This window comes from Mailhella massiliensis, from assembly GCF_900155525.1.
Lineage (GTDB): Bacteria > Desulfobacterota > Desulfovibrionia > Desulfovibrionales > Desulfovibrionaceae > Mailhella > Mailhella massiliensis.
Genome location: NZ_LT706943.1, coordinates 114,977 through 172,021, shown reverse-complemented (window position 1 = coordinate 172,021; position 57,045 = coordinate 114,977). Strand labels below are relative to the sequence as shown.

The window sequence follows — 57,045 nt, the reverse complement described above, 5'->3', positions numbered from 1 at the left end:
AGTATCAGTCAAAATATATCCTCTTTTGCAGTATGAATAAAAAATAATAAATTACACAAGAAAATATTATTTTTTGCAATGATTTTTATATCGTACGGGCTCTTTTCGGCATCTGCGCACCTGCTTCATGCTCTTTTTCCTCGCCGTCCCGCAGGTACCCGCCGCCTTTCCCCGGCTTGAAGCGCTGCCATCATCCGCAGAAGTCCCTTTGAACGGCAACGCGCAGCTCCCTTGGCGGGCGTCTCTTCCGGGCATCCTCGCCGGAGAACAACCGGAACGCAGCCGGAAAACACCGGCACCTTCTTTTGTACAGAACGCTGTTCCTCCGTGCGAAAAAACAAGAGACTTCCTGCAACGCTCCACAAGAATCCGCATCCAGAGGCCGACATTTCCCTTGCCGTACACCACACCCTGCAATATCCTTTGCCTTTATCATATAAAAAGCATACAAACTCCCATACAAACAGGAACATAGCGCCATATTTTTATTTATATTATGTTATTTTTAAAAAAAATACTCATTATTTTTCTTCATGACATCACCTTCATGACATCACCTTGGAACAGAAAATATTTCATTCTGAAAGAGACACCGGCATCCCTCGTATTGACACATTCGTATTATTTGTGACAATGGATATATGGAAATATTCATTCTTGTCATTCTCATTCTGTTGAACGGCATTTTCGCCATGTCGGAAATCGCCCTGGTCACCGCCCGCAAGGCGCGTCTCATGCCCCGCGCAGCTGCGGGAGACAAGGCGGCACAGGCCGCCATCCGCCTGGGGGAGAATCCCACACGCTTTCTCTCCACCGTACAGATCGGCATCACCTCCATCGGGCTTTTGAGCGGCATTGTGGGGGAGGCTGCGCTTGCCGGTCCCCTGTCGGCATGGATGCAGGAATCCCTGGGCATACCGGCCTCGTCGTCGGGCATGATCGCCACCGTCGTCGTGGTGGCCGCCGTCACCTATCTTTCCATTGTAGTGGGCGAACTCGTCCCCAAGCGCCTCGGACAGCTCGCCTCGGAAAAAATGGCCTGTCTTGTGGCCCGTCCCATGACGGCGCTTGCCGTCATAAGCAGGCCCTTCGTCGCCCTGCTCGCCTGGTCCACGGGCGCATTGCTGCGCCTTCTCAGAGTGAATACGGAGGAAGGCCAGCCCGTCACGGAAGAAGAAATTCAGGCCATGATCGATGAAAGCTCGGAAGCGGGAGCCATAGAAAGCAAGCAGCGCGACATGCTCCGCAACATCTTCCGCCTGGACGACCGGCCCGCAAATTCCATCATGACGCCCCGCACGGACATACGCTTTCTGGATACGCGCCTCTCCCCGCTGGAAAATCTCGAAATTCTGAGCAGGCACGAGCATTCCTGGCTGCCGGTCTGTCACGGAGGACTCGGAGAGCTTGCGGGCGTCATCCGCACCAATCAGGCGCTTCTGCTGTGCGCGGGCAGGCTGCCGGAAAAGGAGGAATTCTCCCGCGCCCTCAAGAAGCACTGCCGGCCGCCCGTCTTCGTGCCCGAAACCCTCACCAGCCTGGAACTTCTGAAGCTCCTTCAGGAACGGGGCGTGCATATCGCCTTTATTGTGGATGAATACGGTACCGTGCAGGGCATCGTTACCCCCCGGGATATTCTCGAGGTTCTGGCCGGGCAGATAGGAACGCCGCAGGAACATTCCTGGGCCGTGCAGAGGGAAAACGGAAGCTGGCTCATGGACGGCAGCATTCCCGTACCGGAACTGAAGGACAGACTCGGCCTGCAAAGCCTGCCCTCGGAAGACAGGGGCTACTACACCATCCTGAGCGGCATGTTCATGTTCATGACCGGCCGCATTCCCCGTGAAGGGGATTATGTCTGCTGGGAAGGCTGGCGCTTCGAGGTGGTGGATATGGATGGAAACATGGTCGACAAGGTGCTTGTGGAACGTCTGCCGGAAGAAATGCCGCAGGAAGAGAACACCTGATGCCGTGATATGCGGGGCCGGAGCAATCCGGCCCCTTTCTTTTCCCGTTCCGCATCCGCCGGCGGCAACAGTCCGGCAGGCACGAAAAAGGAACCGGCCGCCCCGTGGAGCGACGGGACGGCCGGAATGGAAAGGGAATGGAGGAGAAAGGGGGTATGAAAATCTCTGGCTATCCAGGGGGTGACAACCTTCGACGCTTTCCTTGTACACCAGCGGTGCGGAAAGTCACGTTTCAAATTCTTGCCCTTCATGAAAGGTTTTGCAAGGAAGGCCCCCCTGCGGCATCCCGTGTTTTCATCTTGCCCCGACCCGCGTTTCCGGCGTAACATGGTTTTCTCGCCGTATCACGCCGCCTTTTCGCGGCAAGGAGGAATGATGAAAAAAGTCGGTATCATCCGTTGCAGGCAGACGGAAGAAATCTGCCCCGGCACTTCGGATTTCAAGTGCGCGAAAGCCGGAACGCTCGCCTTCGAACCCTTCGGCCCCTGCGAAGTGGTGGGCTTCGTCAGTTGCGGCGGCTGCCCCGGCAAAAACGCCGTGGCGCGTGCGAAAACGCTCGTCGCGCGCGGTGCGGAAGCGGTGTTCCTCGCCTCCTGCATCAGAAAGGGAAGCCCCATCGACATGCCCTGTCCCAACTACGCCGCCATGAAGGCCGCCGTGGAAAAAGCCCTCGGCGACGTGCCGCTCATCGACTGGACGCACTGACGGCGAAGCGGCAGGCCGCGCCGGAAATTCCCCCGGCAAGGCCCCGCATCTTTACGGGCGGAACGGAAATTCACGTCTTCCGCGCGCCCCGTGTTTCCGTGCGGCACAGGTTCCGCACGGTCGCGAAGCTGCGAGGCGCCGCGAGGAAAAACAAGGCCGCCCGGTTACACCGGACGGCCTTTTCCTGTACTTTCTCTCCGCTTTTCCGGCAGGGAGAAAGGCAAACTTACGGCGTTACGCGCAGGTCATAGGCGTTTTCCAGCTTCAGATACCGTCGCGCCGTCTTGCGCAGCGTTTCCGCATCCACGGCCTTCATTTCTTCCAGCTTCTTCCGGCCGTAATCAAGCTCATGGCCGTCGAGAACGGCAGATGCGCCTTCGGCCGCACGCATGGCGCGGCTCTGCCTGGCCCGGTAGTAATCGGCCTCGGCCACGGCCTTGGCGCGCTCTATGGTTTCCGCAGGCAGCAGGTTCTCGTGCACATCGCGCACAATGGACTCGAAGGAGGCGCGCGCCTTATCCAGATTTTCCGGCGAAGCAATGATGCCGAAGGCAAGAAAGCCCGTATCAGGCCCCGCCCAGTCCACGGGGAAGACGGAATAGCCGAGGCTCTGCTTTTCCCTCAGTTCCTGATACAGCTTGCCGGTAAAACCGCCCAGAGATTCGGAAAGCAGACGAAGCGCGGCTCTGTCGGAAGACTCCGTCCCCGCCGTGGGGAAAAGCATGAGATACACGGCCTGATTGCGTCCGGGCAGCGTCATGTTGAGGCCGCGTTCCCCGTTCCAGCCGGGAGCTTCGCTCTTCACGGCCTTCTGCGAGGGAACAGGAAGCGAGGCGGCAAACTTCTCCACCTGTGCCCTGTCGAAATCGCCCGCCACGGAAAGCACCCACGGCATGGTCTTCTGCCTGTTCCAGAAAGCGGCCGCATCCTTTGCCGTGAAGGCGGCAATCACGGAAGGATCGCCTTCGCTTCTGTGGGCATAGGCGCCCTTCTGGAACAGAAAACGGCGCATATTGCGGCCGAGAAGGCCCATGGCGTCCTGCTCGCGGCTGACGATGGCCGCCGTCTGCTCGCGCTTCTGCCTTTCCATGTCTTCCTCACGGAAGGCGGGTTCCTCAAGCACTTCCTTCATAAGGGCGAACACTTCCAGGGCAAAACGCGCGGGAGCATCCATCTGCACGCTGAAGGAACGCATGCCGCTGCCCGCCGAAAGCCCGGCGGCACGGCCGGAAAGATAAACGTTGATGTCGTTCAGGCTGCGCTTCTTCGTTCCCGTGGTCAGCACGGCCGCCGTAAGCGCGGCCAGCCCTTCCTGACTGTCGGGAACGAGAAGCTCGCCGCCGGAGAAGCTGAGCGTGGCGGACACATAGGGCAGAGAACGGTCGGGCAGAAGCACCAGCGTGCGGCCCTCGCCGAGATTCACGACTTCGCTCTTCAGCGCACCGGAATCCTTTTCCCCGGCCCTGCTCTTTTCAAGAGTTTTGCCCGCTTCGGGCCAGCCCTTCACCAGCGCGGCGCGGACGGCCTTTTCATCAAGGCTCTTTTTCCCGTCCGCCGCCTTCTGCGGTACCAGAGCGGAAACGGAAAGCGCCTCCGGCCTCAGCCACAGATCCAGCACCTCCTGAACCTGTTCCCGGCTCACGCCGCGCACGGCGGAAAGATAGCGTTCCCCGCCGAGGCTGGCGGGATCGTAGAAGTATTCCGACCCCATGGTTTCCGCGATGCTGGCAATGTTTTCCAGAGAACGCAGGTAGCTGTCCTCAAGGTTGAGGCGTGCGCGCGCCAGTTCCGCGTCGCTGAAGTCCGAAGCCTTCAGCGCGGCCAGAGTTTCGCCCATGCCGCGCACAAATTCCTCAACCTTGTCCGCATCGAGCTGTGCAAGGACGAAGAAGGCCCCGGCGCGTTCAAACATCATGGGAGAAGCGCTCACGCTGTCCACCACGGGCTTTTCAATGCGGAAGCGCACGGGCAGAAGCGCGGTATCGTCGCCGGAAAGAAGATGCGCCAGCACGTCCACGGCGGGCAGCAGTTCATGCCGCATTCCCGGCAGAGGGAAGGACAGCGCCACGAAGGCCTTGTCCCACGGTCCCTTTTCCACATCCACCACCAGGCCCTGCGCAAGCGATGCGGGATCGACGGAAGGTTCCAGCCTGCGCACATTGTGGTTTTCATAGGAACCGAAGAGAAGCTTCGCCTCTTCCAGCACCTCTACGGCCTTCACGTCGCCCGCCACGGCAAGCACCATGTCGCGCGGATCGTAATGGCGGCGGATGTAGTCGCGCATCATCTCGGGCGTCATGGCACGCAGGGCCTTTTCGTTGCCGATGACGGGCGATTCATAGGGCGTTCCCTTCAGCGTATGCGCAAGCGCCTTCTGCACCAGCTTCGTCACGGGGTTGTCGCCGCGCTGCTTCTTTTCCGCAATGACCACCTCGCGTTCCGCATCCAGATCTTCCTGCCTGAGCAGCGGATCGAAGGCCAGGTCGCGCACGGCGGTCATGGCGTCCTTCCACTTTGCGGCGGGCAGGTCGGTCAGGTACGTCGTCATGTCATAGGAGGTGTAGGCGTTCATGGAACCGCCCGCGTTCTCCACACGCTTGTCCACACCCGGACCGCTGGTTTTGGACCCCTTGAACACCATGTGTTCCAGAAGATGGCTCATCCCCGCTTCCTCCGGCTTTTCCCATGCGGAACCGGCCTTCACGAAAAGGCGTACCGAAACCAGCGGAAAGCGGCTGTCTTCCTTGATGAGAACGGTAAGCCCGTTTTCCAGACGGAAGGTCTGTATGTCGGAAACGGCAAAAGCCGCCCCCGTACCGCCCACAGCAAGGCAGAGCGTCAGCGCCACTTTGGCGCAAAATCTGAGAAAATGCATGACAACCTCACAACACAGAACGTGAAAACCGGAAGCCCCAGGCTCCGGTGATGCGGCGAACATGGCCGTGCGACATGCCGTTTCCGGCACGCCCGCCCCGAACCGATCCGGCGGCTCCGGCAGACCGCAGGCCTTTGCCCCGTCTGCCTTCCCTGCCGCCCGCATGATCTGTCTTCCTTCGCCTCTCCTTCGGCGCCGTCGACGAAGGGCCGGAAAAAACGATTCGGAAGGGACAGCCTGACCGGGCGGCCGCCTCCCTTACCTGTGGCACATCCTCCCCGTTTCCGCCATCATTTTTTCTCCCCTTTTTCGTGACAAAGTATTGCAGGTCTGTAATATAGCAGGAAAAAATATGACCTCATGAAGGTATTTTCCCATAATTTCAAACCTTCTTCCCCTGCACGCAGAGAACGCACGCCCTTTTCCCACGGCCGCAAATCCTTGACTCTGGCCGCCGTTCTTCCCCCTAAAGTCAGTATCCCCTGCCCGCCGAAACCTCCCCGCCGACTCTTTCTGCGGAAGGCCGAAGGCAGCGGCACGCTCTCCGGTAAAAAGCCTCTTCCCCGTCGTACGCCCCCGCCTCCATGCCGCGTTTCCGTTCCGCGCGTCTTCATAAAAAAAGGCCGCCTCCCGGAGGAAGCGGCCCGAAAAAAGGAGAAGAAAACCTTACACGCGCACGCCGAGGCTCTTCACCACGAAGGAGGCGATCTTCTCGCGTTCCTTGTCCACTTCACCGTCCTGCAGGGTACGGTCGGCCTTGCGGAAGGTGAGACGGCAGGTGATGTTGCGCTCTTCGCCGCCCGCAGGTTCGTACACGTCCAGCAGCTCCACGCTTTCCATGAGCGAGGTCTTCGCGCCGCGCACGGCGGAAAGGACGGCCTCCACATGCATGGTGCGGGGAGCAATGAAGGTGATGTCGCGGCGCACGGCGGGGTACACCGGCAGCGGACGGAACAGAGTACGCACGCCCTGCGAGGCTTCGCGCAGCAGGTCGAGGTCGAGATCGGCGTACCATACGGCCTTGCGGGCCAGATAGGCGTCGGCCAGAGCAGGCTTGAGGCGGCCCATCACGCCGGCCACGGAACCGTCCTGCATGGTCATGCGCACGGCGGGAGCGAGGTAGAGGTGTTCCGTCATCTCGAAGGAGGGAAGAGGCAGATGGAGGAAGGCGAAGAGCTTTTCCACCATGCCCTTCAGGTCCACATAGTCCATGTCCTCGTCCCTGTGGGCCCAGGCTTCGTCGTAACGGGAGCCGTAAAGCACCATGGCGAGATGGCGCACTTCCTTCACCGTAGTATCGCTGGAGGCATCCTGACAGAAGGCTTCCGCCACTTCAAAGAGGCGTATGCCCGCAGCGCCCTGAGCGATGTTCTGGCGCACGTTCTGGAACAGGCCGGGGGCCAGTTCCGTACGCAGAACGTCCTGTTCCGCGGTAAGCGGATTCAGAATGTTCACGCGGCCTTCGGCAGGCAGCCCCAGAAAATCCAGGTCCTTGTTGCCCACGAAGCTGTAATTCACGGCTTCGTTCAGGCCGAAACCGGCGGCCCAGCGCTTTATGCGCATCATGAAGGCATGGCGGCCTTCCGGCGCGCCGAAGGAGGAAAGCGTCTGCGGAATGGAAGGCAGCGTTTCGCCGAGGTTGTCCACACCCTTGAAAATGGCCACTTCCTCGATGAGGTCGGCTTCGCGGGTCAGGTCGTAGCGCCAGCCGGGCGTCTTCACGCTCCAGGTTTCGCCGTGGCTTCTGTCCACCTCGCAGCCCAGCTTTTCCAGCGTTTCGGCGCAGAAATCATCCGTAAGCTCCACACCGAGCAGATCTTCGGCGCGGCTTCTGCGGAAGTTCACCACAGGGGCCTGCCAGGGACGCGGGGTCACGCCGCACACGCCGCAGCACACTTCCGCACCGGAGAGTTCGGCCATGAGCGCAGCCGCACGGTCGAGAGCAAAAGCCATGCCCGTGGGGTCCACGCCGCGTTCAAAGCGGTAGGAAGCTTCGCTGTTCAGGCCGAGACGGCGCGCCGTCATGCGGATGGAGCTCGGACGGAACACCGCGCATTCCAGAAACACGCTTTCGCTCTCATCGGTGATTTCCGTTTCCAGTCCGCCCATGACGCCCGCAAGCGCCACCGGCTTTTCCGCATCGCAGATGAGGCCGTCGCCGGCCTTGAGCAGACGTTCCTGCCCGTCCAGCGTGGTGAGCTTTTCGCCGTCTTCGGCGGGGCGCACGATGATGCGGCCGCCCGCAAGTCTGTTGTGATCAAAGGCATGGAGGGGCTGCCCCAGCTCCATGAGAATGTAGTTGGTCACGTCCACAAGGTTGGAAATGGCCCGCACGCCCACGGCATTCAGGCGGTAACGCATCCACGCAGGGGAAGGCTTCACCTTCGCCCCCTTGAGAATACGGCCGAGGTAGGAAGGGCAGAGTTCCCCGTCCTTCACTTCCACGGGAACCGCGCCGCTCATGTCCTCGCCCGTCTCTTCCAGATGGAAGGAAGGCATGGTCACGGGAAGACCGAGATACGCCCCCACCACGCGGGCGAAGCCGTACACGGAAAGGCAGTCCGAACGGTTGGGCGTGATGCTGATGTCCAGCACTTCCTTATCGAGCCCGTAGGCGTCGACGAACTTCTCGCCGGGCATGATTTTACGTCCCGCCCTGTTTTCCTCGGGCAGGACGAGAATGCCGGAATGGTCGTCGGCAAGGCCGAGCTCGCGCTCGGAACAGATCATGCCGAAGGAGGGCACGCCGCGCAGCTTGGCCTTCTTCATGACCAGACCGCCGGGAAGCGTGGCCCCCACGGGAGCCACCACCACAAGCTGGCCTGCGGCCACGTTGGGCGCGCCGCACACGATGTTCAGGGCTTCTTCCGCGCCCACGTCCACGGTGCAGACATGGAGATGATCGGAATCGGGGTGCGCTTCGCAGGTGAGCACGCGGCCCGTGATCACACCCTCTATTTCCGCATAGGGATGCACCACCTCTTCCAGTTCAAGGCCGAGCATGGTGAGCATGTCGCCCAGCTCTTCCGCCGTTCCCGTATACGGGACAAATTCCTTCAGCCAATTGAAACTCAGCAGCATATCTATTTCTCCTCAGAGGATGAAAGGCAGGCACTCCGGCTCCACGGGGGACCCGGAACGCGGCGGGGAAAGCCGGACGGCCTCCCCGGCAGGCCTTTCCTCTACGCAGGGAACTGATGGAGGAAGCGCACGTCGTTTTCAAAGTTCATGCGCAGGTCGGTGAGGCCGTACTTCAGCATGGCGATGCGTTCCACGCCGAGGCCGAAGGCAAAGCCGGAAACCTCGTCGGGATCGTAGCCGACGGATCTGAACACGGCCGGGTCGACCATGCCGCTGCCGAGAATTTCAAGCCAGCCGGAGCCCTTGCACACGCGGCACACCTGGCCGTCCACATGGCCGTGGCCGCCGCACTGCGTGCAGGACATGTCCACTTCCACGCTGGGTTCGGTGAAGGGGAAGAAGCTCGGGCGGAAACGCACGCGGGTCTTTTCGCCGAACACGGCGCGCACGAAGGCGGTAAGGGTGCCGCGCAGGTCGGCCATGGTGACGTGCTTGTCCACAAGGAGCCCCTCGATCTGATGAAACATGGGGGTGTGGGTCACATCGGAATCGCGGCGGTACACCTTGCCTGGGCCGATGATGGCAAGCGGAGGCCTGCGGTGCATCATGGTGCGCACCTGCACGCAGGAGGTATGCGTACGCAGAAGCACCTTGTCGGTGATGTACAGGGTGTCCTGCATGTCGCGGGCGGGATGTTCCGGGGGCATGTTGAGCGCTTCAAAGCAGTTGAAGTCGGTTTCCACCTCGGGGCCGCCGGCGATTTCGTAGCCCATGCTCTGGAACACGGAGCAGACTTCCTGCATGGCCAGAGTGATGGGGTGCAGAGAACCGGTCCACAGGCTGCGCCCGGGCAGGCTGGGGTCGAAACCGGCGAGGAAGGCGGCTTCCCTTTCCTCTTCCTGGCGCTTCAGGCGCGCTTCAAACATTTCCGTAAGGCGAACCTTCACGGCGTTGGCCGCCTGCCCGAAGGCGGGGCGCTGTTCCGGGGAAAGCTCGCGCATGTGCGACATGAGCTCGGCAAGCTGGCCCTTACGACCGAGAAAGTCCACCCGGGCCGCTTCCAGTTCCGCTTCCGTGGTGATCCCGTTCAAGCGTTCATCGAGCTTGCCGGGCAGTCCGTTCAGTTGTTCAAGGAAATCCATGGCAAGGCCTTGTGGCAGACGGCGCATTCCGCGCGCCTGCAAGCTGAAATGAAAAAGGGGTGCAGAGCCAAGGCACTGCACCCCTTGCGGGGAAAAACTCCCCAGAAAGCTTCCCCGGGCGCGTGCGGCCCGAAGGCTGCGGGCCGCGCCCGAAAGGAACAAAACTTACGCCAGCTTGGCCTTGGCCAGTTCGACGATGGCGGCGAAGTCGGCCTTTTCGCGCACGGCGAGGTCGGCGAGCATCTTGCGGTTGATTTCCACACCGGCAAGCTTCAGGCCGTTGACCAGACGGGAATAGGACAGGCCGTTGATGCGGGCGCCGGCGTTGATGCGCTGGATCCACAGGCGGCGGAAGGCGCGCTTGCGGAGCTTGCGGCCTTCAAAGGCATAGTTCAGAGAACGTTCGACGGCTTCACGGGCGGTGCGGTACAGGCGGCTGCGGCCACCGCGGAAGCCCTTGGCCATATCCAGATATTTCTTGTGCCGACGATGGGCAGCAAGACCTCTCTTTACACGCATGGAAAACCTCCACATTCAGTCCCGCGAGGCGGAGATCGGGCCAGCGGGAGTTGAGCCGCGACAAGGCGGCGAAATTCGAAAAGCTACGCGGCCTGCAAGGAGCAGGACTTAGGCGTAGGGCATGAGGCGCTTGACGGCCTTCAGGTTCGCGCTGTCGACGAGGGCGCCCTTACCCAGACGGGCACGACGCTTGGCATCCTTCTTGGTGAGGATGTGGCGCAGGTTCTGGCGACGACGGCGGAACTTGCCGCTGCCGGTGGTGCTGAAGCGCTTGGCGGCAGAACGGCTGGTCTTGATCTTGGGCATAACCAACTCCTTGGTATTCGTTCCTTCCCGGAGGGGAGGGACGATTTAGGCATCAGAAGAAACCGACTATGCAGCATTTTCGCATAATCTGCAAGCAAAAAATACGGCACGGGCGCGCAAAACGCCGCCGCGTGAACGCGCTTGCCCCTCCCCTCAGGGAAAACGGTTGCGGTCCGTTCACGCCGGGTTCCCGAAAAATTCCGCCGGCGCGGGCAAAAGCCCACTTCACCCGCGCCGGATATGAGCTACTTCTTGGGAAGAGGAATGAGCAGCATCTGGAGGGTGCGGCCTTCGGCGCTGGGCGCCTGTTCGACCTTGCCCACATCGGCGGTGTCCGCGATGATCTTCGTCAGAATGGATTCACCGCGATCCTTGTGCACGATTTCGCGCCCGCGGAAGAACACCGTGACCTTGCAGCGGTCGCCGTCGGTAAGAAAACGGCGGATATGGCGCAGCTTGGTTTCGTAGTCATGGTCGTCGGTCTTGGGACGGACCTTGATTTCCTTGATCTGCACCACGGTCTGGTTGCGCTTGGCTTCCTTCTTCTTCTGCTGCTGTTCATACTTGAACTTGCCGAAGTCCATGATGCGGCACACCGGCGGTTCCGCGTTGGCGGCCACTTCCACCAGGTCGTAACCGGCCTCATGGGCCATGGCGATGGCATCGGAACAGGGAAGGATACCGATCTGTTCACCTTCCGGACCAATCACCCGTACTTCACGGGCACGAATCTGCTCGTTGCGGCGCACACCGTCCTGAGGCACGTCGCGACGAGGTCTCATGTTAGGCGAAGCTATAGCTCATACCTCCACGTTTGAACGGTTCCTCACTGTCCGCCCTGATCATGGCGATCACGTCCTCCGCGGAACGGAAGCCGATGTTCTCGCCGGAGCGCAGACGGACGCTGAAGCCGCCGTCGGCCACTTCCCTGTCGCCCACCACGAGCACGTAGGGAATCTTGGCCATCTGGGCTTCCCTGATCTTGAAGCCCAGCTTCTCATTGCGCATATCGGTTTCCACACGGATACCGGCGGCGGCAAGGCGGCTCTTCATTTCCTTGACATAATCCATCTGGGCGTCGGTCACGTTGACGATGCGCGCCTGCACGGGAGCAAGCCAGGCCGGGAAGGCGCCGGCAAAATGCTCGGTAAGCACGCCGATGAAGCGTTCCAGGGAACCCAGAATGGCACGGTGCACCATGACGGGGCGATGACGTTCGCCGTCCTGCCCGACATACACGAGATCGAAGCGTTCAGGCAGCGTGAAGTCCACCTGAATGGTGGAAAGCTGCCATTCGCGACCGATGGCGTCGGTGACTTTGATATCGATCTTCGGGCCGTAGAAGGCGCCGTCGCCTTCGTTGATCTGGTAGGGCTTGCCTTCCTTCTCCACGGCCTTGATGAGCGCGCCCGTGGCGCGTTCCCACGCCTCGTCGGAACCGATGCTGTCCTCGGGGCGGGTAGAAATGAAAATGCGGTACTTGAAGCCGAACAGATCCATCAGGTCGGCGGAAAGGTGCATCACGTTGATGATTTCCTCTTCCAGCTGGTCGATGGAACAGATGATGTGGGCATCGTCCTGCGTGAACTGACGCACGCGCAGAAGGCCGTGCAGCGTACCGGACTTTTCGTGGCGGTGCACCACGCCGAGTTCGAAGAGACGCACGGGCAGATCGCGGTAGCTGTGCAGGGTTTCGCCGTACATGAGCATGTGGCCCACGCAGTTCATGGGCTTCACGCCGTGCACGTCGCCCTCGATTTCCGTGAAGTACATGTTCTCACGGTAATGGTCGTAGTGACCGGAACGTTCCCACAGTTCGCGGCGCAGGATCTGCGGGCCGCGCACGAGTTCGTAGCCGCGCTTGAGATGTTCGCGCACGAGGAAATCCTCAAGAATGGTGCGGAGCATCATGCCCTTGGGCAGCCAGAAGGACATGCCGGGGGCCACGTCTTCATGGAAGGAGAAGAGGCCGAGCTCCTTGCCGAGACGGCGATGGTCGCGTCTCTTGGCTTCCTCAACGGCGGCAAGGTAGTCCTTCAGAGCCTTTTCATCGGGGAAGGCCGTGCCGTAGATGCGGGAAAGCATGGGGTTCTTTTCGTCGCCGCGCCAGTAGGCGCCCGCCACGGAAAGAAGCTTGAAGGCCTTCACCGCGCCGGTGGCCGGAATGTGCGGGCCGCGGCACAGGTCGAGAAAATCGCCGCAGCGGTACAGAGACACGGTGTCGGCGTCGATGCCTTCGATGATCTCCACCTTGTAGTTTTCGCCCTTTTCACGGAACAGGGCCACGGCATCGCCCTTGGACATGACGGAACGCTCAAAGGGAACGTTCGCGGCGATGATGGCACGCATTTCCTTTTCGATGGCTTCGAGGTCATCGGGAGAGAAGGGGCGCGGAGCGTCGAAATCGTAATAGAAACCGGAATCGATGGAGGGACCGATGGTCACCTTCACGCCGGGAAAGAGCTTCTGCACGGCGGCAGCCATGACGTGGGAGGTGGAATGGCGCAGAAGCTGGAGGCCTTCGGGGTCCTCAGCCGTCACGGGCGCAAGTTCCAGCGCTCCGGCGGGTACTTCAGCAGAAAGATCGAGCAGCTCTTCCGTGTCCGCGGTGCGCACACGGCAGGCAAGAGCGGCTTTGAACCGTTTGCCGGAAAGAGCCTGCTTCAGCACCTCGGCGCACGAAGCGCCGGCGGCGGCCTCAACCAACTTTCCTTCTACGGATATCTGCATGGAAAAAACTCCAAAATCCAAATGTGAAACAAAAAAAGAAAAGGGAGGCGCTGCCTCCCTTTCCGATGTTTTTTTGTGGTAGGCACGAGCAGACTTGAACTGCTGACCCCTTCCGTGTCAAGGAAGTGCTCTGCCACCTGAGCTACGCGCCTATTGTTCGGTGAGGTAGATTCTTATAGAGCTTTTCCCGCTTCGTCAAGCTTTTTCTTTCAGATTTTTTCATTTTCTCTCCCCGGCCGTCTTTTTTCCTGAAAAACGCCTCTACCTCCTCCGTTCCTCCGCAGCAAGAAGGACACGGACACGCGACTTTCCCTGTACGGTCCGATTCTGCCTTTTCCCGCCGTATGTTGCGAAGCCCGCCTTCCTGTGCTACAGCGCAAAAACGCACTACCGTCATATGCTGGAGGCATCCCATGTCTACAAAGGCCGCTGATTTTTCCCTTATTCTCAAACTGCTCGCCGGTATCGTCATCGGTTCGCTTGCGGGCACATACCTCGGCGCGCATACCGAAAGTCCGCTGCACTGCATCATGGATGCCGTGGTTTCGCTGCGCTACATCTTCGGGCAGATCATCTTCTTCCTCGTGCCCCTCGTCATCGTGGGCTTCATCACCCCGGCCATCGTGCGCCTCGGGCAGAACGCCAGCAGAATTCTGTTCACCGCCGTGACCATGGCCTACCTTTCCTCCATCGGCGCGGCCTTCTTCTCCACCGTTTCCGGCTACATCATCATTCCTCATCTTTCCATCGCCACTTCCGCGGAAACGCTGCGCACCCTGCCGAAGATCGTGTTCCAGCTCGATATTCCGCCGCTTTTCAGCGTCATGAGCGCCCTTGTGTTCGCGCTTTTGTTCGGCGTGGCCATAAGCTGGACGAAATCGGAGAACATGGCCCGGATCTTTTCCGAACTTGAACGCATCATGAGCGCCCTCGTGCTGCACGTCATGATTCCCATTCTGCCCTTCTTCGTGGGCATGTCCTTCCTGGGGCTGGCGTATGAAGGCTCCCTCAGCCTCCATCTGCCCGTGTTCATCTCCATGGTGCTCATCGTGCTCGTGGGCCACTTCATCTGGCTTGCCGTGCTCTACGGCATAGGCGGCCTGCTCTCCGGCCGCAGTCCCTGGGAGGTCTTCCGTCACTACGCGCCCGCGTACCTCACCGCCGTGGGCACCATGTCCAGCGCCGCCACCCTTCCCGTGGCCCTGGAATGCGCCAGAAAGTCCCGCGTACTCAGCAAGAATCTTGTGGAATTCATGATTCCCCTGGGTTCCACCGTACACCTCTGCGGTTCCGTGCTCACGGAAACCTTCTTCTGCATGACGCTGCACCTCATGCTCTACGGCACCCTCCCGAGCGTGGGCGTCATGGTGCTCTTCTGCATGCTGCTCGGCATCTTCGCCGTGGGCGCTCCCGGCGTGCCCGGCGGCACGGTGGTGGCCTCCCTCGGCATCGTCACCGGCGTGCTCGGCTTCGACCAGAACGGCGTGGCCCTGCTCATCGCCATCTTCGCCCTGCAGGACAGCTTCGGCACGGCCTGCAACATCACGGGCGACGGCGCCCTCACCCTCATGCTGGAAGGCATCTTCAACAAGAAGGAACAACTGGACAAGCTTCAGCACAGCGGAGAAAACGCATGACCCAGGAAGAAAGAAAGCGTTTCATCAGCCTGCTGCATCAGGAAGTGGTGCCCGCCCTGGGCTGCACGGAACCCATCGCCGTGGCTCTCGCCGCCGCAAAGGCCGCCGAAACCCTGGGCCTCAGACCCGAAAGGCTGGATGTGGCCGTAAGCGCCAATCTTCTTAAAAACGGCATGGGCGTCATGGTGCCCGGCACGGGCGAAATGGGCCTCGGCGTGGCGGCCGCAGCCGGAGCGCTGGGCGGCAGAAGCGACCTCGGGCTGGAATGCCTGCGCGACATCGACGAGGCCACGGCCAATGATGCGCGCGACATGCTGGAAAAGAACGCGGTGAACCTGCATCTTGCGGACAACGACGAGCTGCTCTACTGCCTGGTCACCGCCTCCGCCGGAGAAGAAAACGCCGCGGCCGAGCTTGCAGGCAGCCACGACAACATCACCCGTGTGTGGAAAAACGGCGAACTCATCTTTGAAAAGCCCCGTGACGAAGCGGCCGGTGAAGCGGAAAATCCCTGGCCGCTCACCCTTGCGGGCATCTACGACTTCGCCACCACGGCCCCCATCGAGGAAATCAGCTTCATTCTGGAGGCCGCGCGCATGAACCGCCGCGTGGCGGAAGAAGGGCTGCGCCGTCAGTACGGCCTCGGCGTAGGCAAGATGATGGACATGCAGATACGCAAGCACATTCTTGCCGACGATCTGCCCACCTTCGCCACCAAGCTCACGGCGGCCGCCGCCGACGCGCGCATGGCGGGCGTCATGATGCCGGTGATGAGCAATTCCGGCAGCGGCAATCAGGGCATCACCTGCACCATGCCCGTGGTGGCCTGCGCCCTGCGTATGCAGTGCGACGACGAGAAGCTGGCCCGCGGCCTCATGATGAGTCACCTCACCTCCATTCACATCAAGCATCACCTCGGCCGCCTCTCGGCCCATTGCGGAGCCATGGTGGCGGGCACGGCCTCTGCCTGCGGCATTGCGCTTCTTCTCGGCGGCGGCCTCAAGGACATGGAGCGCACGGTACGGAACATGGTGGGCAACGTCTCCGGCATGATATGCGACGGCGCGAAAAGCAGCTGCGCCCTCAAGGTCGCAACGGCCGTGGGCGCGGGCATCCAGGCCGTGCTGCTCGCCATGGCCGGAACCCAGGTGCCCGGCAACGAAGGCATTGTGGACGACGACATCGAAGCCTGCATCGCCAACCTCGGCCGCCTCGGTTCCACGGGCATGAAGGAGGCCGACAAGGTCATTCTCGACATCATGCTGCACAAATCCTGATACCGCCGCAGAAAAAAAGGCCCCGCGTTCCCCCGGACGCGGGGCCTTTTTTCATGCTTTTTCCGCGGCAGGGCTGCGGCCTCCTTTTTTCTGGACAAGGCCCAACCGCTTTTTTATCCTGAAAGGACTTTTTGCCTGCACCTTCCCGTACAGGAAAAAACATTCTCTTCTTTTATTATAAGGATATCCCTATGGGCATGACCGTAACACAAAAGATACTGGCCGCACATGCGGGGCTGGAGAGCGTCTCCGCAGGCCAGCTCATCGAGGCGAAGCTCGACGTGGTGATGGGCAACGACATCACCATCGCGCTGGCCGTCCCGGAATTCCGCAAGGCCGGGGCCGACAGGGTGTTCGACAAGGACAAGGTCGTCGTGGTGCTCGACCACTTCGCGCCGAACAAGGACATCAAGGCGGCCATGCAGTGCAAGGTATGCCGCGAATTCGCCCGTGAAAACGAACTGACCCACTTCTTCGACGTGGGCCGCATGGGCATAGAACACGCCCTTCTGCCGGAACAGGGCATCGTGGCTCCGGGCGAGGTGATCATCGGCGGCGACTCGCACACCTGCACCTACGGAGCGCTGGGGGCCTTTTCCACGGGCGTGGGCAGCACCGATCTCGCCATGGGCATGGCCACGGGGGAAAACTGGTTCAAGGTTCCCTCCGCCATACGCTTCAACCTTACCGGCAGGCCGGGAAAGTGGGTGTGCGGCAAGGACGTGATGCTGCATATCATCGGGCTCATCGGCGTGGACGGCGCGCTGTACCGCTCCATGGAATTCTCCGGCGAGGGCGTGGCGCATCTTTCCATGGACGACCGCTTCTCCATGACCAACATGGCCATCGAGGCCGGGGCCAAGAACGCCACCTTCCCCGTGGATGAGACCTGCCGCGCCTACCTCGACGCGCACTGCCGCAAGAACTACACCGTCTATGAGGCCGACGAGGACGCCGAGTACGAGAAGACCGTCGACATCGACCTTTCCTCCATACGGCCCACCGTGGCCTTCCCGCACCTGCCCTCCAACACGCGCAGCATCGACGAGGTGGGCGAGGTGCTTCTCGATCAGGTATTCATCGGCTCCTGCACCAACGGCAGAATGGAAGACATGGCCATGGCCGCAAGCATTCTGAAGGGCCGGAAGATCAGCGACCGCGTGCGCGTCATCGTCATTCCCGCCACCCCTTCCATTTACATGGAATGCATGGAAAAAGGCTACATCCGTACCTTCATGGAAGCCGGATGCGCGGTAAGCACTCCCACCTGCGGGGCATGTCTCGGCGGGCACATGGGCATTCTCGCCGCCGGAGAAAAGTGCCTCTCCACCACCAACCGCAATTTCGTGGGCCGCATGGGCCATGTGGACTCGGAAGTCTATCTGTGCAGCCCGGCGGTGGCGGCCGCATCGGCCGTCGCGGGGCGCATCGTCAGCCCCGAAGCAATCATGGACAAGGAAGGTAACGACTGATGCAGAACGCCCACGGCAAAGCCTTTGTTTTCGGCGACGACGTCAATACCGACGTCATCCTTCCCGGCAAGTACCTCAACGTGACCGACCCGCAGGAGCTGGCCTCCCACTGCATGGAATCGGAAGACCCCGATTTCGTGAAGAAGGCCCGCCCCGGAGACATCATGGTGGCCAAAAGGAACTTCGGCTGCGGCTCCTCGCGCGAGCACGCGCCTCTGTCCATCAAGTACCTGGGAGTTTCCTGCGTCATCGCCTCCACCTTCGCCCGCATCTTCTTCCGCAACGCCCTGAACATCGGCCTGCCCATTCTGGAATGCGAGGAGGCGGCGAACAACATTCATGAAGGCGACACGGTGAGCGTGGACTTCAACACCGGCGTCATCACCAACGAAACGACGGGCAGAACCTTTCAGGCCGAGCCCTTCCCGCCCTTCATGCAGAACCTCATCGCCTGCGGCGGTCTGGTGAACTACTCGAAGGACAAGATAGAAAAGCTGCGTTCCGGCCGCTGAGATACGCCGGGCCCGGCGCGCGGGGGCACGCCCCCGAAAGGCACAGACCACACGGCAAAGCGCCCGACCGGCGCTTTCGCCCTCCCTTTCCCTTTCAGTCCGTATAAGGATGGTATTATGGCAACCTATCGCATAGCGGTCATCCCCGGCGACGGCATCGGCCCGGAAATCGTGGATGAAGCCCTCAAGGTTCTGGAAAAGATCGGCAGCAAATTCGGTCATGAATTCTTCTTCACCCGTCTGCTCATGGGCGGAGCCGCCTACGACGCCGCAGGCACCTGCTTCCCGGCAGACACGGTGGACATCTGCAAAAAGAACGACGCCGTGCTTCTCGGCGCGGTGGGCGGCCCCAAGTGGGACAACCTGCCCGGCCCCGAACGCCCGGAAAAGGCCCTGCTCAAGATCCGCGAAGGCCTCGGCCTGTATGCCAACCTGCGCCCGGCCATCATGCACAAGGCGCTGAGCGGCGCATGTCCCATCAAGCGCGAGAACATCGGCGACAGCATGGATCTTCTCATCGTGCGCGAACTCACCGGCGGCATCTACTTCGGCGAACACGGCTGGAGAGACGGCAAATACGGCCAGGAAGCCTATGACGTGGAACGCTACAGCGAAATGGAAATCCGCCGCATCGCCAAAGTGGCCTTCAACGCCGCCATGGCCCGCAGGAAGAATCTCGTGAGCGTGGACAAGTCCAACGTGCTGGAAACCTCCCGCCTGTGGAGACGCGTGGTCAACGAAATGAGCGCCGACTACCCGGAAGTGACCGTTTCCCACATGTATGTGGACAACGCGGCCATGCAGCTCGTGTACCGGCCCAATCAGTTCGACGTGCTGCTCACCTCCAACATGTTCGGCGACATTCTTTCCGACGAAGCCAGCATGATCACCGGTTCCCTGGGGATGCTGCCTTCCGCAAGCCTCGCCGACGGTTCCTTCGGCCTTTATGAGCCGAGCCACGGTTCCGCGCCCGACATCGCGGGGAAGAACATCGCCAACCCCATCGCCACCATCATGTCCGTTTCCATGATGCTGCGCTACAGCTTCGGTCTCGAACAGGAAGCCGCCGCCATCGACAATGCCGTGACGCAGGTTCTTGAAGCGGGCATCCGCACCTCGGACATCGCGGAAGAAGGCGTTGCTCCCGTGACCACCACCGCCATGGGCAAGGCCATCTGCGACAGAATCTGACCTCGTTCGGAAAGACGCGGAACCCATCCGCAGAAGAAAACGCCGCCGGAACACATTCCTGCGGCGTTTTCTTCTGGACCAGGAAAAACGGCATAACACCGCCCCTCCAGCAGAAAGCGGGGCCTCATGGGTCTGCGTGCCGCGCCTTTTCCCTACGGGGCAGGCGCCTGCGGAAAAAAACGGGCCTTGCGGCCCGGATGCCTATTTTTCCTCTTCCCACGGGGCAAGAGCCCCCTGAAGAGTTCTGTTCAGCGTTTCATACACGGTTCGTACAGGAATGTCCCGCACATCGTCATCAATATCCGAAACGGCGGAAAAATTCAGCGGGCCGCGCGGAGTCCAGAGTTTTTCCGACCATGGATAGGTAATGGAAACGGTAGGCACCTTCATGGCTCCGGCCAGATGCTGCGGAGACGAGGTACAGGTGACGAAGGCGTCGCAGGTTTTCAGAAAGGCGGCCGTGTACTGAAGCGACTTCCTGCCGATGAACCGGTGCAGCCGCGGATGCTCCATGCCGCGGTAGACTTCCAGAAGCGGAACGTCGCTCTCTCCCGCCACAATCCACACATCAAGGCCGGGATTCTTTTCCAGAAGCACGCGGGAAAGCTCCACGAATTTTTCAATGGGCCAGCGCAGCCCCGTCTTTTTGATGTTGCCGATGAATATGCCCACGCGCGTCAGTCCCGGTACGGGCGGAAAACTTCCGCGCACGGATTTTTCCACCTCTTCGGGCAGGTGGAAACGGATGCTTATGTCGGGGTGTTCGTCATGCGGCAGAGAAAACTCCGCCTCCAGCTCCCGGAGCATGACGCCGGAGTAATGGGACCCCTCTTCCTCCGCTCCGCTCCATGGTGCAAGACGCCCCTTGTTGAGAGCGCCCTTCCTTTCCCCGCGCGCAAGGGCGGAAAGCATACGCAGCGTGCGCGACCTGTCGTTGAAGCTCACCACCAGGTCGTGCCGTGCCCAAAGATGAGGCAGCAGAGAAAACCAGGAACGCACGTTCTTCTTGTCGTACACGAATACATGATCGACTTCGGGATTGCCTTCCAGCGCCACGGCCCCCAGCGGACTCGCCACCACATCCAGAACGGCGTCGGGATACAGCTCGCGCAACCGGTGTATGACGGGCGTGCTCACCAGCATGTCGCCTATGCGGTCGCTCCTGAGGCAGAGAATATGAAACTTCTTCACGACAAGCTCTCCTTGCTTCCAGGGAGAGACAGCTTCGCATTCCGGCAATACGACTCATTTGTCTTTTTTTTTCAAAAGCCGTACGGCCTCGCTCACAAAACGGACAACCGCTTCACGCTCTTCCATGGTCAGAGGACGAAGCAGGTCGGCGATGGCCTGTGTATGTAACTGCAGTTCCGGTGTTCCATCTTTAAAGAACTCGCACACCGAACAGCCGTAAAGATCGGCAAACTGCTGAAGCCGTTCGAGATTGAGCACTATCTTTCCGCTTTCCATGCGGGAGATGCTTTCCTTTTCCACGGAAAGCCTCTCCGCCACCTGAGCCTGAGTAAGCCCGGCGGTCTTGCGTCTGCGTACAAGATTTCCGGCCACCAGCAAGACAATGCTTTGCCTGGTCATGCTTTTCTGCCTCATTCCTGACAATAAAAAGTAAGGATAGCAGAATTTTCACGACTAAAAATTAACATTGTACGATATATTTTAATGATATATAACGTAACCAACTGTATGAAACCGACTTTCGTCTTTCGCGGGGTCACCTTCACAGGGGAAACTCATTATGCATTTTAATAAAATAAAAACAATGAATTGGACATATCCAAGGCTTGTGATCCTTCTTGCCGCATCCCTGCTGCTCCTGGTTCACGCGCTCTGGTTTCTGCAGGTTCCCGTATGGTATCCGGTACGCTGCTTTCTCAACGGACTGCCCATCACCATCTTTTTCTTCATCCCCGCACTGCTCCACAGACGCATGGCCCGGCCGTGGCTCATCGTCATGACATCGCTTCTGATCATTCCCGCGGTCTTTGCGGGTATGCACCTCTTCTATTATGAAGCGACCATTTCCCAGCAGTCACTGTTCGCCATTTTTGAAAGCAACATCAACGAATCCGTGGAATTTGTCCGTTCCCAGTTTTCTCTGAGCGCCCTGTTTTACCTGCTCGCACTGCTGGCTCTTCCTCTGACGCTGCTTTACAAAACATTGAAAGCCGTCCGGCACGGAGACTTTCAGGCCGCCCGGCTCTGCGCCGTCGTGCTTGTGTCTGCTGCCTGCGCACTTTCCCTGTCGGGAAAAATAAACAGACTCGCCAAGGACAACATTGCCTGCCAGCTCGTGCAGAGCTGCCTGGCCTACCGCCAGAGTGTGAACGATCTGGAACAGTATCTGGCAAAAGCCGCCACGCTTCAGGCACCCGACGTTGCTGCGGCCCCCGGTCCCGTCACGCTCGTCGTACTCATCGGAGAATCCTCAAGCCGCCATCACTGGGGAATATACGGATATTTCCGCAACACCACGCCCCGCCTCGCCTCGCTTGAAAAGGAACTTCTCCTTTTCAGGGATGCCATCAGTCCCTTCGGACGCACCACCCTCAGCGTCGCCGCAGCGCTTACCTGCACGGATGTTCCCGGCACGGGAGACATCCCTCTTGTCAACGTCTTCCGGCAGGCAGGTTTTGAAACCATCTGGATTTCCAACCAGAGTACTGTGGACGACACCAACATGATCGTCCGGCTCATTTCCGGTGCGGACAGAAAAATCTATCTGAACAAAGGCGGCGATCAGGCCTATGCCCGTTCCTACGACGAAAAAATACTTCCCGTTCTGGACGACATTCTCGCCCTCCCTTCCCCTTCGGGAAAAAGACTCATTCTCATTCATACCATGGGTTCGCATGTCAACTATGCCTCACGTTACCCGGAGGAGTTCGCCCGCTTCACCGGGGGAAACGACATAGAGGAAAAACCATGGTTCACTGGCAAGGCTGTAAAATACATCAATAATTACGACAACAGCATTCTCTATACCGATCACATCATCGCCTCGGTCATGGAAAGGCTGCGCAACATCCCCGGAAGCGCCCTGCTTTTCTTCTCCGATCACGGCGAGGAAGTCTTCGACACAAGAAAGCATCACGGTCATCACGATTCGGTGGATTCCCGCTATTATGTGGATATTCCTTTCCTTGTCTGGCTTTCGGACTCCTACCGCAGCGGGCTTTCCCCGGAAACTCTGGCACGATGGCAGAAGGCATGTGATTTTCCCTTCATCAACAACGCCGCGCCCTATATCATGATGGATCTCTGCAAAATCTCCTTCCGTACTCCGCATATGAAGGATTCACCGCTTTCCCCCGACTTCCTCCCCACTCCTAGATTCATCCACGGGATAAACTACGACTCACGCTATCCGGGAAACGCAGGCATTAAAGAACCCGTTCCCCTGCACCGATAAAAATGTTGAAAAAACGCGCCGTTCTCCATGAGGAGAAGGCGCGTTTTTTCAACATGCATCTGCGTTCCGTCCCATATATCTCCGGCACATGAGCAAAGGACAGAAACTTTTCCGCAACAGGCATAAGACCGTTTTCACTCTCTGTGCCGGAACACCGTCCTGGCGGCGACGCTTCCTGCCTGAACGGGGCAAAAACATGCCCGTCCGGGGCTTCCTTCGGCTCCGGCTCTCCGTGCCCTTGCCAAGACAGCACAAAAGATTATCGTATATTCCAAGGCCTCAGCGCCATTTTCCGCCAAAAAGAGGAACCCATGCCAACATCCAGTGAAGACGCGCCCAAACCGAACCTGCAGGTTGCCGCCAGAGTGGAAGAACTGCTGCGCGAACAGCTTGAGGAGCGGGGAGTGAACCCCCGCAAGCTGGCCCCGGAAGAAATCGCGGCCGGCATGACCTGTCACCTCGCGCCCGACGGGAGCATGACGTATTTCTGGAAAGAAGAACCCATACTGCACGTCACCCCGGAAAAACGCGAACGCGACGGAGAAACTTCCGTTCTCTGGCGCATGTTCACCAAGGACGACCTGCCCCCCACCTCCGACCCATCCTGAGGCACACCATGAATATTCTCGATACCATAGGGCATACGCCGCTTATTTTTCTGGACAAGGTTTCGGCTTCTCTTCCCGCGAAGATCCATGTGAAATACGAGGCCCGCAACCCCGGCAGTTCCATCAAGGACAGGGCCGCGGCGGGATATCTGCAAGCGGCGCTCGCCTCGGGCGAACTCGCCCCCGGCGGAGCCGTGGTGGAAGCCACGAGCGGCAACCTCGGCATAGGCCTTGCCGTGGCGTGCGGCAAGCTGAATCTCCGGCTCATTCTCACCATGCCCGCCTCGGCCAGCCGCGAACGCATGGCGCTTCTGCGCGCCATGGGGGCGGAAGTGGTGCTTACCGACGCCGGACGCGGTATGCAGGGGGCGCAGGACAGGGCCGAAGAAATTCTGCGCGATCTTCCGGGGGCGTTCCGCCCCAATCAGTTCGACAACCCCATCGGCCCCCGGGTGCACTATGAAACGACGGGCCCCGAAATTCTTGAAGACTGCCGAAAGGAAGGATTCTCCCCTGCCGCCTTTGCGGCCGGCGTGGGTTCCGGCGCCACGCTCATGGGCGTGAGCCGCAGACTCAAGGAGGCCGACTCCTCCATCTTCTGCGCCGCCGTGGAGCCTGCCGAATCGCCGGTGCTCTCAAAGGGCCGCAGCGGCGCTCACGGCATACAGGGCATAGGCGCGAACTTCGTGCCCGCCGTATTCGACCGCTCCCTTGTGGACGACATCATCACCGTGACCACGGAAGAAGCCATGGAAACCGCCCGCATGCTCATGAAGGAAGAATCGCTGAGCTGCGGCATCAGCTCCGGCGCCAACGTATGCGCCGCCATGAAGCTCGCCCGCAGGCCGGAACTGGCGGGCAGGCACATCGTCACCATCGCGCCCGATACCGGCGAGCGTTACCTTTCCACCTCTCTCTTTTCCAAGGACTGAGCCCCCATGAACTCCTGCTGCCCCTCGCCCGACAAAGAAATCACCCTGTCCCGTATGCATGACCTTGATGAGGTGACGGACGCCCTGTGCCGCCCGGAATCGCTCTCGTCCGTGCTGAACGCCAAGGACTGTTCCACGCCCCTGCCCTCGTACGCCGCGCTCAAGGAAATGATGGAACGGCTGAAGGCCGTGCTCTTTCCCGGATACTTCGGCCCCTCTCAGGTGCACCGCGAATCGCTGCGCTATCACCTCGCCGCCAACCTTGATTCCATTTTCCGGCTGCTCAGCGAACAGATCCGGCGCGGCGGCTGCTTTGCCTGCGCCGACTATGCCAACGACTGCCGCGGCTGCGACGTGGCCTCCAGAGAAATGGCCATGCAGTTCATGCGCCGCATCCCCGCCATACGCGACATGCTCGCCGAAGATGCCCGGGCCGCCTATGAAGGCGACCCTGCGGCCACAAGTCCCGGGGAAACCGTGTTCTGCTACCCCTCCATGCTCACCATGATCCACCACCGCATCGCCCATGAGCTCTATGCCCTGAAGGTGCCCATCATCCCGCGCATCATAGGCGAAATGGCCCATTCCCGTACGGGTATCGACATCCATCCCGGCGCGCAGATAGGCGAAAACTTCTTCATCGACCACGGTACCGGCGTGGTGATCGGTGAAACGTGCATCATCGGCAAGGGATGCCGTCTGTACCAGGGGGTGACGCTGGGCGCGCTGTCCTTCTCCAAAAACGCCGACGGCACGCTGGTCAAGGGTATTCCCCGCCATCCCATTCTGGAAGACAACGTCACCGTATATGCCGGAGCCTCCATCCTCGGCCGTATTACCATAGGCAAGGGTTCCGTCATCGGCGGCAACGTATGGCTCACCCACAGCGTGCCCGCCGGAAGCCGCATCGTGCAGAGCGGCCCCAAGGCACGGCCCGGCGAAGCGCTGACCGGCAAGTGCGACAAGGCCTGACAGGCTCGTCATCGCCGCTCATGAACGCATCATGACCATGGAAAGGAAGCTTCTTCGAGAGCTTCCTTTTTTTCTGCCATGCTCATGTCATATTCCTGCGTCATAACGGAAAGACGCGCGGCAGAGTCACCTGCTCCTGCGCGGACTACCGCCCGAAGCCTCCGCCCCGGAAGAAGGGCAAAACCATAAGGAAGCATCATGACGGCAAATTCTTTTCCCCGCGTCGCCGTAGCCGGCGGCGGAAGCTGGGGGACGGCGCTCTCCCATGTGCTGGCCGTGGCCGGGCACGAAACCGCACTCATCCTGCGCGACGAGAAGGTGGCGCAGGCCATCAACGAACGACATGAAAATCCGCGCTATCTTCCCGGAAAGTCCCTGCATCCGGGGGTTGCCGCAGTGACGGACGTTTCCGTCCTGCGACACTGCGAAACGCTGGTGCTTGCCGTCCCCTGCCAGCATCAGCGCCGCTGGCTGCAGAGCGTGCGGGATATTCTTCCTTCCGGCGTCACCGTGGTGAACGCCTCCAAGGGGCTGGAAAACGACACCTGCCTGCCCATGAGATGCGTGCTGGAAGAAGAGCTTCCCCACCTTGCCCCGCGTTACGCCGTGCTTTCCGGTCCTTCCTTTGCCGCAGAAGTCATGGACGGCCAGCCCACCGCTGTGGTGCTGGGCTGCCGCGACGAGGAGCAGGGAAGCCGACTGCGCGCCCTTTTCTCCACGCCCTTTTTCCGCTGCTATTCCAGTACGGACGTGACGGGCGTGGAAATGGGCGGAGCGCTCAAGAACGTCATGGCCATAGCCGCCGGCGTCTGCACCGGGCTGGGATTTTCCTCCAATGCGGGGGCGGCGCTCATCACGCGAGGTCTTGCGGAACTCAGCCGCCTGGGGGCGGCCATGGGAGCAAATCCCCTCACCTTCATGGGACTTTCCGGGCTGGGAGATCTCGTGCTTACCTGCACGGGCCGCCTTTCCCGCAACAGGCAGGTGGGCGAACGCCTGGGCAGAGGAGAACGGCTGGAGGAAATCGTCTCCTCCCTCGGCATGGTGGCCGAAGGCGTGAAAACGGCGGGCGCCGCGCAGAAGCTTGCCGCCCGATTCGGCATTTCCGCGCCTGTGACGGAAGCGGTATGCCGTATTCTGCATGAAGGAGCCTCCCCGCGGGACGCCGTGAAGGAACTCATGGAGCGCCCCCTCAGGGAGGAATAGCCCCTAGGCTCTCCCCGACGAAGCGTTCTTCAGCCGCGTGATGTTCCTGTGCGGGGGCTCGCCGAAAAGGCGCTTGTATTCCCGGTTGAACTGCGTGGGGCTTTCGTAGCCCACGGCAAGCCCCGCGCTCGCCGCATCCACCCGTTCCGCCAGCATGAGGCGCTGCGCTTCAAAAAGACGCAGCCGCTTGTGGAACTGCAGAGGACTCAGGCTGGTCACTTCCTTGAAATGCCTGTGAAAGGTGGAAGTAGCCATGTTCACGCGCCGCGCCAGCTCCTCCACCTGCAAGGGCGAACGGTAGTTGTCGCGCAGCCACGTCACGGCCTGGGCTATCTGCGTGCTCTGGGAACCGAGAGTATGAAAGCGGCGCAGAAAATCGCCCTGCGGGCCGAGAAGCATACGGTAATAGATTTCCTTGATGATCATGGGCGCAAGCATGGAAATGTGCTCGGGCCTGTCCAGAAGATCCATCAGGCGGGAAAAGGCGTCGAGTACGGCCACGTCCACGTTTTCCACGGAAACGCCCCGCATGGAGGATGCGGAGGAACTTTCCGGGGAAGGCGGAACCTCCGCCGCAAGCCTCGTGAGCAGAAAGCTGTCCACCGCCAGAGAAAGACAGAGGAAGGGCGCATCTTCCGTGCCGTCCATCACATAGAAGGAACTCGGCACGTCCACCCCCACCACAAGGCACTGACCTTCGCCGTAAATGTATTCCTCCATGCCGATGATGGATTTCTTCCTGCCCTGAAGCATCACCCCTATGCAGGGCTTGTACAGACTGTTTTCCAGAATGTCGTGCGCCAGACGGCGGGAAATGGAGAGACCGGGCACGGCCGTTTCCTTCACTCCCACTTCGGGCATGTGGCGAAGCGCCTTTTCCTTGAGTGCGTCGTTGATGCGTTCCCATTCTCCCATGCGAGCCTCCCTGCCGGATTCTTTCCGGCATGTGCGATTGCTTCTCACCGTATCTTCATGCTACGCCGGAAGCGCTCCGTTCCCCATATCCATTTCCCTCTTTTTCTTGCCTGATTCTCTCATTCCCCATCGGAAAAGTCCATTTCGACAAACGCGGACATTTCGTCTACAACGGGCCTTTGCCCCGCAACCTCAACAAGGCCCTTACCGTGGAAGTCTCCCTTATCGTCCTTTTCGTTCTGTGTCTGTTCTTCTTCATCGCCGGTTTTGTGGATTCCGTGGCCGGCGGCGGCGGACTCATCTCCACCCCCTCCATGCTTCTGTGCGGCATTCCCCCGCATGTCGCCCTCGGCACGGGAAAATTCGCCAGTACGCTGGGTTCCCTTTCCTCGCTGTGGACCTTTGCCAGAAATCATCTGGTCGTCATGCGCATCGCTCCGGCAGGATTCGTTTCGGCCTTTCTCGGAGGAATGCTCGGTTCCGCCCTCGCCATGCGCGTGCCGAGCGACATGCTGGGCAAGGTACTCATCTTCCTTCTGCCCGTGGGCATGGTCATTTCCCTTTTCTCCGGCAGACTCGTCACCCAGGAAGGGGAGCTTCCCGAACGCGGACTCTGGGTACGGGTCATTCTCATGGGCCTTCTCATCGGCGCGTACGACGGCTTCTTCGGTCCCGGCACGGGCAGTTTCTTCATCATCATGCAGCACCTCGTGCTCCGCATGGGGCTGGTACGGGCCTCGGCCACGGCCAAGGTATTCAACCTCGCCTCCAACGCCGGAGCCTTCGCCGTGTTCGCCACGGGAGGCGTCACCCATTTCATGCTGGGACTGCCCCTCGCTGCGGCCAACATCCTCGGCAATCAGCTCGGAACACGCCTCGCCATTCGCATAGGCGCGCGCATGGTAAGAAATTTTCTCTATGTGACGCTTACTTTACTGCTCTCCACCCTTGTCTATCGCTTCTTTTTTTCTTAATATTTCTCTGGAAGCATGAACTTTCCGCCCAAAGCGGCGCATACGCCGTCATGACGTTTCCGCCAAAAACGGAACAGAATGTACAGCCATGCAAAATATCGTGAAGTTTGCAAAGGCGTAAAAAAGCACTATGTAAATACGTTTTATTTTACATGCAACTTTTACCCATACGCATCCTTCATGTACCTATAGAATGCGATGAGTATTCATTTTCTCCGCGCATACACCGGTTTTCCGATGTTTGTTGAACCTTTTACGCAGAATAAAGGATACCCATGCTTTTCATTGAAAAGTGCAGGGAGTCCGTGATCTCGGTCATTCCGGTGGTCATTCTGGTACTCCTGCTCCATCTGACCGTTGCTCCCCTGGGCGACGATCTGCCGAAGTTCCTGACCGGGGCTGCGCTGTTCATCGTCGGTCTCGGGCTTTTTCTCGTGGGGGCAGACATCGGCGTCCTGCCCGTGGGCCAGAAAGTGGGGTCCACCCTTACCGGGAAAAAAAACCTCGCCCTCATGCTGGCCGTGGGCTTCGTGGTGGGCTTCATCATTACCGTGGCCGAACCCGACGTGCAGGTGCTCGCCGCGCAGGTCACGGGGGTGGCCCCGGTCATCGCTCCCATGGCGCTTGTGTGCATCATCGCCGCGGGCGTCGGCTTCTTCGTGGCCGTGGCCATGGGGCGCATCATCTTCCAGCTTCCGCTCAAGACGCTGCTTTTTGTCTGCTACGGCGCGGTGTTTCTCTGCGCGCTGCTTGCGTCCGATCTCTTTCTGGGCATAGGTTTCGATGCGGGCGGCGCCACCACCGGCCCCATGACCGTGCCCTTCATCATGGCTCTCGGCGTGGGTGTGGCCGCGGTACGCGGCGGCAGCAATGCCGGGGACGACAGCTTCGGCTTCGTGGGCCTGGCCTCGGTGGGCCCCATACTCGCCGTGCTCATGCTCGGGGTATTCGCCTCCCCCGCCGTACCGGAAATCTCCTCCGCGGCTCAGGCCGCGCAGGAAGGACTGGCAGCCCATTTTCTCCACCTGCTGCCGGAGGTCACCCATGAAGTCGCCATGGCTCTCGGCCCGCTGGCGCTGCTGTTTCTGCTCTTCCGCCTCTTTCTCATCCGGCTTTCCCGGAGGCAGACGCTGCGCATGGTCATGGGCCTTATCTACACCTTCATCGGCGTGATTCTGTTCTTCCTCGGCGTGAAGGGCGGATTCATGCCCACGGGCGACGCCCTCGGCGCGCTGCTCTCCGCCCCGGAAAACCGCTTTCTGCTCATTCCCGTGGCGCTGGTGCTCGGCGCCGTGGTGGTATGTGCGGAACCTGCGGTGTGGATTCTCACCGAGCAGGTGGAACAGGTTTCCGGCGGCGCCATACGGCGCAGGCTCATGCTCATCGCTCTTTCCGCAGGCGTATCCCTTGCCGTGGGCATCGCCATGTACCGGGTAATGACGGGTACAAGTCTCTGGTTCTTCCTCATTCCGGGCTATGCTGCGGCCATGCTGCTCATGCGGCTGTGCCCGCGCATGTTCACGGCCATAGCCTTCGACTCCGGCGGCGTGGCCTCGGGGCCCATGGCATCCACCTTCATTCTGGCCTTCATGCTGGGCGTTTCCAAGGGCGTGGGCGGAAACCCCGCCGTGGACGCCTTCGGCTGCATCGCCATGATCGCCATGACGCCGCTTATCGCCATTCAGCTTCTGGGCATTGTCTTCAGCCGCAAGACGGGGGGCCGTTCATGAATACCGTTTCCAGTGAAAGCACGGGCAAGCTGCTCGTCACCGTCATAGAAAAACACAGGTGCGACGAAGCCATGGCCGCAGCCAGAAAAGCCGGGGCCGTGGGCGGTACCGTCATTCTCGGCCGGGGCACGGCGGAGAACAAATGGCTCCGCCTTCTGGGGCTGGACGACGTGGAAAAGGAGCTGCTCTACTGCGTTCTGCCCGCGTCCCTCGTGCGGCCCGTCATGGACGCGATACGCCGCGCCCCGGGTCTCGCCAGAAGCAGGGGCATCATGTTCACCCTCAACGTGCTCGATATGTTCCGCCCACACGCGTCGACGCCCGACGCAGCCTTTTCCCATGCTCAGGAGGAGCCCATGACCGACAACAGGCCGGAACTTCCCGGCTACGAACTTCTCTCCGTCATCGTCAACAGCGGCAGCGCCGACCAGGTCATGGACGCGGCCCGCCGCGCCGGAGCTTCCGGCGGTACCGTCATCCATGCACGGGGCACGGCGCGCCCCGACGACGCTACCTTCTTCGGCATCACCATCGTTCCGGAAAAGGAACTCGTCATGATACTCAGCCCCAGAGGCGACAGCGCGCGCATCATGGAAAGCATCCGGGCAGAGTTCAGGGACGCCGACCCCGGTTCCGGCATAGCCTTCCGTATGCCGGTGGAAAGTTTTGAAACTCTGGGTCCGAAAAAGAACGGATAACCGGAACGGCGATGAAAAGCCCGTGAAGCATGGCTCCACGGGCTTTTTTCTTTTCCCCGAAAAGAACGGAACCCGACCGGGAGAAAAACGAAGGTCCCCGGCCTGCCCCGTCATATTAAAACGCGCCCTTTTCCCTGCCCGCCTGCCGGTGGTGAATGGCGTACACGGCGCGTATATGCGCCTCGCTCGCCCGCCTCGCCTCTTCCGCGGAACCGGCGATGATGGCGTTCACGATATCCTCGTGCTGCTTCATGAAGGCCTTCTTCTCCTCAGCCGTAAAATCCACAAGGCAGGTCTTTTCCCCCACCACGCGCATGAGCGTATCCATGAGCAGAAGCGCCATGTGATTGCCGGAAAGCTCGGCGATGAACCGGTGCAGATTATCCGCTCCCGGAGGAACGGGCTTTACCGCCTGCACCTCGCCCCGGTCCATGGCGGCAAACCCCTGCCGCACGGCCTCAAGATCGTCCTTCAGTTTGAGCGCGTCCTCTTCCGAACAGCGGTCGGCCGCCTGCGCGGCCAGCGGCGGTTCCAGCAGAAGCCAGGTATTCAGAATATCCTCATTGGTGATCTGCCCGAGAAAAAGCATGTGGGAAATGGTTTCCACCATGGGTTCCACGGTCATGGGCACGATGAAGGCCCCGCCCTTCACGCCGGGCCGCACGCTGATGATGCCCTTGGCCTCCAGCGAACGTATGGCCTCGCGCACCACGGGGCGGCTGGTCTGGAAAAGATCGGCAAGTTCGCGGTCCGAAGGAAGCCTGTCCCCGAGGACGAATTCATTGTTCCTGATGGATTCGCGTATCTGCTCCTCCACCTGCTCATAGAGCTTCTGCTGGCGGACGGGCATAAACGATCCATGCTGATCCGTTTTCCGAGTCATCACCATCATCCTTGTTATACATATATCACGGGCGAAGCGGGACGCAGACGCACCGCTCCGGCGTGTTGTACCCCGCTTCGCCCCGAAAGAAAATGCCGGAACATCGCCTTTTCTCCGTGCCCGGGCTTCCATGGAAGGAAGAGCCGGAGGCTCCGGTTCAGCCCCGCGCTTCCCCCCAGCGGAACATGTCCTCTTCCTCAATGCCGAAGGGCTGGAGCAGACGGCAGGCGCAGTGATGCGTCATGTCCGCCACGCTCCCCGGCCTGTGGTAGTAGGTGAGCATGGGGGGAACGATACGCACGCCCGGCAGCCGGGAAAGCTCATAGAGATTCCGCAGATGAACGGCGCTCAGCGGCGATTCCCGTGCGGCCAGCACCAGGGGGCGCTGCTCCTTGATGGTTACGTCCGCCGCGCGCAGAATAAGCGTGTCGGCATAGCCTGAGGCAATGCCCGCCACCGTTTTCATGCTGCACGGCACCACCAGCATACCGGCAGTGGCAAAACTGCCGCTCGCGGGGGCGGCGTCGATGTCTTCCGGCTCAAGCACGGTGTCGGCCATGCGGGCGACATCCTCCACCGCAAGATCCGTCTCATAGCCGAGGGTCAGCCGGGCGCCCCGGCTCATGATGAGGCAGCTCTCCCAGTCGGGATGCATGCCCACGATGCGCAGGCATTCCAGAAGCAGAGGCGCGCCGCTCGCCCCGGTGGCGGCTATGACCAGCCTCCTGCGCCCGTCAGCGGCGCTCATGCTGCTTCTCCCCCTCCAGCCAGCGGGAAGGATCGGTTTCCATGAACGACGCGCGGACGAACCTCTTCTTCAGCGCAAAAGGCACCGTGCAGTCGAAAATGGTCTTGCAGGCTATGCCGTGATCCCGAATGCTGGGGGAATAGGCCGGATCGTTGGAGGGGTCCAGCGGATGACAGCGCACGCCGGGAATGGTGATGATATCCCTGTCGCCCTGAAAACGCGTATTCATGGCCCACAGGACATCGTTCATGTCGAAGCAGTCCACGTCCTCATCCACCAGAAAGACATGCTTGAGCTCGCTGAAGGCCGAAAAGGCCAGCAGCGCGGCCTGACGCTGACGCCCCTCGTCGCTGGCCGAAAGCTTGCGAAACTGCATGACGGCCATGTACTTGCCGCCGCCAGCCGACGCGCAGTACACGTTCTGCAGCCGCCCGGGCATGGCGCGTTCCACCATGCCGTAGATGCTGGCTTCCGTGGGAATGCCCGCCATGGAAACATGTTCCTCGCTGGGACCGATGCAGGTCTGCATGATGGGATTTCTTCTGTGGGTGACGGCCTTCACCTTTATGCACCAGCAGTCGGCGCTTGCCGGACCGGTGTAGCCGGGAAACTCCGGCATGGCGAAGCCCGTACCGCGGTTCTGGTCTTCCTGAATGCGGACATGGGGCAGCACTTCGCCTTCAATGACATATTCCGCAAGAGCGATGGCGCGGCAGTCCACGCTGAGGCAGCGGCAGAGCTTCACCGGTTCCCCGCGCAGGGCTCCCGCCACGGACAGCTCGTCGTATCCCAGGGGCGTGGTCGGCGGCTCGAAGCAGGAACTGATGGATATGGCCGGGTCCACCCCTATGCTTATGGAAATGGGCAGAGTCCTGCCGAGCTGCTCGGCCCTTTCCGCCATGGCGCCGATATGCCGCGCGCCGGGCGTGAAGAAAATGGAGAGCGTATCCCGGCTCTGAATGCAGAGCCTGTGGATGGTCACGTCCCAGCGGCCCGTGTCGGGATGGGCGGCATAGCACATGCCGAGCGTGATGTAGGGCCCGGCATCCTGCGGCGTATTGGTGGGCGCAGGCACAAGGCGGTTCAGGTCAAAGCCTTCCTCATCGGCAAGGTGCACCACCTCCTGACAGGGGGCGGGCCCTTCCTCGAATACGGGCGGAAGGGGACTGTCCACACATTCCCAGAGCCTTTTGCCGAGCCTCTCCGGCTCCACGCCGAGCAGCGCGGCCACACGCCTGCGGCTTGCCATGAGTCCGATGGCCACCCGCGCTCCGGGGTGCCCCTTGACGTTTTCAAACACCATGGCGGGCCCTTCCTTCGTGGGCCGCTTCACCGTGCCGCCCGCGCCTACATAACGGTACACGCCGGAAAGCTCCGCCTCCGGGTCCACCTCCACCTTCGTGGAAACAAGCTGGCCCGGCATGGTGCGCAGCAGCGCAAGGGCGCTGCGCAGGTCGTTCACCTTGTGTTGCATGTCGTCTTCCTCCGAATACGGATTCCTTTGCCGGAAGCGGCCATACCGGGATTGCTCCGGCCCCGTGCCCCGGAAAGGCGCCCTGCGGGTGAACCGCCCGCAGAAAGCCCCTTGTCCGCAGCGTCTTGCCCGGTTCCGCTTCCCCTGTTTTTCTATTGGTATTACCTTTATACCTATTGATGTTTTTTCCTGTCAATGTCTTTCCCTCCGCGAACTTGACAGGGCCATGGAGCTTGACAGGCAATCACGATGTTTTTATTTAAGTCATAACTTAATTAAATTTTCTCCGAAGAAGATGCTCTCATCTCAACCCTGAATGACCATGGATAACGCCGCTCTCTACCGCGCTCTGGCCGACGATACACGCCGGAACATCATCCTGCTGCTGCTCAGGCATGATCTCTGCGTTTCCGCACTGGCGCATCGCCTGAATATCAGTGAAAGCGCGGTATCGCAGCACCTCAGGGTACTGAAGGAAGCGGGACTTCTTTCAGGAGAACGCCGCGGCTACCACATGCACTATTCCATAGAAAGGGAAAGGCTCCGTGCCCTGGCATGGGAACTTGAGGCCATGGCCGATACCATACGGAGCGGGGAAGACGCCGCGGCAGGACTCGTTCTCCTCCCCATGGCTCCTCAGCCCCGAAGGGGAAATTAGATGTCTACGGCCGCACTCTACCTGGCAACGCTGCTTCTGCTCGGTCTCTCCTTTGCCAGAAGCAGGCAGAAAACCCTGCTGGCTCTGAAAAAGGGCTGGAAGTCCTTTGAAGGCATGCTGCCGCAGTTTCTCCCCATCATTCTGCTCATGGGCTTTATGATGGCCGCAGTAGATGAAAGCGTCATCTCCCGCCTGCTGGGAAAGGATTCCGGCCTTGCAGGAATGGCTCTGGCCGCTGCGGCAGGTTCCGTCACCCTCATTCCCGGCTTCATCGCCTTCCCCATGGCGGCTTCGCTCCTTGCTTCCGGCGCGGGCTACGGACAGACGGCCATGTTCCTTACCACGCTCATGATGGTGGGGCTGGTCACCCTGCCTGCGGAAAGCGCCTGTTTCGGCAGGCGTCTTGCCGTACTGCGCAACATTCTTGCCTTTATCTACGCCGTTCTCTCCTCTCTGCTTCTGGGGGCGCTGCTGTGATTCCCGCGCTGTGCAGACGTTACTGCGTTTTTCTGCTCCTTGCCCTGGCCTTCGTGCCGCTGCTTCTTCTTGCGCCGGAAACGGGACGGAAGGCTCTGGAGCTTACGCGGGACAATCTTGCGGAAATGCTCTCCTTTCTGCCGCCCATTTTCGTGCTGCTCGGTCTTATGGACGTATGGGTGGAACGCGAAACCATGATGAAATACATGGGGGAAGGTTCCGGCATACGGGGCATGCTCCTGGCCTTTCTCCTGGGGTCCGCTGCGGCGGGGCCTCTGTATGCGGCCTTTCCTCTGGCCTGCGTCATGATGAAGAAGGGCGCGGCCATGCTCAATATTTTTCTCTTCATCGGGGCATGGTCCTGCACGAAAATCCCTCTCATCATGTTTGAAACCGCCACGCTCGGTTTCCGCTTCACAGTCCTGCGCCTTTTCTTCAACATCATCGGCATTTTTCTCATCGCCCTTCTCCTGCGAAAGGCGCTTCCGCCCCGGCATCCCCTTTCCTGAACGCACGGCGGTCTCTTCCGAACTTCCCCAAAAAAGAACTCTGCGGAACCATGCCGTACCGGCATGCGTTCCGTCTCGGCGCATGCCCATACCTTCAGAAACAAGGCTCCGGCCGGCCTTCCCTTCAGGGGAGATGCCATCGGGCCTCGCAGGCTTCCCGGCACCGTTCAGCTTTCTCCCGCGCTCCCGTATGAACGCCGTATGACACGTTTTTTTCGCGCAGCATACCTCGAAAGAACAACGTATCCCTTTGCATTCCTTCGCTTAAAAATATTCCCTTCCGAAGAGTCCGGCGGATTTTACCGCATTTTTTCTCTTCCCGGAGAAAAAACGGTTATGGAAAATTAATACTTCCGTCATTCTTCCTATACGCACACTCTCTATACCCCATATCTGTCGTATGCAGGATTTTCTCTTACGGAATGATTCCGTCAAAAGAAACATCCATCTTTTCCTTTAATAATATGCATATTTTGCACAGGTACTGCATGGATACAGGCATGGAGGACACTCGTGATTCACGTTACAGGACTGAATAAAACCTTTTCCGGCGTACAGGCGCTCAAGCACATCGATCTGCATATCAAACCCGGTGAAATGGTTGCGCTCATAGGGTCTTCCGGTTCCGGCAAATCCACGCTCATGCGCCATATCTGCGGACTCACCGTCAGCGACAGAAATTCCGGCGAAGTTACCGTCAACGGCTACACCATTCAGAAAAACGGCACGCTGAGCGGCGACATCCGCGACATACGCACCCACATCGGCGTCGTTTTTCAGCAGTTCAATCTGGTGGGACGCATCAGCGTCGCACGCAACGTCGCCCTCGGGGCTCTCGGCCGCACGCCTTTTCTCCACGGACTGGCGGGGCACTTTTCCCGCGAGGATGTGGAACTGACCATGCGCGCCCTGGAACGTGTGGGCATACGCGACAAGGCCTGGCAGCGCACCTCCACCCTTTCCGGCGGGCAGCAGCAGCGCGCCGCCATTGCCCGTGCGCTGGTTCAGCGTTCTGAAGTGCTTCTTGCCGACGAACCCATCGCCTCTCTGGACCCGGAATCCGCCCGCAACGTCATGGACACCCTGCAGGAACTCAACAGAACCGACGGCATGACCGTGGTGGTCACCCTGCATCAGGTCGACTATGCCGTCCGTTACTGCCCGCGCACCGTGGCGCTGAAAAAAGGCGAAATCGTCTTCGACGGCCCTACCCGCGACCTGACTCCCGCCATGCTCAACAGCCTCTACGGAGCGGAAAGCCGCGAACTCTTCGGAGAAAAAAGCGCCGTCCGTCCCGTCATTCCCTCTCCCGTCCGCGGCGAGCGTACGGCTGCCGCCGCATGACTTCGTGTGCATTCGGGGCCACCCTGCTCCGATAATCCCAACAAAGGATATTCCGATGCGTTTTCGTTTCCTCTCCGTTCTTCTGTCCGCCACGCTTCTCATGGGCGCCGCCTCCGCCGGAGCCGAAGAACCCGGCACCCTCAACTTCGGCATCATTTCCACCGAATCCTCCCAGAACCTGAGGACCATGTGGGACCCCTTCCTCGAAGACATGAGCAGGGCCACGGGCATGAAGATCAAGGCCTTCTTCGCCAGCGACTACGCGGGCATCATTGAAGGTATGCGCTTCAAGAAGGTCGATCTCAGCTGGGTGGGCAACAAGGGCGCCATCATGATGGTGGACCGCGCCAACGGCGAAGTCTTCGCCCAGACCTGCGACGTGAACGGCGGTACCGGCTACTGGTCCTACATGATCGCCCACAAGGACAGCGGCATCAAAAACCTCGACGACATGTTCGCCCGCGCCTCCGAACTCACCTTCAGCAACGGCGATCCCAACTCCACCTCCGGCTACCTGGTGCCCGGCTACTACGTTTTCGCCAAGAACGGCAAGGACCCCAAGAAGATCTTCAAGCGCGTCGTCGCCTCCAACCACGAATCCAACGCCCTCGCCGTCGCCAACAGACAGGTGGATGTGGCCACCTTCAACAACGAAGGCATGGGCAGACTGGAGGAAATCTATCCCGACAAGGCCGCGCAGCTTGCCGTCATCTGGAAGTCGCCCCTCATCCCCAGCGATCCGCTGGTCTGGCGCAAGGACCTTTCCGATGAAACGAAGAAGAAGATCACCGACTTCATCTTCAGCTACGGCGTGTCTGGCAAGAACGTGGAAAAGGCCAGGCAGGTTCTGGCGAAACTCCAGTGGGGTCCCTTCAAAAAATCCGACAACAGCCAGCTCACCCCGCTCCGTCAGCTTGAACTGTTCCGCGAAAAAATGTCCGTGGAAGGCAACGCCGACATGAGCGACAAGGAAAAGGCCGAACGCATCGCCGACATCGACGCCAGGCTCGCCGCTCTCGGCAAGTAGCATATCCGCCCCTCCCCGCGCCGGGGAGGGGCTTTTTTTGAACGTATTCCCGTATGCCGGCACGGTTTTCGCCGGTACCCAATCCCATGCACGTTTCTTCCGAACCTTCGTTGAGGCCCCCGCTCAGTCCCGGGGAAAAAGCTTCCCGCTGCCTGACCTGGACGGCCGTTATCGCGCTTCTTGTCTGGTCATGGCACGGCGCGGAAATGAGACCCCTCGCGCTCATTGCCGACGCGGGCAACATCGGCACGCTCATAGGCGACTTTTTTCCGCCCGACTTCACCGACTGGCGCATGTATGTGAAGGAAATGCTCGTCACGCTGCAGGTCGCCGTATGGGGCACGGTACTTGCCGTCCTGTGCGCGGTGCCCCTCGGCATCATGTCGGCGGAAAACATGGCTCCCTGGTGGATACGCCAGCCCGTGCGCCGCATGATGGACGCGGCGCGAGCCATCAATGAAATGGTCTTCGCCATGCTTTTCGTGGTGGCCGTGGGCCTCGGTCCCTTCGCGGGCGTTCTCGCTCTCTGGGTGCATACCACGGGCACGCTGGCCAAACTCTTTTCCGAAGCCGTGGAAGCCATTGAAACGGCCCCTGTGGAAGGGGTGCGCTCCACGGGCGCCAGCTACCTTGAGGAAATAGCCTACGGCGTCATCCCCCAGGTGTTTCCCCTCTGGATTTCCTATTCCCTGTACCGCTTCGAAGCCAACGTCCGTTCCGCCACCGTGGTGGGCATGGTGGGAGCGGGCGGCATAGGCATGGTACTGTGGGAACTCATACGCAGCTTTGAATTCCCCCGCACCTGCGCCGTCATGGCCATCATCGTTCTGGTGGTCACCCTGTTCGACCTGTTCTCCCAGAAGCTGCGCAAGATGGTGCTGTAATGTCCGCACGCTACGCTCTGTACTACGCGCCCGGAGCACTCTCCGCCCTGCATTCCGCCGTCACGCCTCTTTTCGGGCGGGACGCCCTCAGCGGACGGAGCTTTACCCCCGTGCCCCCGGCTGACTGTCTCTTCTCTCCCGAAATATGGGCCTCCGTGGTGGCCGTTCCGGCAACATACGGGCTGCACGCCACGCTCAAGGCGCCCTTTGAGCTTTCCGCCCGCTGGAACGATGAGGAAAACGCGCTGAAATCCCTCTGCCGGGCCTGTGAAGAACTTGCCCTCCGCCACGAACCTTTCGCCACCACGCCCCTTGAACTTCGCAGTCTGAGCACGGGCTCCGGCTTCTTTCTCGCCCTGACGCCCTCCTGCGGCTCCGCCACCTTTGCAGAGGCGAACCCGGCGCTTGCGGCACTGGAAAAGGACTGCGTGACTTCGCTGGAAATCTTCCGCGCCCCTCTTGAAGAGGCCGACATCCGAAGGCGGGGCGAACTCACGAAAAAGGAAGCCTCCTACCTCGTGAGATACGGATATCACCGGATATTCGACCTGTTCCGCTTCCACATGACGCTTACCGACTCCATGCCCGACTCCCGTCTCGCGCTGGTGGAAACCTGTCTGCGTTCCCGCCTTGCCGCCTTCATCGACCGGCCGCTCGTCGTGGATTCCATCAGCCTGTTCCGCCAGGAAGACCGCACTTCTCCCTTCACGGAACTGGCCCGTTTTTCCCTCGGAACGAACAACCACAGGAATAAATCATGAACACACAGCTCAGACGCAAAGAGTACATGCGCCTTTTGTCCCTCGCCCCGGCCGAGGAGCTGGAACACTTCCTTTCCGGGCTTGACGAACTGCCGCCCTGGAAGCTTCTCCGCGGCCCGGAAAGCGGGCTTGTCATGGTACGCGGCCGCATAAGCGGCGAAGGCCCGCTGTTCAACGTGGGCGAAGCCCTCGTGACCCGCTGCGTGGTCACCCTGCCCGGCGACACCTGCGGCTGCGGCTACGTTCTGGGAGAAAGCCCCCGTCATGCGGAACTTGCGGCGCTGTGCGACGCGCTCTGGCAGAAGGAAGCCTATGCCGACCTCTTCGACAGGGAACTCAGGCCCCGGCTCGAAGGCATCGTGAGCGAACGCGAACGCCAGGCCGCCGACGAAGCCGCTCCCACGAAGGTGGACTTCTTCACGCTGGTGCGGGGAGAGGACAAATGAACCGTACCATCGCCGATCCCGCCCGCTGGGAACATCCCGTACAAGAGTCGCAGCAGGCCTTCCGCAGTCTTCTGCTCGCGCTCTCCCGCCCCTGCCTTCCCGTTGCCCTGCCTCTGCCGGAAGGAGACGCCGGCAGTCTGCCGTCCGAACTTGCGGCCATAGCCCTGACCATGTGCGATCAGGACACCGCCGTATGGCTTTCTCCATCTCTCAATACCGAAGAGGTGCGCCGCTGGTTCCGCTTCCAGTGCGGGGCCGTGCTGACGGACTCCCCCTCGGGGGCGGACTTCGCCTTTGCCTCCCGTCCGGAAGACATGCCGCTTCTTGCGGATCTTTCCCGGGGGGAACCCGAGTATCCCGACCGCTCCACCACCCTGTGCGTGGGCGGCGTGAGCTTCGAACAGGGCGAAGGTTCTCTCAGCCTTACGGCCTCCGGCCCGGGCATTGAGCACCCCATGCCCTTCTACTGCAACCTTCCTGAAGAATTTACCGGCCGGTGGGAAGAAAATCACCTGGCCTTTCCGCAGGGCGTGGACCTCTTCCTCTGCGGGCGGGGCATGGTCGCGGGGCTGCCGCGCAGCACATGCCTGAAGGCGCAAAAGGAGGAAACGCCATGTATGTAGCCGTCAAAGGAGGGGAAAAAGCCATCGACGCCGCACACGCGCAGCTTCGCCGGGAACGCCGCGGCAGGCTCGACGTGCCGGAGCTCACCACGGAGCAGATAGCATCCCAGCTGAAACTTTCCGTCGACAGGGTCATGACCGAGGCCTCCCTGTACTGTCCCGCCCTTGCGGCCCTTGCGGTGAAGCAGGCCATGGGCGACCTTCAGGAAGCGGTCTTTCTTCTCCGCGCCTACCGCACCACGCTTCCGAGGTTCGGTTCTTCCGAGCCCGTGGATACCTCGGCCATGCGCGTTTCCCGCCGCATATCCGCCACATGGAAGGATCTGCCCGGCGGCCAGATTCTCGGTTCCACCTTCGACTATACCCACCGCCTTCTGGACCGCAGCCTTGCGGGAAAGAAGGAAAGTACGCTTCCGCCCGCGCCGGAAAACACCGAGAGCATATGCGTCAGGAACCTGCCCCGCGCCATGAGCGCGCTGGGTACGGAAGGACTTCTCGAAGCCGTGCCGGAGGCCACCTGCGGCAATGCGGCCGCAGACCTCACCCGCCGGCCTCTGGTACTTCCCGCCGACGGACCGGAAGACCGCCCCGTGCGCCTTCAGACGCTGGCCCGCGCCGACGAGGGCTTTCTTCTCGGCATGGCCTATTCCACGCAGCGCGGCTTCGGCGCGGTTCATCCTTTTACGGGCGAACTCAGGCGCGGATTCGTGGAACTTGTCATCACCCCCGAAGAGCTGGATTTTCCCATCGTGGCCGGGGAAATGGAAATGACGGAATGCGACACCGTGAGCCGCTATACCGGAACCGCCCTGCCGCCCTGCCTCACCCGGGGCTACGGACTGGTATTCGGCAACAATGAACGGAAGGCCATTTCCATGTCCATCGTGGACCGCGCCCTGCGCGCAAAAGAACTGAAGGAACCCGAAACCGGCCCCGCGCAGAACCCGGAATTCGTGCTGCTCCACGGCGACAACGTGGACGCCTCCGGCTTCGTGCAGCACATCAAACTGCCCCACTATGTGGACTTTCAGGCGGAACTTTCCCTCATACGCGGGCTGCGCGCCGCAAAAAAGGAAGATTCCCCCGCCCGAGGAGAACAGTCATGTTGACATTGCAGCAGGACCTGCGCGGCGAGGCCAGGGAAAAAACGCCTCTGGAAGGCTACAATTTCGCCTATCTCGACGAAAGCACCAAGAGAATGATCCGGCGCGGACTTCTGAAGGCCGTGGCCGTTCCCGGTTATCAGGTTCCCTTTGCGGGACGTGAAATGCCCATGCCCTGCGGCTGGGGAACCGGCGGCATACAGGTGACGGCGAGCGTCATCGGAGAAGACGATGTGCTCAAGGTCATCGACCAGGGCTCCGACGACACCACCAACGCCGTTTCCATTCGCCGCTTCTTCGCCAGCACCACGGGGGTGAAAACCACCACCCGCACCGCGGAAGCCACCATCATCCAGACAAGACACCGCATTCCCGAACATCCGCTGAACGAACGGCAGATACTGGTCTATCAGGTTCCCCTGCCCGAACCCCTCCGCTGGCTCGAACCCAGCGAAAAGGAAACCCGCACGCTGCACGCTCTTGAGGAATACGGCCTCATGAACGTGAAAATCTACGAGGACATCATGCGCCACGGCGCCATTGCCATGAGCTTCGACTATCCCGTACGCGTGAACGGGCGCTACATCATGAGCCCTTCGCCCATTCCGCGCTTCGACAACCCCAAGATGAACCGCTGCCCGGCATTGCAGCTCTTCGGCGCGGGGCGTGAAAAGCGCCTCTACGCCATCCCCCCCTATACCGATGTGAAAAGCCTCGACTTCGAGGATTACCCCTTCGAGGTGCAGCACTGGGACGAACCCTGCGCGCTGTGCGGAGCCCGCCACACCTACCTCGACGAGGTGGTGCTCGACGATACGGGCAGAAGGATGTTCGTCTGCTCCGACAGCGACGCCTGCGCGGAAAACAGGGCCCGGCAGGGCGTGACGGAGGTTTCCCATGACTGAACAGCTTCCCGTGCTCAGGGCCGAATCCCTTACCCGGTGCTACGGCGACAGGCTGGGCTGCCGCAACGTTTCTCTGGAACTGTGGCCGGGCGAGGTGCTCGGCATCGTGGGCGAATCCGGCTCCGGCAAAAGCACGCTCCTCAACATGCTTTCCGGCAGACTGACGCCGAGTGAAGGCAGCGTCATCTACCGTGACGCGCACGGCGCGGACATCGACCTGCACGCGCTGGGCGAGGGGGAACGCCGCCGCCTTCTGCGTACGGAACTCGGCTATGTGCATCAGAATCCCCGCGACGGGCTGCGTATGCAGGTAAGCGCGGGCGCCAACATAGGCGAAAGGCTCATGGCCGCCGGGGGCAGAAACTACCACAAACTGCGCGCCACCGCTCTGGAATGGCTGGAAAAGGTGGAAATAGCCGCCCCGCGCATCGACGACGTTCCCGCCCGCTACTCCGGCGGGATGCAGCAGCGCCTGCAGATAGCCCGCAACCTCGTGACCGGCCCGAGGCTCGTCTTCATGGACGAACCCACCGGCGGGCTGGACGTTTCCGTTCAGGCCCGGCTGCTGGATCTTCTGCGCAGGCTCGTGCGCGACATGGATCTGGCCGTGGTTCTCGTCACCCACGATCTGGCCGTGGCCCGGCTGCTTTCCCACAGACTCATGGTCATGTACCACGGCGAAGTCGTGGAACAGGGGCTCGCCGATCAGGTGCTCGACGACCCGCACCATCCCTACACCCAGCTTCTGGTTTCCTCCATCCTCCAAGGATGAGCATGATGAATACGACAAGCAATACTCTTTCCGCTTCCGCCAAGGAGACGGCCGCGCACGACGTCCTTCCGGTCATCGAAGTCCGCAATCTGTGCAAGGAATTCATCCTGCATCAGCAGGGCGGCACGCGCATCGAGGCGCTCAGAAACGTGAGCTTTCATGTGAACGCCGGGGAATGCGTGGCCCTGTACGGTCCTTCCGGTTCGGGCAAGTCCACCATGCTCAAGGCCCTGTACGGCAATTATCTGCCTTCCTCGGGCAGCATTCTCGTGCGCTGCCGCGACGGGGAAACGGACATAGCCTCCGCCTCTCCCCGGCAGGTAAGCCGCCTGCGCCGCGAATGCATAAGCTATGTCAGCCAGTTTCTCCGCGTCATTCCCCGCGTTTCCACCCTCGACCTTGTGGCGGAACCCCTGCTTGCCGCAGGCTGCGGGGAAGAAAAGGCCCTGCGCCGGGCGCGCGACCTGCTGCGGCGGCTGAACCTTCCCGAACGACTCTGGGATCTCGCGCCCGCCACCTTCTCCGGCGGCGAACAGCAGCGGGTGAACATTGCAAGGGGCTTCTGCCGCCCCACGCCCATCCTTCTGCTCGACGAACCCACCGCCTCCCTCGACGCCATGAACCGGAAAGTCGTCGTCGAACTCATCCATGAAGCGTGCGAACGCGGCTGCGCCGTGGTGGGCATCTTCCACGACGACGACACGCGGCGCGCCGTGGCCCACCGCTCGGTGATCATGAGCCGCCCCGGCGAAAACGACTGAGCTTCCCTTCCGAAAAAGGATTATCCTCATGAAAGAACAGCTTTTCTACAACTGCAACGTCGTTACGGAACACGACGTCATCAGCGGTCATGTCCTTGTCCGCGACGGCCGCATCGCCGCCGTGGAAGAGGGAACCCCCTTTCTCTCCCGCCGGGAAGACGCCGTGGACATGGAAGGCGACTACCTTCTCCCCGGCCTTGTGGAACTTCATACCGACAACCTGGAAAAGCATATCCTGCCCCGCCCCAAGGTAGTCTGGCCTCAGCCGGAATCGGCCTTCTTCGCCCATGATGCGCAGATCGTGGCCTCGGGCATCACGACGGTATTTGACGCGCTTTCCGTGGGCGAATATCATGACAAGGGCCGTATCGCCATGCTCGGCGAGGCCGTGGAAGCGCTCAACCACTGCCGCGAAAGCGGACAGCTGCGCGCGGAACATCTGCTGCATCTGCGCTGTGAGGTCGCGGACCCGCGGATGCAGGAGCTGTTCTTCCCCCTTTCCGACAATCCCGGCCTGCACCTGGTTTCCCTCATGGACCACACCCCCGGTCAGCGTCAGTGGCGCAATACCGAAAGCTACCGCACCTACTACAGCAACACCGTATCGTGGACGGACGACGAGTTTAAAAAAATGGTGGACGAACTCAGGGCACGGCGGGATTCCTGCGCGGACGGCAACGCGGCCTCGGTCATGGCCTTCTGCCGCGAACGCCACCTGCCCATGGCCAGCCACGACGACACGCTGGTGGAACATGTGAACGAAGCTCTTGCCAACGGCATACGCATCAGCGAATTCCCCACCACGGAGGAAGCCGCCCGCCACGCCGCGGAAAACGGCATGACGGTTCTCATGGGCGCGCCCAACATCGTGCGCGGCGGTTCTCATTCCGGGAACGTCTCGGCGGAAACCGTCGCACGGGAAGGGTATCTCGGCGCGCTCTCCTCGGACTATGTGCCCATCAGCCTCATCAGCGCGGTCTTCGCCCTGCATGAGCGCGGCGTCATGCCTCTGCCGGAAGCCGTGAGCCTGGTCTCCTCCCACCCCGCCGAAGCCGTGGGCCTCGACGACAGGGGGTGCATAGCCGAAGGGCTGCGTGCCGACCTTGTGCGCGTGCACACCATGGAAGGAGTGCCCGTAGTGCGCAACGTATGGCGCGAAGGGGCAAGGGTGTTCTGATGCGCGGCAGGCTCGTCTATGTCATGGGGCCTTCCGGCGCGGGAAAGGACTCGCTGCTCGACGCGCTGCGCCAGACGTTCTGCGGCCTGCCCGTGGCCTTTCCGAGGCGTTACATCACAAGGCCCGCCGCCGCAGGCGGAGAACGTCACATTCCCGTCAGCCCGGAATATTTCAAAAGTCTTGAAGAACAGGGATACTTTTCCCTGCACTGGGCCAGCCACGGCTACCTGTACGGCATAGCGGCAAGCACGGATACGGCGCTTGCCTGCGGCGTTTCCCTCATCGTCAACGGTTCCCGCGCGGCCTTTCCCCAGGCCCTGCGCCGTTACCCCGATCTTCTGCCCGTGCTCGTCACCGTGCCCGCCGCCGTCCTGCGCGAAAGACTCGTGAAACGCGGCAGGGAATCCGGCGAGGCGCTGGAGGAGAGGCTCAGGGCCGCCTTCATGCCCATTCCCGGAGAGGATTCCGCTTCGGACTGGATACGCCTCGACAACTCCGGCCCGCTGGAACAGAACGCCCGGGAGCTTACGGAAAAACTCAGCGGAATCCTCGGCCTGCGCTGAACCCGCATTGCTCCTTTCTCCCCCTCAGGGCCTTTCTCTGCGCTCTGAAAAGCCGCCCCGCGAAAACGCATTCCGCTGCGCCGCACAGGGCGGCCTTGTTTTTTAACCCGTGCCTTCCGTCTTCTCTTCCCGTCCGCCGGCGCCTGAAGGAGCGCTTTCCGAAACCAGGCTGAATCCCCGGTCTTTTCTCCCTCCGTCATGCGCGACAAGCAGGCTGTTTTTCTCCACCCGCTTGACAAGGAAATCATGCTTGTTCTATTTCAAAAGATAAGTTTTCGAGTCGGTCCGGCTACAGCAAAACGCCATGCCCCTCCGACCTGAGTTTCTGCTCACAGGGTGGGCGCTGGAAACGGCCCCGCCTCCCTGAATGCCCCTCCGGGCATGGAAAGAAAACGCTGCCTTGAACCATGCCCGCATCATGCCGGTATTCTGGTTCCGTTGTTTTCGTCTGTGAGCAACACCGGAATCGCGCATGTGCGCGGCGTGGAGAATCCCATGAAAAGATTTCCCCTCTTCCTTTGTGTTGCAGCGGCCCTGGCTTTCATGATTCCTTCTTCCGCTCTGGCGGAAAAGGCCCTGCATGTGTACTGCGGCGCGGGCATGACCAGACCCTTCGGCGAAATAGCCGCCGCCTTCACCCAAAAGACGCAGGTCCCGATGGAAGTGACCTACGCCAACGCCGGTCAGATACAGTCGCAGATCAATACCGCGCAGGAAGGCGACTTCTTCATCGCCGGTGCGGCGGAAGAACTCCGGCCCGTGAAAAAATATGTGGCCGCAACGCGCGATCTCGTAAAGCACATTCCCGTGCTGGCCGTAGCCAAAGGCAACCCCAAAAAGATTTCCGGCATCCGTGATCTGGGCAGAAGCGATCTTCGCGTGGTGCTCGGCGACGCCAAGGCCACGCCCATAGGCAAGATTGCGGACAAGGCCCTTGCCGACGCAGGCCTCACGGGCAAGGTCAACGTGGTGAGCCGCGGCGTGACCGCGCCCTCCATCTTCAATGCGCTGAACGTGGGCGAATGCGACGCCGTCATCGTGTGGAAGGAAAACGTGACGGCCGCCATGGACATTCTCGCCGATCCCGCCATGGACGCCTATGTGAAGACCATTCCCGCCGCCACGCTCTCCGTTTCCACCAATCCCGAAGGGCAGAAGCTCTTTCTGGATTTCCTTTCTTCCGGCGAGGCAAAGGCCATCTGGGAAAAGCACGGCTATGTGGTGCTGAACTGACATACGGGGCGCCCAGCGCGCCCTTCTCCCCCTCATTTTCCGTCCGCAATGCCCGGGCATGATGCGGACGCCCCGGTCGCGCCATGAAACGGAATCTGTCTTTCTTCGACGGCGCAAGCCTGTGCGTCGCCTTCGTCACGGTGATTTTCCTCACCGCCTCGCTGTGCACCATCATCATAGGAGGCCTGCCCTTTCTGCCCGGGGCGCTCCGTTCGCAGGAAGTGCTCTTCTCCATCCGGCTGAGCCTCGTCACCTCCACCATTTCCACCCTGCTGTGCTTCGCGGTGGGCATTCCCTGCGCCTACGCGCTGGCCCGATGCCGTATGCCGCTGCGCAACCTCTGCCGCCTGGTGCTGGAACTGCCCCTTTCCCTGCCCTATCTGGTGCTCGGTCTGTGCCTGCTCATGATGTTTTCCTCCGAGGCGGGAAGACTTCTCAAGACGTTCGGCATACGGGTCATCTTCGAACCTGCGGGCATCGTCATGGCTCAGTGGATCGTCAACATTCCCTTCGTGATACGGCTCATGCGCACGGCGCTTGAGGAAATGGACGGCAGGCTGGAATTCATCGCCGGCACGCTGGGAGCTTCCCGCTGGCAGAGGTTCTGCACCATCACGCTGCCTCTGTGCCGCAATTCCATACTCATGGCGGCCATCCTTACATGGTCTCGCGCCATAGGGGAATTCGGGGCCACGCTCATGCTCGTGGGCGTCACGCGCATGAAAACGGAAACCCTGCCCGCAAGCATCTACCTCAACATCAGTACCGGCGATAACGGCATGGCCATGGCCGCAGCCATCATTCTGCTCATCATTTCCGGCACGGCGCTTCTCATGACCACCCTGCTGCAGCGCCGTGCGGCAAGCCGCATGGAGGACGGCGCCTGGTGACGACTCCCCTCGCCTTCGAATCCTTCTGCCTCACGCGAGGCAACATGCACATGCGCGACATTTCCTTTTCCGTGGAAGAAGGGGAAATATTCGCCGTGCTCGGCCGTACGGGCGCGGGCAAGACGCTGCTGCTGGAATCGGCCGCAGGATTCTACACCCCGGAAAGAGGACGGGTGCTGCTCTACGGCGCTCCCGTACAGGACATCCCCCTCACGGAACGACGCATCGGCTTCGTCTATCAGGATTACGCGCTCTTTCCCCACATGACCGTGGAAAAAAACATCACCTACGGCCTCAGAGTACGCCGCAGAAGCCGCGCGGAGCAGGAAGAAAAGGTAAGGGAAATCTCCTCCCTTCTCTCCATCGACCATATTCTTGAGGAATATCCTCAAACCCTGAGCGGCGGGGAAAAGCAACGCGTCGCGCTGGCCCGCGCGCTGGTGCTGAATCCCCGCCTGCTCCTTCTCGACGAACCCTTTTCCTCCCTCGATCCGGCCACAAGAAAAAGCCTGTATGAAGAAATAGGGAGCATACCCCAAAAGTTCCACTGCGCGGTGCTCTTCGTCACCCACGATTTCAGGGAGGCGCAACTGCTGGCCTCGCGCATAGGCATCATGGCCCGAGGCAGGATGCTCTGTATCCGTTCGGCTCAGGAACTTTTCACCCGCAGCGGCGATGCCGAGCTCAATACCTTTCTCGGACTGGAGGACGCATGACCACGCAGGAACTGTACCGTCGTCTCAGGCAGGAACTGGAAAACCTGATGCGGCTGCATCATCTGGATGAAAGCCCCATTATCCTGAAAAGTCGCGGTCTCTCCCCGGAAGAGGCCATCGGCAACACCGTGCGTAAGGATTATCCTATCCTCGCGGGCAAGGAAATCATGCTTCAGGCCCGCTTCGGCGAAGCTCTGGGGCAGGCCTTTACCGACGCCCCCGCCGACTTCAGCGGCACGCTTGCGGAAATTCTGGCGCTCGACCCGGAAAACGACCCCCACAGCAGGGGACTTCTTGTCGCCACGCTCAACGCCGTCATGCGCTTCACCGGCGATATCGACCGCACCGTCCATTGCCGCAACAACGAACTGGAAGCCTGCGCCGAGGCCTGCGCCGCCTATATACGCGGGCATTTCCATCATCCCCGCATCACGCTGGCAGGCTATCAGCCCGCTCTCACCGCCCGCCTCTCTCAGGAATTTTCCCTGCGTGTGCTGGACATGAATCCGCAGTTCGTGGGCAGCATCCGTTCCGGCATCACCATAGAGCACGGAGAGAAAAGCTACCGCGACGCCGTGCTGGAATGGCCCGACCTTGTGCTCTGCACGGGCAGCACGCTCTGCAACGGCACCTTCGTCAACTTTGTGGACATCGGCCGGCCCGTACTCTTCTTCGGCATTTCCGGCGCAGCCGCGGCCCGCATTTTCGGCCTTCCCCGCTTCTGTCCCATGGCGGGCTGAACACGCTGGCCGCAGAAGCCGCTTTCCGAGGATACGGCTCTCCGTAACGCCGACGAAAAAAGCGAACCGGCTCCGTACGGCCTCGCGTCCCGGCCCGGATTCCCTGCGCGTCGTTTTTTCCGGCTCCATGACCTGCGGCGGTGAAGCTCTGCACGCCGCGCTTCGCCGCCCTCTCAGGGCGGGGGCCATTTTCCCCGGCCCTTTCCACTCCGCCCTTACCGGCCCGTCACCCCCGGGCCGGTCTTTTTTCTCCCCCATTTGCGTTCACCGAATCAGCAGGCACTCCCTTTTCGCAAGGGAAGAAAACATGGTTTCCGACAACACGTCATCCGGCAGGCGGATATGCTGCTGCCGAAAGAAAAAACGCGGCCTGATGAAAGGCGGCCCTACGCAGCCTTTCCACGGCAGAAGCAGAAATATCAGACTCACGGGAAAATTCTCAGAAAAAACTTTCCGCATGTAAGGAAGGCGTAAGCTCGGCGTAGTTAACTGACCTCACAGGAAGAGAGAAGCAAAGCTCCTCTCTTCCGGGAGCAGACGCTCCCCATGAACGCGTCCCCCGCTCCGGGCTTTTCCCGGAAAACGAAAACACCTCAGCCCTATGGAGGCAACCATGACTCATAACATCGAAATCAGCCGTCTCTCTCCCGTCACCCGTCCTTCCCGCAGATTCTCCCTTGTTCCCGCGGCCCTCACGGCTTCCCTCGCCCTTCTGCTCACTCTGGGGGCGGCGAACGCCCTTGCCAACAACGGCGGCGGAGGCTACATCCAGAACAATGCTCCCGTCCACGCTGGCGGCTATACCGGCCCCGGCCCCTCGGTGACCACGGTGGAACAGGCCAAAAATATGCGCGACGACACCCACGTCACCCTCAGAGGCTACATCGTCCAGCATCTCGGCGGAGAGCACTACCTGTTCAAGGACGATACCGGTACCGTCAACGTGGATATCGACCACAAGCGCTGGCAGGGCCAGACCGTAGGCCCCAACGATCTTGTGGAAATCTACGGAGAAGTGGACAAGGACTGGAACAAGCTGGACATCGACGTGGACCGGCTCATCAAAAGATAACCCGGCCATGCCCCGCCCCGGGCGGGACTGTGCCTGCGGGGCGAAAACATGCGTGTGCTTCTTGTTGAAGACGATGCTCTCATAGGCAACGGGCTCAGGGCGGGCCTTACCGCCCTGGGCTTTGCCACAGACTGGTTCAAGGAAGGGACTCTGGGCATGGAGGCCCTTTTCTCGGCAACGTACGACGCGGCCGTTCTCGATCTCGGCCTGCCCGGCATGGACGGGCTGGACATCCTGCGCGCATGGCGTGCCAGAGGCTCCGACGTGCCGGTGCTCATTCTTACCGCAAGGGATGCCATAAGCCAGCGCGTGGAAGGACTGAACCTCGGGGCCGACGACTATCTCGGCAAACCCTTCGATCTGGACGAGGTGGCGGCCCGACTGCGCGCTCTTGTGAGGAGAAGGCACGGCGTATCCTCCCACAGCCTTTCCCACGGCTCCGTCAGCTTCGATCCCCTCACCAGAACGGTTTCCCAGGACGGCAGACCCGTGGCCCTGGGGCAGAAGGAAGTCATGCTGGTGGAACTTCTGCTTCTCAACCGGCAGAGCGTGCTTTCCAAAAGCGCCATCGAGGAAAAAATCTATCCCTGGGGCGAAGAGGTAAGCAGCAACTCCGTGGAAGTGCTGGTGCACCGCATACGCCGAAAACTGGGAACGGACTTCATCAAGACCGTGCATTCCGTAGGCTATACGCTGGGAGATGCCTGAAGAGCCGCCGGCCTTTTGCCGGAAGCGGACAAGGAGTCCTGTCCGCCGCAATCGCCCGGGGCTTTTGCTTCTTCCGCGCCCGTTATGCGGCAGACGCCTGAACGGGCTGCATCATGCCGGAACGCATGGCCGCGGATGCCTCGCCCGTGCAGAGGCACGGAAAACAGAAACAGCGGAAACGCCGCGCGGCCGCCTGCGCCGGAGCGTTGCAGACCGTTTCCGCATCGCCTCCATGAGGCGGCAACGGAAATCTCCGTCCCCCCTTCTCCTTGCCAAGGATGCTTATGAAAAAGCCCGACCTCTCCGCCCTGAAAAGCATCTTCCTCCCGGCAGGAGCATGGCTCCGCCGCGCGGCCGTGCGGGCGTACGACGCCGCTCCCGGCATGATTCTCCCGCTCCTTCACCGGGTCCGTACGCTGTGGCATCGCTTTCTTGCCCTGCCTGCAAGCAAGCGAAGCCTCCGGCTGCGCCTGAGCGTCTTCTTTTCCCTGTTCATGGTTACGGCATGGGCGGCGGCCGCGCTTTTCGCCTGGCTGGCCTGCCGTGAATACATCGACGAATTCTTCGACTCCCGGCAGATGCTTGTAGCCCGGCTGCTCGCCACGGCCGATCTTTCCTTCTCCGGTTCCGACATGCCGAAAATGAAGGAAATGCTTCCCGGCGTGGACAAGCACGCCTTCGGCGAGGTGGAAGAGGAGGCCATCAGCCTCGCCGTATATTCCCCGGACGGAAAAACGCTGATGAGTCACGGAGAAGCGGGGCAGAGATTCCCTTTTGAAGCCGTACGGCGCGGTTTTGTGGACATGCCCCTTCTCGGGCACGGCAAAACATGGCGTATCGTATGGATGAATTCCGTAACCGGGCACCATGTCGTCGCCGTAGGGCAGGAGCTCGACTACCGTACGGACATGGCTCTCGAAATGCTGGAAGAACAGATCATGCCCTGGCTTCTTCTGCTTCCCGTTCTGCTCGCCGGACTCTTTCTTCTGCTCACGCGGGAACTTGCCCCCCTGCGCGATATGGCCGCCGCACTTCATGCCCGCATACCGGAGGAAAACACGCCGCTCGATACAAGCCGCCTTCCCTCCGAAGTACTGCCCATGGCAGAAGCGCTGAACGACTTCTTCGCCCGGACGGAAGGTATGCTGCAACGGGAACGGGCCTTCATTTCCGATGCGGCGCATGAGCTGCGTACGCCCCTCGCGGGGCTTCGCATTCAGGCGCAGGTGGCGGCCCGGCCCGGTATTGATGAAGCAACAAGGCGGGAATCGCTGGCCTTGCTCCGTCAGGGCATAGACCGCTGCGCCCGGCTCATGGAGCAGATACTCGCCCTCTCCCGGCTGGAAGCTCAGAGCCTCTCCGGCAACGGCGACGCCATGCCCCGTTCCCGCGTCGACTGGGCCGCGCTCCTGGAAGAAATGCTTCCCCAGTACCGGTCGAAGCTGGAAGAACGCGGCATCATTCTGGAATCAAACATCACTACGCTGAACGCCTCCGTACAGGGCAACAGCGCGCTTCTTTCCATGCTGCTGCGCAATATTCTGGAAAACGCCGCATCCTATACGCCGGACGGCGGCCTTGTGCGCATAACGCTGGAGCACGAAAGGCTTGTCGTACAGAACGACTGCCGCCCCCTGCCCGAAGAATACGCCGCTCGCCTCGGGGAACGCTTCTTCCGGCCTCCCGGACAGGAAAAGACGGGCAGCGGCCTCGGCCTCTCCATCATGACGCGTATCGCCGCCCTGCACGGTTTCCGGCTGGAAAAAGGCATACGAAAAGACGCACCGGGGTTCTCCCCCAGCTCGTTCCTCATATCCCTCTCCTGGTAGAACACGCGGGAAACGCCTTGCGACACAACATGCAGCAAGGCGCTTCCCGCAGTTTTTATGCCTTCAGCCGTGGGAGCGAAAACGACCGAAACAGCCCCCCGCCAGGCGGGACCCCCAACAGTGATATATACGAAATACCTTTTCGATAAGACGGCGTTGTTCAGACTCGCCTCCCCATCGAAAAGGTATTTTTCATGGCGAAGAAACCACATCTGGCACATGCGAAAAGCTGTGTAAACACCATATGGTCTTCACTCCGAAGCAGAGAAAAAAAATGATTTATGGGCAATACCGTGAAAAACAGGAAAAATAATTCGGCAGATTTGCAGCTATAAGGAAATTGAAACAAGTGAGGGAAGTATGATGCCGGATCATGTACATAAGATTGTAATGATATCGCCGAAGTATGCGTCGTCAGCTATGGGTTATACAAAGGGTGAAAGCTCCCTGATGATTTTTGATAGATTTTCCCAATGGAAATACAAGGATGACAATAAAAATTCTTGAGTGTTGGATATTGTCGGCACGACTGGCTTGAACAAAGGGACAATCAGAAAAGATATACGGGAACAGGATGGAGAAGATATCATGTTCGATAAGAGAACCTGCAGGGAATATGCGAACCGTTCCACCGGAAGCGGAGAAAGACCTTAAGGCGCAGGCTGCGCGTCAAATAGTGACTTGAAAGAAGAAAGAGCGTCGACCTGAAAAGTTCCGTCCGGCGTCCTTAAGGCGCGAGGAAGGAACAGCCCGAATAGGACTGACCGGGCCATCCGTATTACGGTTGTCCCGGCTTTTCGGCACCTCGCCGCCATGCCTTCCCACACGGCATCGTTTCCCCTGCGTACGGAAGCCCGGGCGACGCTTTCTCAACATCTCTTTATCAAGCGCTCCGTTCTCTTTTCAAAATTCAGGACCGCCCCTTCAGGGAACTCTCCCCGACTGCCCTCCTAAGACGACCCTGATTCGACTCCAGTCGAATGCCTGTTTCCTGCCTGCCGGGGCCTGACAGACGGTCCCGGCCGGTTATTCTGTCCCTCTCTTCCTGTTCCCGCACTTCCCTGACGATGGTCGCTTCCCCCACTCCCACCGTACCGGCAACGCAACCGGTGCACAGCAATGTCGATTCCCGAACTCATGGCGCAGATAGGGGAACTGCCCGAAGAACATCAGGGATGTTTTTTCCAATTCCCATGAGCTGCTCCGCGCTGTACTTCCGCGGAATCCTGACGCTCATAGGAATATGATTCCCCCCGCCTTTGCTTCCCCGGCCTCTATCCCTTTGGAGTCACACAGTTTTCTCAGCGTGTCTCCTGTGACTCTGCGGTGCCTGCCGCATATTCGCCCGCACCGGGAATTCGGTGAAAACAACAATGAAATACTTGCAGTTCCAACGGGCATGACTAGGTTCAGGACTCATTAAATATAAAAGATGACAATGGCAGCGAGACAAATGGCCGAAAAGAACGTGTGGGCACAACGGTCATAACGCGTGGCTATTCTGCGCCAATCCTTGAGTCGGCCGAACATGATTTCTATCTTGTGCCGCTGCTTATAAACCTCCTTGTCATAGACCACCGGAGTTTTCCGGCTGTGTCTGCCAGGAATACACGGCGTGATTCCTTTACGGGACAAGGCATGACGAAACCAGTCGGCATCATAGCCTCTATCCGCCAGAAGCTCCCCGGCCTGCGGCAGAGTATCAAGCAGGACAGCAGCGCCTTTGTAGTCNCGCCAATCCTTGAGTCGGCCGAACATGATTTCTATCTTGTGCCGCTGCTTATAAACCTCCTTGTCATAGGCCACCGGAGTTTTCCGGCTGTGTCTGCCGGGAATACACGGCGTGATTCCTTTACGGGACAAGGCATGACGAAACCAGTCGGCATCATAGCCTCTATCCGCCAGAAGCTCCCCGGCCTGCGGCAGAGTATCAAGCAGGACAGCAGCGCCTTTGTAGTCGCTCACCTGACCGCCGGACAGATGGAAGGCCAACGGTTGACCGAAGGCATTGCAGACAGCGTGGAGTTTTGAATTCAGGCCGCCTTTTGTGCGTCCGATACATCGGGAAAGGCCCCTTTTTTCAGCAAACTTGCTGCTGTCCTGTGTGCCTTGAGATGTGTGGTATCAATCATCAAGCGTGTTGTGGAGCCGTTTTGCTCAACAAGCTCCGCAAAAATCCTGTTAAAGACACCCAATCGGCTCCAGCGGATAAAACGATTGTAGAGAGTTTTGTATGGTCCATACTCGCGCGGGGCATCTTTCCATTGCAGGCCGTGCTTGATGACATAGATAATGCCGCTGACGACACGCCTGTCATCGACTCTCGGAATGCCATGGGAACGAGGAAAGTAGCGTTTGATACGAGCAATCTGTTCATGAGAAAGATAAAAAAGTTCTTTCATGGCATCCTCCCTATGCCGACAATAAGAACTTCTTACCCTTTTGGCAACTAATGAGTCCTGAGCCTAAAACTCCGGTCCTTCATCATCGGGTTACTTTGTGTATGGATTTCCAGTCGAGACGACCGGTTATCTCATAAAGAAACCTTTTTAACGTATTTAAAGCATCGCCTTTTTGCTCCCCGCATAGTGGGGAGTTTCCGGCACGAACAACATTCGGAAATCCTCCGGGAAACATCCCCCCTCTCTCGGCTCTTAAAAAGACGGCCGGAACAACGCCTTTTCCATAGTAAAAATATTCTGTAACAAAATGAAAAAAATCTTACAAATGCTGTCAAAGTTTTGACAGGCCTTGAAAAAAAGATATATTCCCCAATAGTCTGTGTTTCATGACGGAAAAACATATAACCTGCGTTTTTAACACATCCATGCAAAAGTCATACTGCGTCGATATGCGCCGTGTTGCAGGCATGATTCTGTGCATGGGATAAAAACAACAAGGAATCAAAGAACGGATATTTATTATCATTCATTCAGATACAAAAAGTCGGGAGTCCTCTCTTTCGTGAGAGTGCTCCCGACATACGATTAAAAAAGCCCGCGGGGGATATCCGCATCCCGCAGGCGGAACGTCATGGCTTCTGTTCATCCACGCCCGAAGGAGGAGACGCATTCCCTTTATGTGAAGCAACCTCAACCTGCCTTCACCGCAAACGCGGAACGATTTCCGTCCGAAACTCCCGGCCGGACGGCAAAGCAGAGCATACCGGAGGCATATCGTCAAAAAACAAGGTAACGCAAGAGAAAACGTATCTGTCGCACGCTTCCATACAACGCAGAACGCTAAGGCATGGGCACCAGACGGAACCCTACCCGGGGTACCGTTTTCAGAATGGGCTTGTTTTCCTTTTCCAGACGGCTGCGCAGGATGTGAATATAGGTCCGCAACGCATCGCTGCTGGGAGGAGTATCACCGTAGAGTTCGTTCTGAAGCTCACTCCGGGTTACCACGTTGGGCGCGGACTTCATGAGTCTGGCAAGCAGCGTGAAGGCCATGGGCGGCAAATGCAGATTTTTGCCGTCGCATGTCACGGTATGAGCATGGGAATCAAGCTCTATGCCCGCCCAGCTCAATTTGCTCGAAACAAGATGCGCCTTGGAAAGACGTATGGAAGCCAGCACCCTCGCTTCCAGCTCCAGAAGATGCAGCGGACTGATCACGATATCGTCAGCACCGCTGTTCAGGTACCGGGGCAGATTTTCCATGGTGGTATCAGGAGTCAGCAGAATGATGGGACTCGCCAGATGTTCCATGCGCAGACAGGTATAGAGGGGAATCCCGTTCTGATCGCTCAGCTGCGAATCGAGAATAAGCGCGTCATAGGAGGAAGTTTTCAGACAGTTGCGCACCTCGTCGCTGCTTGCGGCACTGTCGAGCTGATACCCCATAGGCTCCAGGTACGCGAATAT

General features: G+C 60.1%; 52 protein-coding genes, 1 tRNA gene, 2 pseudogenes and 1 riboswitch (1 of these 56 running past the window's edge). Of the genes and pseudogenes, 38 read left to right on the top strand and 17 right to left on the bottom strand.

Translation table 11 applies throughout. From position 1 onward, the window contains the following. Nucleotides 1-641: 641 nt before the first annotated feature. Both CZ345_RS04440 and CZ345_RS04435 read left to right on the top strand, forming a co-directional pair. Complete coding sequence (locus CZ345_RS04440; RefSeq protein ID WP_077071982.1) at nt 642-1,967, top strand: hemolysin family protein; 1,326 nt, start codon at nt 642-644, stop codon at nt 1,965-1,967. A 375-nt stretch (nt 1,968-2,342) separates the two neighbouring features. After that, nucleotides 2,343-2,672: a CGGC domain-containing protein gene (locus tag CZ345_RS04435; RefSeq protein ID WP_077071981.1), complete on the top strand. Its 330-nt coding sequence runs from the start codon at nt 2,343-2,345 to the stop codon at nt 2,670-2,672. Nucleotides 2,673-2,898: 226 nt separating this feature from the next. On the opposite strand, the gene CZ345_RS04430 is transcribed toward CZ345_RS04435, so the two are convergent. From CZ345_RS04430 to CZ345_RS04395, 8 genes are all read right to left on the bottom strand, one after another. Next, the gene (locus CZ345_RS04430; RefSeq protein WP_077071980.1) at nt 2,899-5,547 is read right to left on the bottom strand and encodes a M16 family metallopeptidase; all 2,649 of its coding nucleotides are present in this window, start codon (nt 5,545-5,547) and stop codon (nt 2,899-2,901) included. A gap of 666 nt (nt 5,548-6,213) precedes the next feature. Continuing rightward, the gene (pheT, locus tag CZ345_RS04425) at nt 6,214-8,628 is read right to left on the bottom strand and encodes a phenylalanine--tRNA ligase subunit beta (RefSeq protein WP_077071979.1); all 2,415 of its coding nucleotides are present in this window, start codon (nt 8,626-8,628) and stop codon (nt 6,214-6,216) included. Between the two features lie 101 nt (nt 8,629-8,729). Next, a complete protein-coding gene (pheS, locus tag CZ345_RS04420; RefSeq protein ID WP_077072016.1) occupies nt 8,730-9,770 on the bottom strand; it encodes a phenylalanine--tRNA ligase subunit alpha in 1,041 nt (346 codons plus the stop codon). Nucleotides 9,771-9,935: 165 nt separating this feature from the next. Beyond that, a complete protein-coding gene (gene rplT, locus CZ345_RS04415) occupies nt 9,936-10,289 on the bottom strand; it encodes a 50S ribosomal protein L20 (protein ID WP_077071978.1) in 354 nt (117 codons plus the stop codon). Nucleotides 10,290-10,397: 108 nt separating this feature from the next. Continuing rightward, entirely contained in the window at nt 10,398-10,595 is a 198-nt protein-coding gene (rpmI, locus tag CZ345_RS04410) for a 50S ribosomal protein L35 (RefSeq protein WP_077071977.1), read from the bottom strand. Nucleotides 10,596-10,840: 245 nt separating this feature from the next. Then, entirely contained in the window at nt 10,841-11,377 is a 537-nt protein-coding gene (infC, locus tag CZ345_RS04405; RefSeq protein WP_077071976.1) for a translation initiation factor IF-3, read from the bottom strand. Nucleotide 11,378: 1 nt separating this feature from the next. Further along, nucleotides 11,379-13,325, bottom strand: a complete 1,947-nt coding sequence (gene thrS, locus CZ345_RS04400) for a threonine--tRNA ligase (RefSeq protein ID WP_077072015.1) — start codon at nt 13,323-13,325, stop codon at nt 11,379-11,381. A 76-nt stretch (nt 13,326-13,401) separates the two neighbouring features. Beyond that, nucleotides 13,402-13,477: transfer RNA gene (locus tag CZ345_RS04395), tRNA-Val, on the bottom strand. A gap of 261 nt (nt 13,478-13,738) precedes the next feature. On the opposite strand from CZ345_RS04395, the gene CZ345_RS04390 reads away from it, so the two are divergent. The 5 genes from CZ345_RS04390 to leuB all read left to right on the top strand — a co-directional run bounded on the left by CZ345_RS04390 (nt 13,739) and on the right by leuB (nt 19,414). Further along, complete coding sequence (locus CZ345_RS04390; protein ID WP_077071975.1) at nt 13,739-14,962, top strand: dicarboxylate/amino acid:cation symporter; 1,224 nt, start codon at nt 13,739-13,741, stop codon at nt 14,960-14,962. Continuing rightward, nucleotides 14,959-16,239: an L-cysteine desulfidase family protein gene (locus CZ345_RS04385; protein ID WP_077071974.1), complete on the top strand. Its 1,281-nt coding sequence runs from the start codon at nt 14,959-14,961 to the stop codon at nt 16,237-16,239. Before CZ345_RS04390 ends, CZ345_RS04385 begins: the two co-directional genes overlap by 4 nt. Nucleotides 16,240-16,430: 191 nt before the next feature. Further along, a complete protein-coding gene (gene leuC / locus CZ345_RS04380; RefSeq protein ID WP_077071973.1) occupies nt 16,431-17,711 on the top strand; it encodes a 3-isopropylmalate dehydratase large subunit in 1,281 nt (426 codons plus the stop codon). After that, on the top strand, nt 17,711-18,223 hold the full coding sequence (locus tag CZ345_RS04375) for a 3-isopropylmalate dehydratase small subunit (protein WP_077071972.1): 513 nt from the start codon (nt 17,711-17,713) through the stop codon (nt 18,221-18,223). The genes leuC and CZ345_RS04375 overlap by 1 nt, the downstream gene beginning before the upstream one ends. A gap of 117 nt (nt 18,224-18,340) precedes the next feature. Continuing rightward, entirely contained in the window at nt 18,341-19,414 is a 1,074-nt protein-coding gene (gene leuB, locus CZ345_RS04370; protein WP_077071971.1) for a 3-isopropylmalate dehydrogenase, read from the top strand. A gap of 201 nt (nt 19,415-19,615) precedes the next feature. Here the strand turns inward: leuB and CZ345_RS04365 are convergent, their stop codons facing one another. Both CZ345_RS04365 and CZ345_RS04360 read right to left on the bottom strand, forming a co-directional pair. Beyond that, on the bottom strand, nt 19,616-20,605 hold the full coding sequence (locus CZ345_RS04365; RefSeq protein ID WP_077071970.1) for a glycosyltransferase family 9 protein: 990 nt from the start codon (nt 20,603-20,605) through the stop codon (nt 19,616-19,618). Between the two features lie 54 nt (nt 20,606-20,659). Further along, complete coding sequence (locus tag CZ345_RS04360) at nt 20,660-21,004, bottom strand: helix-turn-helix domain-containing protein (protein ID WP_077071969.1); 345 nt, start codon at nt 21,002-21,004, stop codon at nt 20,660-20,662. A 184-nt stretch (nt 21,005-21,188) separates the two neighbouring features. Between CZ345_RS04360 and CZ345_RS04355 the strand changes: the two genes are divergently transcribed. The 5 genes from CZ345_RS04355 (at nt 21,189) to CZ345_RS04335 (ending at nt 26,556) form a co-directional block, all read left to right on the top strand. Further along, complete coding sequence (locus CZ345_RS04355) at nt 21,189-22,838, top strand: sulfatase-like hydrolase/transferase (protein WP_162274929.1); 1,650 nt, start codon at nt 21,189-21,191, stop codon at nt 22,836-22,838. A 311-nt stretch (nt 22,839-23,149) separates the two neighbouring features. After that, nucleotides 23,150-23,446: a hypothetical protein gene (locus CZ345_RS04350; protein ID WP_077071967.1), complete on the top strand. Its 297-nt coding sequence runs from the start codon at nt 23,150-23,152 to the stop codon at nt 23,444-23,446. A gap of 8 nt (nt 23,447-23,454) precedes the next feature. After that, a complete protein-coding gene (cysK, locus tag CZ345_RS04345) occupies nt 23,455-24,378 on the top strand; it encodes a cysteine synthase A (protein WP_077071966.1) in 924 nt (307 codons plus the stop codon). A gap of 6 nt (nt 24,379-24,384) precedes the next feature. Then, nucleotides 24,385-25,350 carry a serine O-acetyltransferase EpsC gene (epsC, locus tag CZ345_RS04340; protein WP_077071965.1) on the top strand — a complete coding sequence of 322 codons (966 nt, stop codon included), beginning with the start codon at nt 24,385-24,387 and terminating at the stop codon, nt 25,348-25,350. A 198-nt stretch (nt 25,351-25,548) separates the two neighbouring features. Then, on the top strand, nt 25,549-26,556 hold the full coding sequence (locus CZ345_RS04335) for an NAD(P)H-dependent glycerol-3-phosphate dehydrogenase (protein ID WP_077071964.1): 1,008 nt from the start codon (nt 25,549-25,551) through the stop codon (nt 26,554-26,556). Between the two features lie 3 nt (nt 26,557-26,559). Here CZ345_RS04335 and CZ345_RS04330 read toward each other — a convergent pair whose 3' ends face one another. Continuing rightward, entirely contained in the window at nt 26,560-27,471 is a 912-nt protein-coding gene (locus CZ345_RS04330; RefSeq protein WP_077071963.1) for an AraC family transcriptional regulator, read from the bottom strand. 179 nt (nt 27,472-27,650) lie between these two features. On the opposite strand from CZ345_RS04330, the gene CZ345_RS04325 reads away from it, so the two are divergent. The 3 genes from CZ345_RS04325 (at nt 27,651) to CZ345_RS04315 (ending at nt 30,873) form a co-directional block, all read left to right on the top strand. Then, a complete protein-coding gene (locus CZ345_RS04325; RefSeq protein WP_239446609.1) occupies nt 27,651-28,445 on the top strand; it encodes a sulfite exporter TauE/SafE family protein in 795 nt (264 codons plus the stop codon). 275 nt (nt 28,446-28,720) lie between these two features. Next, nucleotides 28,721-30,175: a DUF1538 domain-containing protein gene (locus tag CZ345_RS04320; RefSeq protein WP_077071962.1), complete on the top strand. Its 1,455-nt coding sequence runs from the start codon at nt 28,721-28,723 to the stop codon at nt 30,173-30,175. Beyond that, nucleotides 30,172-30,873 (top strand): P-II family nitrogen regulator, encoded by a 702-nt coding sequence (locus tag CZ345_RS04315; protein WP_077071961.1) that lies wholly within the window; start codon nt 30,172-30,174, stop codon nt 30,871-30,873. The genes CZ345_RS04320 and CZ345_RS04315 overlap by 4 nt, the downstream gene beginning before the upstream one ends. Nucleotides 30,874-30,988: 115 nt before the next feature. On the opposite strand, the gene CZ345_RS04310 is transcribed toward CZ345_RS04315, so the two are convergent. From CZ345_RS04310 to CZ345_RS04300, 3 genes are all read right to left on the bottom strand, one after another. Continuing rightward, the gene (locus CZ345_RS04310; protein WP_162274928.1) at nt 30,989-31,756 is read right to left on the bottom strand and encodes a FadR/GntR family transcriptional regulator; all 768 of its coding nucleotides are present in this window, start codon (nt 31,754-31,756) and stop codon (nt 30,989-30,991) included. A gap of 157 nt (nt 31,757-31,913) precedes the next feature. Beyond that, a complete protein-coding gene (locus tag CZ345_RS04305; protein ID WP_077071959.1) occupies nt 31,914-32,504 on the bottom strand; it encodes a UbiX family flavin prenyltransferase in 591 nt (196 codons plus the stop codon). Beyond that, nucleotides 32,491-33,978, bottom strand: coding sequence for a UbiD family decarboxylase (locus CZ345_RS04300; RefSeq protein ID WP_077071958.1), 1,488 nt, complete (start codon nt 33,976-33,978; stop codon nt 32,491-32,493). Before CZ345_RS04300 ends, CZ345_RS04305 begins: the two co-directional genes overlap by 14 nt. A gap of 322 nt (nt 33,979-34,300) precedes the next feature. Here CZ345_RS04300 and CZ345_RS04295 point away from each other — a divergent pair, with 322 nt between their 5' ends. From CZ345_RS04295 to CZ345_RS17330, 23 genes are all read left to right on the top strand, one after another. Then, nucleotides 34,301-34,636: an ArsR/SmtB family transcription factor gene (locus CZ345_RS04295; protein WP_083717132.1), complete on the top strand. Its 336-nt coding sequence runs from the start codon at nt 34,301-34,303 to the stop codon at nt 34,634-34,636. Then, a complete protein-coding gene (locus CZ345_RS04290) occupies nt 34,637-35,113 on the top strand; it encodes a permease (RefSeq protein ID WP_077071956.1) in 477 nt (158 codons plus the stop codon). Further along, on the top strand, nt 35,110-35,622 hold the full coding sequence (locus CZ345_RS04285; protein WP_204224215.1) for a permease: 513 nt from the start codon (nt 35,110-35,112) through the stop codon (nt 35,620-35,622). The genes CZ345_RS04290 and CZ345_RS04285 overlap by 4 nt, the downstream gene beginning before the upstream one ends. A gap of 513 nt (nt 35,623-36,135) precedes the next feature. Then, nucleotides 36,136-36,966, top strand: a complete 831-nt coding sequence (gene phnC, locus CZ345_RS04275; protein ID WP_077071954.1) for a phosphonate ABC transporter ATP-binding protein — start codon at nt 36,136-36,138, stop codon at nt 36,964-36,966. A gap of 55 nt (nt 36,967-37,021) precedes the next feature. Beyond that, nucleotides 37,022-37,993, top strand: coding sequence for a phosphonate ABC transporter substrate-binding protein (gene phnD / locus CZ345_RS04270; RefSeq protein ID WP_077071953.1), 972 nt, complete (start codon nt 37,022-37,024; stop codon nt 37,991-37,993). A gap of 86 nt (nt 37,994-38,079) precedes the next feature. Continuing rightward, nucleotides 38,080-38,877 (top strand): phosphonate ABC transporter, permease protein PhnE, encoded by a 798-nt coding sequence (gene phnE / locus CZ345_RS04265; RefSeq protein ID WP_077072012.1) that lies wholly within the window; start codon nt 38,080-38,082, stop codon nt 38,875-38,877. Continuing rightward, a complete protein-coding gene (locus CZ345_RS04260) occupies nt 38,877-39,638 on the top strand; it encodes a DUF1045 domain-containing protein (RefSeq protein WP_077071952.1) in 762 nt (253 codons plus the stop codon). Before phnE ends, CZ345_RS04260 begins: the two co-directional genes overlap by 1 nt. Continuing rightward, entirely contained in the window at nt 39,635-40,084 is a 450-nt protein-coding gene (phnG, locus tag CZ345_RS04255; RefSeq protein ID WP_077071951.1) for a phosphonate C-P lyase system protein PhnG, read from the top strand. Before CZ345_RS04260 ends, phnG begins: the two co-directional genes overlap by 4 nt. After that, nucleotides 40,081-40,707, top strand: coding sequence for a phosphonate C-P lyase system protein PhnH (gene phnH / locus CZ345_RS04250; RefSeq protein WP_077071950.1), 627 nt, complete (start codon nt 40,081-40,083; stop codon nt 40,705-40,707). Before phnG ends, phnH begins: the two co-directional genes overlap by 4 nt. Further along, nucleotides 40,698-41,816 carry a carbon-phosphorus lyase complex subunit gene (locus CZ345_RS04245; RefSeq protein WP_077071949.1) on the top strand — a complete coding sequence of 373 codons (1,119 nt, stop codon included), beginning with the start codon at nt 40,698-40,700 and terminating at the stop codon, nt 41,814-41,816. Before phnH ends, CZ345_RS04245 begins: the two co-directional genes overlap by 10 nt. Then, nucleotides 41,810-42,715 (top strand): alpha-D-ribose 1-methylphosphonate 5-phosphate C-P-lyase PhnJ, encoded by a 906-nt coding sequence (locus CZ345_RS04240; protein WP_077071948.1) that lies wholly within the window; start codon nt 41,810-41,812, stop codon nt 42,713-42,715. The genes CZ345_RS04245 and CZ345_RS04240 overlap by 7 nt, the downstream gene beginning before the upstream one ends. Beyond that, nucleotides 42,708-43,487 (top strand): phosphonate C-P lyase system protein PhnK, encoded by a 780-nt coding sequence (gene phnK / locus CZ345_RS04235; protein ID WP_077071947.1) that lies wholly within the window; start codon nt 42,708-42,710, stop codon nt 43,485-43,487. The genes CZ345_RS04240 and phnK overlap by 8 nt, the downstream gene beginning before the upstream one ends. A 5-nt stretch (nt 43,488-43,492) precedes the next feature. Then, complete coding sequence (gene phnL, locus CZ345_RS04230; protein WP_162274930.1) at nt 43,493-44,248, top strand: phosphonate C-P lyase system protein PhnL; 756 nt, start codon at nt 43,493-43,495, stop codon at nt 44,246-44,248. Between the two features lie 28 nt (nt 44,249-44,276). Next, entirely contained in the window at nt 44,277-45,425 is a 1,149-nt protein-coding gene (locus CZ345_RS04225; RefSeq protein WP_077071946.1) for an alpha-D-ribose 1-methylphosphonate 5-triphosphate diphosphatase, read from the top strand. Continuing rightward, nucleotides 45,425-45,988, top strand: a complete 564-nt coding sequence (phnN, locus tag CZ345_RS04220) for a phosphonate metabolism protein/1,5-bisphosphokinase (PRPP-forming) PhnN (protein ID WP_077071945.1) — start codon at nt 45,425-45,427, stop codon at nt 45,986-45,988. Before CZ345_RS04225 ends, phnN begins: the two co-directional genes overlap by 1 nt. 261 nt (nt 45,989-46,249) lie before the next feature. Next, a riboswitch (molybdenum cofactor riboswitch) is annotated at nt 46,250-46,396 on the top strand. Nucleotides 46,397-46,483: 87 nt separating this feature from the next. Beyond that, on the top strand, nt 46,484-47,221 hold the full coding sequence (locus CZ345_RS04215) for a substrate-binding domain-containing protein (protein WP_077072010.1): 738 nt from the start codon (nt 46,484-46,486) through the stop codon (nt 47,219-47,221). Nucleotides 47,222-47,304: 83 nt separating this feature from the next. Next, nucleotides 47,305-48,111 carry an ABC transporter permease gene (locus CZ345_RS04210; protein WP_077071944.1) on the top strand — a complete coding sequence of 269 codons (807 nt, stop codon included), beginning with the start codon at nt 47,305-47,307 and terminating at the stop codon, nt 48,109-48,111. Next, the gene (locus CZ345_RS04205) at nt 48,108-48,827 is read left to right on the top strand and encodes an ATP-binding cassette domain-containing protein (protein ID WP_204224213.1); all 720 of its coding nucleotides are present in this window, start codon (nt 48,108-48,110) and stop codon (nt 48,825-48,827) included. Before CZ345_RS04210 ends, CZ345_RS04205 begins: the two co-directional genes overlap by 4 nt. Further along, nucleotides 48,824-49,567 carry a Rossmann-like domain-containing protein gene (locus CZ345_RS04200; RefSeq protein WP_077071943.1) on the top strand — a complete coding sequence of 248 codons (744 nt, stop codon included), beginning with the start codon at nt 48,824-48,826 and terminating at the stop codon, nt 49,565-49,567. Before CZ345_RS04205 ends, CZ345_RS04200 begins: the two co-directional genes overlap by 4 nt. A gap of 613 nt (nt 49,568-50,180) precedes the next feature. Then, nucleotides 50,181-50,639: a NirD/YgiW/YdeI family stress tolerance protein gene (locus CZ345_RS04190; RefSeq protein WP_083717124.1), complete on the top strand. Its 459-nt coding sequence runs from the start codon at nt 50,181-50,183 to the stop codon at nt 50,637-50,639. Between the two features lie 48 nt (nt 50,640-50,687). After that, nucleotides 50,688-51,347: a response regulator gene (locus tag CZ345_RS04185; protein ID WP_077071941.1), complete on the top strand. Its 660-nt coding sequence runs from the start codon at nt 50,688-50,690 to the stop codon at nt 51,345-51,347. Between the two features lie 284 nt (nt 51,348-51,631). Continuing rightward, nucleotides 51,632-53,176, top strand: a complete 1,545-nt coding sequence (locus CZ345_RS04180) for a histidine kinase dimerization/phospho-acceptor domain-containing protein (RefSeq protein ID WP_162274927.1) — start codon at nt 51,632-51,634, stop codon at nt 53,174-53,176. A gap of 309 nt (nt 53,177-53,485) precedes the next feature. Then, nucleotides 53,486-53,683 carry a transposase gene (locus tag CZ345_RS17330; protein ID WP_420538660.1) on the top strand — a complete coding sequence of 66 codons (198 nt, stop codon included), beginning with the start codon at nt 53,486-53,488 and terminating at the stop codon, nt 53,681-53,683. A 912-nt stretch (nt 53,684-54,595) separates the two neighbouring features. Here CZ345_RS17330 and CZ345_RS17010 read toward each other — a convergent pair. From CZ345_RS17010 to CZ345_RS04155, 3 genes and pseudogenes are all read right to left on the bottom strand, one after another. Then, nucleotides 54,596-54,907: pseudogene (locus CZ345_RS17010) on the bottom strand (transposase); the annotation flags it as partial. A gap of 3 nt (nt 54,908-54,910) precedes the next feature. Beyond that, nucleotides 54,911-55,578: pseudogene (locus CZ345_RS17325) on the bottom strand (IS5 family transposase); the annotation flags it as partial. Between the two features lie 840 nt (nt 55,579-56,418). Next, a protein-coding gene (locus CZ345_RS04155) for a response regulator transcription factor (RefSeq protein WP_083717121.1) crosses the window boundary here: on the bottom strand, nt 56,419-57,045 show its 3' portion. 84 nt of this gene lie beyond the right edge of the window; 627 of the gene's 711 nt are visible here — the last part of the coding sequence; the start codon falls outside the window, past its right edge — the gene reads right to left on this strand; its stop codon occupies nt 56,419-56,421.

Coding starts and splice junctions, on each gene's coding strand:
- CZ345_RS04355 (WP_162274929.1), top strand. CDS start 21,189: ATGAATTGGACATATCCAAGGCTTGTGATCCTTCTTGCCGCATCCCTG.
- phnE (WP_077072012.1), top strand. CDS start 38,080: ATGCACGTTTCTTCCGAACCTTCGTTGAGGCCCCCGCTCAGTCCCGGG.
- CZ345_RS04215 (WP_077072010.1), top strand. CDS start 46,484: ATGAAAAGATTTCCCCTCTTCCTTTGTGTTGCAGCGGCCCTGGCTTTC.
- CZ345_RS04210 (WP_077071944.1), top strand. CDS start 47,305: ATGAAACGGAATCTGTCTTTCTTCGACGGCGCAAGCCTGTGCGTCGCC.
- CZ345_RS04440 (WP_077071982.1), top strand. CDS start 642: ATGGAAATATTCATTCTTGTCATTCTCATTCTGTTGAACGGCATTTTC.
- leuB (WP_077071971.1), top strand. CDS start 18,341: ATGGCAACCTATCGCATAGCGGTCATCCCCGGCGACGGCATCGGCCCG.
- CZ345_RS04350 (WP_077071967.1), top strand. CDS start 23,150: ATGCCAACATCCAGTGAAGACGCGCCCAAACCGAACCTGCAGGTTGCC.
- CZ345_RS04225 (WP_077071946.1), top strand. CDS start 44,277: ATGAAAGAACAGCTTTTCTACAACTGCAACGTCGTTACGGAACACGAC.
- CZ345_RS04300 (WP_077071958.1), bottom strand. CDS start 33,978: ATGCAACACAAGGTGAACGACCTGCGCAGCGCCCTTGCGCTGCTGCGC.
- CZ345_RS04335 (WP_077071964.1), top strand. CDS start 25,549: ATGACGGCAAATTCTTTTCCCCGCGTCGCCGTAGCCGGCGGCGGAAGC.
- infC (WP_077071976.1), bottom strand. CDS start 11,377: ATGAGACCTCGTCGCGACGTGCCTCAGGACGGTGTGCGCCGCAACGAG.
- CZ345_RS04360 (WP_077071969.1), bottom strand. CDS start 21,004: ATGACCAGGCAAAGCATTGTCTTGCTGGTGGCCGGAAATCTTGTACGC.
- CZ345_RS04295 (WP_083717132.1), top strand. CDS start 34,301: ATGGATAACGCCGCTCTCTACCGCGCTCTGGCCGACGATACACGCCGG.
- CZ345_RS04310 (WP_162274928.1), bottom strand. CDS start 31,756: ATGACTCGGAAAACGGATCAGCATGGATCGTTTATGCCCGTCCGCCAG.
- cysK (WP_077071966.1), top strand. CDS start 23,455: ATGAATATTCTCGATACCATAGGGCATACGCCGCTTATTTTTCTGGAC.
- CZ345_RS04390 (WP_077071975.1), top strand. CDS start 13,739: ATGTCTACAAAGGCCGCTGATTTTTCCCTTATTCTCAAACTGCTCGCC.
- CZ345_RS04315 (WP_077071961.1), top strand. CDS start 30,172: ATGAATACCGTTTCCAGTGAAAGCACGGGCAAGCTGCTCGTCACCGTC.
- leuC (WP_077071973.1), top strand. CDS start 16,431: ATGGGCATGACCGTAACACAAAAGATACTGGCCGCACATGCGGGGCTG.
- phnD (WP_077071953.1), top strand. CDS start 37,022: ATGCGTTTTCGTTTCCTCTCCGTTCTTCTGTCCGCCACGCTTCTCATG.
- thrS (WP_077072015.1), bottom strand. CDS start 13,325: ATGCAGATATCCGTAGAAGGAAAGTTGGTTGAGGCCGCCGCCGGCGCT.
- CZ345_RS04245 (WP_077071949.1), top strand. CDS start 40,698: ATGTATGTAGCCGTCAAAGGAGGGGAAAAAGCCATCGACGCCGCACAC.
- pheS (WP_077072016.1), bottom strand. CDS start 9,770: ATGGATTTCCTTGAACAACTGAACGGACTGCCCGGCAAGCTCGATGAA.
- CZ345_RS04260 (WP_077071952.1), top strand. CDS start 38,877: ATGTCCGCACGCTACGCTCTGTACTACGCGCCCGGAGCACTCTCCGCC.
- CZ345_RS04200 (WP_077071943.1), top strand. CDS start 48,824: ATGACCACGCAGGAACTGTACCGTCGTCTCAGGCAGGAACTGGAAAAC.
- CZ345_RS04435 (WP_077071981.1), top strand. CDS start 2,343: ATGAAAAAAGTCGGTATCATCCGTTGCAGGCAGACGGAAGAAATCTGC.
- rplT (WP_077071978.1), bottom strand. CDS start 10,289: ATGCGTGTAAAGAGAGGTCTTGCTGCCCATCGTCGGCACAAGAAATAT.
- CZ345_RS04430 (WP_077071980.1), bottom strand. CDS start 5,547: ATGCATTTTCTCAGATTTTGCGCCAAAGTGGCGCTGACGCTCTGCCTT.
- CZ345_RS04385 (WP_077071974.1), top strand. CDS start 14,959: ATGACCCAGGAAGAAAGAAAGCGTTTCATCAGCCTGCTGCATCAGGAA.
- epsC (WP_077071965.1), top strand. CDS start 24,385: ATGAACTCCTGCTGCCCCTCGCCCGACAAAGAAATCACCCTGTCCCGT.
- CZ345_RS04330 (WP_077071963.1), bottom strand. CDS start 27,471: ATGGGAGAATGGGAACGCATCAACGACGCACTCAAGGAAAAGGCGCTT.
- CZ345_RS04305 (WP_077071959.1), bottom strand. CDS start 32,504: ATGAGCGCCGCTGACGGGCGCAGGAGGCTGGTCATAGCCGCCACCGGG.
- phnG (WP_077071951.1), top strand. CDS start 39,635: ATGAACACACAGCTCAGACGCAAAGAGTACATGCGCCTTTTGTCCCTC.
- CZ345_RS04290 (WP_077071956.1), top strand. CDS start 34,637: ATGTCTACGGCCGCACTCTACCTGGCAACGCTGCTTCTGCTCGGTCTC.
- pheT (WP_077071979.1), bottom strand. CDS start 8,628: ATGCTGCTGAGTTTCAATTGGCTGAAGGAATTTGTCCCGTATACGGGA.
- phnL (WP_162274930.1), top strand. CDS start 43,493: ATGAATACGACAAGCAATACTCTTTCCGCTTCCGCCAAGGAGACGGCC.
- phnH (WP_077071950.1), top strand. CDS start 40,081: ATGAACCGTACCATCGCCGATCCCGCCCGCTGGGAACATCCCGTACAA.
- phnK (WP_077071947.1), top strand. CDS start 42,708: ATGACTGAACAGCTTCCCGTGCTCAGGGCCGAATCCCTTACCCGGTGC.
- CZ345_RS04185 (WP_077071941.1), top strand. CDS start 50,688: ATGCGTGTGCTTCTTGTTGAAGACGATGCTCTCATAGGCAACGGGCTC.
- CZ345_RS04180 (WP_162274927.1), top strand. CDS start 51,632: ATGAAAAAGCCCGACCTCTCCGCCCTGAAAAGCATCTTCCTCCCGGCA.
- phnN (WP_077071945.1), top strand. CDS start 45,425: ATGCGCGGCAGGCTCGTCTATGTCATGGGGCCTTCCGGCGCGGGAAAG.
- CZ345_RS04375 (WP_077071972.1), top strand. CDS start 17,711: ATGCAGAACGCCCACGGCAAAGCCTTTGTTTTCGGCGACGACGTCAAT.
- CZ345_RS04240 (WP_077071948.1), top strand. CDS start 41,810: ATGTTGACATTGCAGCAGGACCTGCGCGGCGAGGCCAGGGAAAAAACG.
- CZ345_RS04190 (WP_083717124.1), top strand. CDS start 50,181: ATGACTCATAACATCGAAATCAGCCGTCTCTCTCCCGTCACCCGTCCT.
- rpmI (WP_077071977.1), bottom strand. CDS start 10,595: ATGCCCAAGATCAAGACCAGCCGTTCTGCCGCCAAGCGCTTCAGCACC.
- CZ345_RS04320 (WP_077071962.1), top strand. CDS start 28,721: ATGCTTTTCATTGAAAAGTGCAGGGAGTCCGTGATCTCGGTCATTCCG.